Annotated in this window: 43 protein-coding genes (1 of these 43 only partly in view); 8 read left to right on the forward strand and 35 right to left on the reverse strand. The window is 46.7% G+C overall.

Annotated features, from left to right (window positions below; translation table 11 throughout):
* Window positions 1-38: 38 nt before the first annotated feature.
* The 3 genes from clpB to BK127_RS02130 form a co-directional block, all read right to left on the reverse strand.
* Window positions 39-2,708 (reverse strand): ATP-dependent chaperone ClpB, encoded by a 2,670-nt coding sequence (gene clpB / locus BK127_RS02120; RefSeq protein ID WP_083688983.1) that lies wholly within the window; start codon window positions 2,706-2,708, stop codon window positions 39-41.
* A 14-nt stretch (window positions 2,709-2,722) separates the two neighbouring features.
* Window positions 2,723-3,691 (reverse strand): DnaJ C-terminal domain-containing protein, encoded by a 969-nt coding sequence (locus BK127_RS02125; protein WP_076228073.1) that lies wholly within the window; start codon window positions 3,689-3,691, stop codon window positions 2,723-2,725.
* Window positions 3,692-4,046: 355 nt separating this feature from the next.
* Complete coding sequence (locus BK127_RS02130) at window positions 4,047-4,961, reverse strand: ArsR/SmtB family transcription factor (protein WP_076228076.1); 915 nt, start codon at window positions 4,959-4,961, stop codon at window positions 4,047-4,049.
* A gap of 179 nt (window positions 4,962-5,140) precedes the next feature.
* On the opposite strand from BK127_RS02130, the gene arfA reads away from it, so the two are divergent.
* Both arfA and BK127_RS02140 read left to right on the forward strand, forming a co-directional pair.
* Window positions 5,141-6,661, forward strand: a complete 1,521-nt coding sequence (arfA, locus tag BK127_RS02135) for an arabinosylfuranosidase ArfA (RefSeq protein ID WP_076228078.1) — start codon at window positions 5,141-5,143, stop codon at window positions 6,659-6,661.
* 275 nt (window positions 6,662-6,936) lie between these two features.
* A complete protein-coding gene (locus tag BK127_RS02140) occupies window positions 6,937-8,712 on the forward strand; it encodes a 5'-nucleotidase C-terminal domain-containing protein (RefSeq protein WP_076228080.1) in 1,776 nt (591 codons plus the stop codon).
* Window positions 8,713-8,859: 147 nt separating this feature from the next.
* Here BK127_RS02140 and BK127_RS02145 read toward each other — a convergent pair whose 3' ends face one another.
* From BK127_RS02145 to BK127_RS02165, 5 genes are all read right to left on the reverse strand, one after another.
* The gene (locus tag BK127_RS02145; protein ID WP_076228082.1) at window positions 8,860-9,957 is read right to left on the reverse strand and encodes an NAD(P)-dependent alcohol dehydrogenase; all 1,098 of its coding nucleotides are present in this window, start codon (window positions 9,955-9,957) and stop codon (window positions 8,860-8,862) included.
* 57 nt (window positions 9,958-10,014) lie between these two features.
* On the reverse strand, window positions 10,015-10,848 hold the full coding sequence (locus BK127_RS02150; RefSeq protein WP_076228085.1) for an amidohydrolase family protein: 834 nt from the start codon (window positions 10,846-10,848) through the stop codon (window positions 10,015-10,017).
* 314 nt (window positions 10,849-11,162) lie between these two features.
* A complete protein-coding gene (locus BK127_RS02155) occupies window positions 11,163-11,420 on the reverse strand; it encodes a DUF3886 domain-containing protein (protein ID WP_076228087.1) in 258 nt (85 codons plus the stop codon).
* A 39-nt stretch (window positions 11,421-11,459) separates the two neighbouring features.
* Window positions 11,460-12,233: an SDR family NAD(P)-dependent oxidoreductase gene (locus BK127_RS02160; RefSeq protein ID WP_179097354.1), complete on the reverse strand. Its 774-nt coding sequence runs from the start codon at window positions 12,231-12,233 to the stop codon at window positions 11,460-11,462.
* A gap of 75 nt (window positions 12,234-12,308) precedes the next feature.
* A complete protein-coding gene (locus BK127_RS02165) occupies window positions 12,309-14,786 on the reverse strand; it encodes a S1C family serine protease (RefSeq protein ID WP_076228092.1) in 2,478 nt (825 codons plus the stop codon).
* A gap of 267 nt (window positions 14,787-15,053) precedes the next feature.
* Here BK127_RS02165 and BK127_RS02170 point away from each other — a divergent pair, with 267 nt between their 5' ends.
* Complete coding sequence (locus BK127_RS02170; RefSeq protein ID WP_076228094.1) at window positions 15,054-17,000, forward strand: methyl-accepting chemotaxis protein; 1,947 nt, start codon at window positions 15,054-15,056, stop codon at window positions 16,998-17,000.
* A gap of 116 nt (window positions 17,001-17,116) precedes the next feature.
* Here the strand turns inward: BK127_RS02170 and BK127_RS02175 are convergent, their stop codons facing one another.
* The 15 genes from BK127_RS02175 to BK127_RS02245 all read right to left on the reverse strand — a co-directional run bounded on the left by BK127_RS02175 (window position 17,117) and on the right by BK127_RS02245 (window position 36,323).
* Window positions 17,117-18,097: an aldo/keto reductase gene (locus tag BK127_RS02175; RefSeq protein WP_076228096.1), complete on the reverse strand. Its 981-nt coding sequence runs from the start codon at window positions 18,095-18,097 to the stop codon at window positions 17,117-17,119.
* Between the two features lie 131 nt (window positions 18,098-18,228).
* The gene (locus BK127_RS02180) at window positions 18,229-19,497 is read right to left on the reverse strand and encodes a nickel pincer cofactor-dependent isomerase, group 22 (RefSeq protein WP_076228098.1); all 1,269 of its coding nucleotides are present in this window, start codon (window positions 19,495-19,497) and stop codon (window positions 18,229-18,231) included.
* 65 nt (window positions 19,498-19,562) lie between these two features.
* Window positions 19,563-20,555, reverse strand: coding sequence for a 4-hydroxythreonine-4-phosphate dehydrogenase PdxA (gene pdxA, locus BK127_RS02185; RefSeq protein WP_076228100.1), 993 nt, complete (start codon window positions 20,553-20,555; stop codon window positions 19,563-19,565).
* 58 nt (window positions 20,556-20,613) lie between these two features.
* Complete coding sequence (locus tag BK127_RS02190; RefSeq protein WP_076228102.1) at window positions 20,614-21,933, reverse strand: four-carbon acid sugar kinase family protein; 1,320 nt, start codon at window positions 21,931-21,933, stop codon at window positions 20,614-20,616.
* A gap of 160 nt (window positions 21,934-22,093) precedes the next feature.
* Window positions 22,094-24,004, reverse strand: coding sequence for a PrpR N-terminal domain-containing protein (locus BK127_RS02195; protein ID WP_076228104.1), 1,911 nt, complete (start codon window positions 24,002-24,004; stop codon window positions 22,094-22,096).
* 200 nt (window positions 24,005-24,204) lie between these two features.
* A complete protein-coding gene (locus BK127_RS02200) occupies window positions 24,205-26,337 on the reverse strand; it encodes an alpha-amylase family protein (protein ID WP_076228106.1) in 2,133 nt (710 codons plus the stop codon).
* Between the two features lie 232 nt (window positions 26,338-26,569).
* Window positions 26,570-27,439, reverse strand: a complete 870-nt coding sequence (locus tag BK127_RS02205; protein ID WP_076228108.1) for an aldo/keto reductase — start codon at window positions 27,437-27,439, stop codon at window positions 26,570-26,572.
* A gap of 38 nt (window positions 27,440-27,477) precedes the next feature.
* Window positions 27,478-28,509, reverse strand: a complete 1,032-nt coding sequence (locus BK127_RS02210; protein WP_076228111.1) for an amidohydrolase family protein — start codon at window positions 28,507-28,509, stop codon at window positions 27,478-27,480.
* Window positions 28,510-28,546: 37 nt separating this feature from the next.
* Window positions 28,547-29,419 carry a carbohydrate ABC transporter permease gene (locus tag BK127_RS02215; protein ID WP_076228113.1) on the reverse strand — a complete coding sequence of 291 codons (873 nt, stop codon included), beginning with the start codon at window positions 29,417-29,419 and terminating at the stop codon, window positions 28,547-28,549.
* A 35-nt stretch (window positions 29,420-29,454) separates the two neighbouring features.
* Window positions 29,455-30,324, reverse strand: coding sequence for a carbohydrate ABC transporter permease (locus tag BK127_RS02220; protein WP_076228117.1), 870 nt, complete (start codon window positions 30,322-30,324; stop codon window positions 29,455-29,457).
* Window positions 30,325-30,376: 52 nt separating this feature from the next.
* Entirely contained in the window at window positions 30,377-31,726 is a 1,350-nt protein-coding gene (locus BK127_RS02225) for an ABC transporter substrate-binding protein (RefSeq protein WP_076228119.1), read from the reverse strand.
* A gap of 39 nt (window positions 31,727-31,765) precedes the next feature.
* The gene (locus BK127_RS02230) at window positions 31,766-33,475 is read right to left on the reverse strand and encodes an extracellular solute-binding protein (RefSeq protein WP_076228121.1); all 1,710 of its coding nucleotides are present in this window, start codon (window positions 33,473-33,475) and stop codon (window positions 31,766-31,768) included.
* A gap of 126 nt (window positions 33,476-33,601) precedes the next feature.
* Window positions 33,602-34,468, reverse strand: a complete 867-nt coding sequence (locus BK127_RS02235) for a carbohydrate ABC transporter permease (protein ID WP_144026348.1) — start codon at window positions 34,466-34,468, stop codon at window positions 33,602-33,604.
* 112 nt (window positions 34,469-34,580) lie between these two features.
* Window positions 34,581-35,543: an ABC transporter permease gene (locus BK127_RS02240; RefSeq protein ID WP_076228125.1), complete on the reverse strand. Its 963-nt coding sequence runs from the start codon at window positions 35,541-35,543 to the stop codon at window positions 34,581-34,583.
* A 39-nt stretch (window positions 35,544-35,582) separates the two neighbouring features.
* Window positions 35,583-36,323: a helix-turn-helix transcriptional regulator gene (locus BK127_RS02245; RefSeq protein ID WP_076228127.1), complete on the reverse strand. Its 741-nt coding sequence runs from the start codon at window positions 36,321-36,323 to the stop codon at window positions 35,583-35,585.
* Window positions 36,324-36,593: 270 nt separating this feature from the next.
* On the opposite strand from BK127_RS02245, the gene BK127_RS02250 reads away from it, so the two are divergent.
* Complete coding sequence (locus tag BK127_RS02250; RefSeq protein WP_076228130.1) at window positions 36,594-38,336, forward strand: sensor histidine kinase; 1,743 nt, start codon at window positions 36,594-36,596, stop codon at window positions 38,334-38,336.
* Window positions 38,329-39,966: a response regulator gene (locus BK127_RS02255; RefSeq protein ID WP_076228132.1), complete on the forward strand. Its 1,638-nt coding sequence runs from the start codon at window positions 38,329-38,331 to the stop codon at window positions 39,964-39,966. The genes BK127_RS02250 and BK127_RS02255 overlap by 8 nt, the downstream gene beginning before the upstream one ends.
* A 204-nt stretch (window positions 39,967-40,170) precedes the next feature.
* Here BK127_RS02255 and BK127_RS02260 read toward each other — a convergent pair whose 3' ends face one another.
* The 4 genes from BK127_RS02260 to BK127_RS02275 form a co-directional block, all read right to left on the reverse strand.
* Window positions 40,171-41,172 carry a Gfo/Idh/MocA family protein gene (locus tag BK127_RS02260; protein ID WP_076228135.1) on the reverse strand — a complete coding sequence of 334 codons (1,002 nt, stop codon included), beginning with the start codon at window positions 41,170-41,172 and terminating at the stop codon, window positions 40,171-40,173.
* A 109-nt stretch (window positions 41,173-41,281) separates the two neighbouring features.
* Complete coding sequence (locus BK127_RS02265; protein ID WP_076228137.1) at window positions 41,282-42,130, reverse strand: carbohydrate ABC transporter permease; 849 nt, start codon at window positions 42,128-42,130, stop codon at window positions 41,282-41,284.
* Window positions 42,131-42,155: 25 nt separating this feature from the next.
* Window positions 42,156-43,028 (reverse strand): carbohydrate ABC transporter permease, encoded by an 873-nt coding sequence (locus tag BK127_RS02270; RefSeq protein ID WP_076228139.1) that lies wholly within the window; start codon window positions 43,026-43,028, stop codon window positions 42,156-42,158.
* Between the two features lie 105 nt (window positions 43,029-43,133).
* Window positions 43,134-44,486 carry an ABC transporter substrate-binding protein gene (locus BK127_RS02275; RefSeq protein ID WP_076228142.1) on the reverse strand — a complete coding sequence of 451 codons (1,353 nt, stop codon included), beginning with the start codon at window positions 44,484-44,486 and terminating at the stop codon, window positions 43,134-43,136.
* Between the two features lie 145 nt (window positions 44,487-44,631).
* Here BK127_RS02275 and BK127_RS02280 point away from each other — a divergent pair, with 145 nt between their 5' ends.
* On the forward strand, window positions 44,632-46,215 hold the full coding sequence (locus BK127_RS02280) for a response regulator (RefSeq protein WP_076228145.1): 1,584 nt from the start codon (window positions 44,632-44,634) through the stop codon (window positions 46,213-46,215).
* On the forward strand, window positions 46,212-47,993 hold the full coding sequence (locus BK127_RS02285) for a cache domain-containing sensor histidine kinase (RefSeq protein ID WP_076228147.1): 1,782 nt from the start codon (window positions 46,212-46,214) through the stop codon (window positions 47,991-47,993). The genes BK127_RS02280 and BK127_RS02285 overlap by 4 nt, the downstream gene beginning before the upstream one ends.
* A 2-nt stretch (window positions 47,994-47,995) precedes the next feature.
* Here BK127_RS02285 and BK127_RS02290 read toward each other — a convergent pair whose 3' ends face one another.
* From BK127_RS02290 to BK127_RS02305, 4 genes are all read right to left on the reverse strand, one after another.
* Window positions 47,996-48,997: a Gfo/Idh/MocA family protein gene (locus BK127_RS02290; RefSeq protein ID WP_076228150.1), complete on the reverse strand. Its 1,002-nt coding sequence runs from the start codon at window positions 48,995-48,997 to the stop codon at window positions 47,996-47,998.
* A gap of 66 nt (window positions 48,998-49,063) precedes the next feature.
* Window positions 49,064-49,933, reverse strand: coding sequence for an AraC family transcriptional regulator (locus BK127_RS02295; RefSeq protein WP_083688995.1), 870 nt, complete (start codon window positions 49,931-49,933; stop codon window positions 49,064-49,066).
* A gap of 88 nt (window positions 49,934-50,021) precedes the next feature.
* Window positions 50,022-50,897, reverse strand: coding sequence for a carbon-nitrogen hydrolase family protein (locus tag BK127_RS02300; protein ID WP_076228152.1), 876 nt, complete (start codon window positions 50,895-50,897; stop codon window positions 50,022-50,024).
* 33 nt (window positions 50,898-50,930) lie between these two features.
* A complete protein-coding gene (locus BK127_RS02305; RefSeq protein ID WP_076228154.1) occupies window positions 50,931-52,469 on the reverse strand; it encodes a bifunctional GNAT family N-acetyltransferase/carbon-nitrogen hydrolase family protein in 1,539 nt (512 codons plus the stop codon).
* A gap of 211 nt (window positions 52,470-52,680) precedes the next feature.
* Between BK127_RS02305 and BK127_RS02310 the strand changes: the two genes are divergently transcribed.
* Window positions 52,681-54,243: a choice-of-anchor I domain-containing protein gene (locus BK127_RS02310; RefSeq protein ID WP_076228156.1), complete on the forward strand. Its 1,563-nt coding sequence runs from the start codon at window positions 52,681-52,683 to the stop codon at window positions 54,241-54,243.
* A gap of 140 nt (window positions 54,244-54,383) precedes the next feature.
* On the opposite strand, the gene BK127_RS02315 is transcribed toward BK127_RS02310, so the two are convergent.
* The 4 genes from BK127_RS02315 to BK127_RS02330 form a co-directional block, all read right to left on the reverse strand.
* Window positions 54,384-54,587, reverse strand: coding sequence for a twin-arginine translocase TatA/TatE family subunit (locus BK127_RS02315; RefSeq protein WP_076228158.1), 204 nt, complete (start codon window positions 54,585-54,587; stop codon window positions 54,384-54,386).
* Window positions 54,588-54,674: 87 nt separating this feature from the next.
* On the reverse strand, window positions 54,675-55,403 hold the full coding sequence (tatC, locus tag BK127_RS02320) for a twin-arginine translocase subunit TatC (RefSeq protein ID WP_076228161.1): 729 nt from the start codon (window positions 55,401-55,403) through the stop codon (window positions 54,675-54,677).
* 44 nt (window positions 55,404-55,447) lie between these two features.
* Entirely contained in the window at window positions 55,448-57,169 is a 1,722-nt protein-coding gene (locus BK127_RS02325; protein WP_076228163.1) for a GMC family oxidoreductase, read from the reverse strand.
* A gap of 45 nt (window positions 57,170-57,214) precedes the next feature.
* Window positions 57,215-57,671, reverse strand: partial view of a gluconate 2-dehydrogenase subunit 3 family protein gene (locus tag BK127_RS02330; RefSeq protein ID WP_076228166.1) — the 3' portion only. Its footprint extends 317 nt past the window's final position; the window shows 457 of its 774 coding nt (coding positions 318-774); the start codon falls outside the window, past its right edge; its stop codon occupies window positions 57,215-57,217.

Genomic DNA, 57,671 nt, shown 5'->3' on the forward strand with positions numbered 1-57,671 from the left:
CAGAGCACCTACAATTAGTGAGGAGCTCCATCTATCAATTATTTTACGCTGGCTGTCGGGTCATCCTTGTTTGCAGCCGCCGCCTCGCTATCGTTAGGATAAGCGACCTTTTCTTCGTGAATAATGGCAAGCTGGCCCTCACTGACACCTATTGCAATCCGCGAGCCGTCCAAGATGCTGCCAGCCACAATTTCACGAGCCAATTTGGTTTCCAAAAATCGCTGAATATAGCGTTTCAATGGCCTTGCACCATACATAGGATCATAACCTTCAACCGCAATATGAAAACGGGCTTCGTCCGTCAAGCGCAGTTCAATCCGCCGTTCACTAAGGCGCTGCTCCAAGCCATGTACAAGCTTGCTGACGATTTGCTCCACATCATGAAGCGATAACGGCTTGAACAGGACAACATCATCAATCCGGTTCAAAAATTCGGGACGGAAATGCTGCCGCAGCTCACGGAAGACGGCTTCCTCCGCTTGCTTCGCAATATTTCCATTGTCATCCGCACCATCAAGTAAATAAGCAGACCCGATATTGGAGGTCAGAATCACAATCGTATTTTTGAAATCAACGACTCTGCCCTGAGAGTCGGTCAACCGGCCATCATCGAGCAGCTGCAGTAGCGAGTTGAATACTTCAGGATGTGCCTTCTCGATCTCATCGAACAGCAGCACAGAATAAGGCTGTCTGCGCACCGCTTCTGTGAGCTGTCCGCCCTCCTCGTAGCCGATGTAACCGGGAGGAGCTCCAATCAGTCGGGATACCGAATGCTTCTCCATATACTCCGACATATCAATCCGAATAATTCGGTCCTCATTGTCAAACAAAGCTTCAGCCAATGCTTTGGCCAATTCCGTTTTACCAACACCAGTAGGTCCCAGAAACAGAAACGAGCCGATGGGTCGATTCGGGTCCTTTAATCCAGCCCGCGCGCGCAGCACAGCATCGGAAACCAGATTAACCGCCTCATCCTGACCGACAACCCTCTTATGCAGCAGCTCCTCCAGACGGAGCAGCTTTTCCCTCTCGCCTTCAACGAGACGGCTAACCGGTATGCCGGTCCAGAGCGCAACGATTCCAGCAATTTCCTCCTCCGTAACTTCTTCGAGCAGCAATCGATGGTCCGTGTTCGCCCGCGCTTCTTCCTCCGCCTGCTTCACACGCTTTTCCAGCTCGGGTATACGCCCGTAGCTCAGCTCTGCGGATTTTTCAAGATCATAGCGATCCTCAGCTTCCTGCAGCTGCATCCGGAGCTGCTCCAATTCCTTACGAAGCCTTTGGATGCCTTGAATGGTTTCTTTTTCATTTTCCCATTTGGCTTTCAATGTGTTATGCCGATCTTTTAAATCCGCAAGCTCCTTCTGAAGCACCTTCAGTCTGTCCTGACTCGCTGCATCGGTTTCCTTGCGCAAAGCAGCCTCCTCGATCTCGAGCTGCATCATCCGCCGCGTTACCTCATCCAGCTCTGTCGGCATCGAGTCAATCTCTGTACGTATCATCGCACAGGCTTCATCAATCAGATCGATGGCTTTATCCGGCAGAAAGCGGTCAGATATATAGCGATTCGATAGAACACCTGCAGCCACGAGCGCATTATCATGGATTTTCACACCGTGATACAGCTCAAAGCGATCCTTCAATCCACGCAATATCGAAATCGTGTCCTCCACATCCGGTTCGCTGACAAGCACCTGTTGAAAACGACGCTCAAGCGCCGGGTCCTTCTCGATGTATTGACGATATTCATCCAATGTGGTTGCACCTATACAGTGAAGCTCACCACGCGCCAGCATCGGCTTCAGCATATTGCCCGCATCCATAGCGCCTTCGGTTTTGCCCGCTCCCACTATCGTATGCAGTTCGTCGATAAAGAGCAAAATGCGCCCCTGACTTTCCTTTACTTCGTGAAGTACAGCCTTCAGCCGTTCCTCGAATTCCCCACGGTATTTGGCACCGGCAACGAGTGAGCTCATATCCAGTGAAAAAATCGTTTTGTCGAGCAGGCCGTCAGGGACATCACGTTTGACAATACGCTGGGCAAGTCCCTCAACGATGGCTGTTTTCCCGACTCCGGGTTCACCGATCAGGACCGGATTATTTTTGGTTTTACGTGAGAGAATGCGAATGACACGACGTATTTCGGCGTCCCGGCCGATTACAGGGTCAACCTTGCCTGTCCGCACCTCGGCAACAAGATCACGGCCATATTTGCTCAGCGCTTCGTAGGTAGCTTCCGGTTCCTGACTCGTTACACGCTGATGCCCACGAACCTCGGACAATGCTTTCAGCAGCGTCTCGCGTGTCACACCGAAGGAACGAAACAGCCCCCCGGCTTCTTGCTTATCTTCAAGAAGTGCGAGCAATAAATGCTCGATCGACAAATAGTCATCATTCAGTAATTTGGCTTCCTTTTCTGCGTCCTGTATAATTCGGTCGAAAGCCGGAGATAAATAATTCCGTATCGTATCCGCGCCGGGTCCACTTACTCTCGGCTTACGGCCAAGCTGTTCTTCCAAACGGGAGCGGAAGGCTTCAATAGGCACATTCAGCTTTTGCAGCAGCCGCGGCGCAAGGCCCTCCTGCTGATCCAGCAGTGCCCATAACAGATGCGTCAAACCAATTTCCTGATGCTTGCGCGATATTGCCGTCTGCTGGGCTGCGATAATCGCTTCCTGAGCTTTTTGTGTAAAACGATTAAAATCCATGTTGTTTCCCCCATTCATAAAGTCATAAATTTAGGTTCGAAGGATTGCTCTTGTGCAAGCTCGCGATACAGCTGCTGTACCTTCTCCGAGCTTGCCTTAGGTACCGTCACCTGCACAGCGACATACAGATCTCCGAAGCTGCCATCCGGCTTGCGCAAGCCCTTACCGGTAACCCGCAGCTTTTGCCCTGTGCTGATTCCGGCAGGCACCTTAACGTTAAGCATGCCGCCATCCGGCAGCTTGACCTTCGCTTCAGTACCGAGCGCCACATGCCAAGGAGCAGTCTCAAGACGGGCAGTCAAATTGAAGCCGTCTACGACGAATACAGGATCAGGCTTGAATTTGAGCGTAATGTACAGGTCGCCTTTGCTGCCATTCCTATAGGTTCCACCCATGCCCTTGAGACGAATACGTTGTCCATCACTAATGGAAGCAGGCAGCGTAACGCCAATCTCCTTACCTTGAACCTGTACCCTGACTTTGCCGCCTTTTGTAATTTCCTCTAACGTAAGAAGCAGCGATGCCTCTTCATCCACTTGCTCTGTACCAAATCTGTCCTCGTTCGTAAAAAAACCACCACCCGCCGGTCCTCCACGACCAGCAGCTCCGCCAAAAAATTGGCTGAACAGATCACCGTAATCGCTCTCTCCAGTCTGGTAGGTTGCACCTCCAGAGGTGCCTCCCCAGTTCTGTCCATTGAAATTAAAGCCGCCCGCTTGTCCAAAGTCTTCATAGCCACCTTGCTGGGCACGGCCTCGATCCTGCCAGCTATCACCGTATTGATCGTAGTTGGCTCTGGATTCTTCATTGCTCAGGACCTCGTAAGCTTCCTGTATTTCCTTGAATTTCTTTTCCGCCTCAGGGCTTTTATTCACATCGGGATGGTAAGTTTTGGCCATTTTTTTATGGGCTTTTTTAATTTGTTCCTTTGTCGCCTTACGGTCAACACCGAGTATCTTATAGAAATCCTTGGTAGGGCTCATAGCCTTCACTCCCCATATCAAATTGGTCAATAAAGGTCAAACCATATCTATTAAAAAGGGCACGATTGAACGGTTACAGTAACCATTAATGTGCCCCAAATCGCTGTATTTACAATTTCTCTGTGGTTACCCGTAACCCTGCAGCCGCCACTCACGGTTCATCTAACTTTCTGGTATATGTTTATTATAAGCTTACTTGCCTAAAGAATCAAAAGCGATTATTGGCTGTATAGCTCAAAATACATCGGTTTTCCGGCAAAATGATTGCCAAATCATGGACTTTCTGTTTATCTGACCTTCTTTGACCTTAAAGATCTTCAATAGCCTTCCCTTTACTTCTTCTTTCATCGCACATCTAGCTTTCACTGTAGTAGGCACGCAGCTCAATATCCTGATCGTAATTGCCAAAGCCTTCCCCGAACAGGGTCAATCCACCTACGTGCTCGGAATCTTCCTCCACGGCAAATCGCAGCGTCCAGAACTTTTTGTGCAGGCTTAAGGAATCGACTGTGACGTCTGATATTTGCTTACCATCGATATAAGTCCCATTGTTGTCAATTCGAATGACTTTGAGTAATCCATACTGATTGACATTTCTCTGCCACCAGGATGGTGTGAACCGACCACGGGTATGCCCGTAATCTCCAGGGCTCGTCCATTCTCCCAGGCATATTCCATTTAAGTAAAAACGAATATCGGAAGGCCAATGCTCATTGATACCAGGTGCTTCCGAGGAAATTTCCATGGAGATTTCAATCTCCTCCAACTTCTGAGTTTGCAGCGAGTAATTAGGAACCGTATACTCCACAAACCCTTTACTAAACCACAAAATCCGGGCATGCATCCGATCAGGGTCGAGAAAATAACGCGGATCATCATATTGTCCTATATTTTGCTTTTGCGTAGCCAATCCACATGTGGGATATACATCAAAAGCTGTATAATGGCCTATCGGTATGTTCGTTTCATGGTAGCTTCTTTCTTCTGCTGGCGCCTCACCCGGAAGTATAATCTCAATGCCTCGTACGGCAAGCGAGCATATTTTGTGCGTACCTCCCTGCTTGCGAACCATTCGGGTCGTTATCAACCCACCTTTTTCGAGCTTCTTGACATGCATGGTGACAATAGCGCTGCTTAGATTCAAGCTTGCAGCAAGTTCCTTTACGTTCATCGGCTGTTCCCCCAACAGTTCCAGAATACGCAGCCGTACGCCACTTGCCAACGCCTCATAGAGCGCAAGCCATTTGGTATCCGTATTTATTTTTAACATAGGAGCCCCTTTCGTATAAACAATGACTATAATTAATATATATATTATTTCAATAAAATCAAGAAGATATTAAAAATAAACATTGATATTCCTTTTATATACGTGTTAAATTGATATCAGGAAGAAGATAGCTTAATTAAATTAATAATTATATTAATCCAAAGGAAGTGTTACAGATCATGTCCCAACACAAAGCTACCATGATTATTGACAAGGATTTTATTATTGGCGCAATTGACAATCGCATCTACGGTTCATTCATCGAGCATCTTGGACGTGCCGTCTATGGAGGCATTTATGAGCCAGGGCATCCCGAAGCGGATGAAAAAGGCTTTCGTCAAGACGTGCTTTCTTTGATTCAGCAGCTTCAGGTACCGATTGTTCGTTATCCCGGAGGCAATTTCGTATCCGGTTATGACTGGAAGGACGGAATCGGACCCAAGGAATTGCGCAAAAGCAGGCTGGAGCTGGCCTGGAAAACGATTGAACCGAATCAATTTGGTTTGAATGATTTTGTGGAATGGGCTCAAAAAGCTCAAACCGATGTCATGTGGGCAATTAATCTGGGCACTCATGGTGTCGATGAAGCTCGCAATATCGTGGAATATTCGAACCATGCCTCCGGTACGTATTGGAGTGATTTGAGAAGAAGCCACGGCTATGAGCAGCCCCATCAAATTAAAACCTGGTGCCTGGGCAATGAAATGGATGGTCCTTGGCAAATCGGTCACAAGACGGCAACCGAGTATGGCCGTGTCGCTGCCGAATCCGCCAAGGTCATGAAATGGGTCGATCCAACGATTGAGCTCGTAGCGTGCGGCAGCTCAAGCCGGACGATGCCTACCTTCCCGGAATGGGAAGCTACCGTGCTTGATCATACGTATGATCATGTTGAATACTTATCGATGCATACCTATTATGGCAATAAAAAGAACGATACACCAACATTCCTTGCACGTTCGTTGGAAATGGATGACTTCATTAAAACAATTATAGCTACAAGCGACTACATCAAAGCCAAAAAACGCAGCAAAAAAACGATGTATCTCTCGTTTGATGAATGGAATGTCTGGTACCACTCCAATGACGCTGACAAGAAGCGCGATCCATGGCAAATCGCTCCTCCACAGCTTGAGGATATTTATACGATGGAGGACGCATTGGTTGTTGGATGTATGCTTATCAGTTTATTGAAACATGCCGACCGTGTCAAAATGGCCTGCCTTGCGCAGCTGGTCAACGTCATTGCACCGATTATGACGGAAACAGGCGGTAAAGCGTGGATGCAAACGATTTTCTTCCCTTATATGCATGCTTCGGTATATGGCAGAGGCAATGCGTTGGTTCCGTTAATTCATTCGCCGAAATACGATACAAGCGAGATCACCGATGTCCCTTACCTCGAAGCTGTAGCTGTGCATAATGAGGAAGCGCAGGAGGTTACGGTATTTGCTGTCAACCGTGATTTGGAGCATCCACTGCCGCTTGAGCTTGATCTTCGCAGCTTTGGAGCCAACAGCCGTCTGATCGAGCATATCGTTCTGGAGAATCCTGATCTCAAGGCGCGCAACACTGCTGACGATTCTACTGCAGTTGCACCACATAACCGCGGCAATGCCGTGGCGAATGGTTCCGGCTTGACAGCTCAATTGACAAAGGCTTCATGGAATGTGATTCGTATCAGCGTGCAGGCTAAATAATAATCACAATCAGCGGCACTAAACAGCCGAGTGCTTAATCCATAAGTAAGTACCTGTTTATTTATAATGTAGGGACTGCCGCAATCGGAGCAGTCCCTATTTCAATTCTCCAGTTTGCTTTCGTTATGTCAGCTTCCAGATATCTTATTACGATGTCTATGCTTATCCAATTCAAATACTTCACAAATCCTTTATATAAATTGACGGCTCAATTAACAAATAATAGTTATATTTTAGGGGGGCGATCATTTAAACTACGACTAATGGAGGTTTGTATGAGAAAATTGAAGAAGTGGGCTTACACAGCGCTGGTGTCATTACTGGTTCTGACTTCAACTGAATCCGTTATTTCCGCAGACAATGGGATGACTACCGACACCAACAAAGTTACTGGAGGCCGTTCAAGCCAAATGATCACCATCCTCCACACCAATGACATACACAGCCGGGTTGAGGAAAGCACTGATAGCATCGGCTACGCCAAACTTTCCACTTTACTTAAGCAAACTAAGGCCGTCAACCCAAACACACTCATGATAGATGCGGGAGATACGTTTCATGGTCAGACGATCGCAAATTTGGTACGCGGGGAAAGCATAGTAAAGATCATGAATTTGATCGGATATGATGTCATGACCGCCGGTAATCACGACTTCAATTATGGGAGCGCACGTTTGGTAGAGCTTGCCAAGCAGGCAAATTTTCCGATACTTGGCGCCAACGTGAAGAAAACGGACGGTTCCAGGCTGCTGGGGACTAACCTAATCAAAGAAGTGAATGGTGTGAAAATCGGGATCTTCGGCCTGACGACACCAGAAACGGCCTATAAGACTCATCCCATCAATGTCGAAGGCATCATCTTTGCCGATCCGGTACAGGAAGCAAAAGCCCAGGTTGCTGAACTAAGGAGCAAGGTGGATATCATTGTTGCCATCTCGCATCTTGGTGTAGATGCCACCAGCATCGACACCAGCAAAAAGGTCGCTGAACAGGTGCCTGGCATCGATGTCATCATTGATGGGCATAGCCATACAGTAATGGAAAAAGGAATGATGGTCGGCAGCGTGCTGATCGCACAAACTGGTGAGTACGGTAAAAATATTGGGAAAATCCAGCTCAATATCGAAGATGGTAAGTTGAGCAGTAAAAACGCAAGTTTAATCACTCGCAAGGAAGCTGATCAATTTCAGGCAGATCCTGCTGTGTTGGATGTCATCAACAACGTTAAAAAGGAACAAGAGACAGTGCTTTCACAAGTAGTCGGAACCACCTCTGATAAATTGATCGGTGACCGGACAATCGTTCGCAAAGGTGAATCCAACCTCGGCAATCTTATAACCAATGCGATGCTCAGCGAGACTGGTGCTGATGTGGCCATTACGAATGGCGGCGGCATTCGTGCCTCTATCGAAGCTGGTCAGATAACAAAGGGTGACATTATTACAGTACTGCCATTTGGCAACTATATTCAAACCAAGAAAGTCAAAGGCTCTGATATTAAAGCAGCGTTAGAGCTTGGTGTATCCGGTTATCCGGGTGAATTAGGCGGTTTTCCGCATGTAGGCGGTATTTTCTTCGAATTCGATCCCGCACAGCCAGTCGGCAACCGTGTGCTCTCCATATTAATCAAGGGCAAGCAGCTAGACCCTAACCAAATGTATCTGCTTGCCACTAACGATTTTATGGCTGCAGGCGGTGATCAATATACGATGTTCAAGGATTATCCGATCGCCAACGACTTCTCTTCACTGGAAGAGTCCGTGATCACTTATATGCAAACTATAGGAAGTGCTGTACCGAAGATCGAGGGTCGTATCACCGTAAAAGGCGCAAATGCGTCCAATATCACTGATACTGCCGCTACTCCATCGGCTCCGTCAGTTACTGCTCCTGCGTTAACGAATACGTCCAAAGTGTACATTGTTAAGACCGACGATACACTTTGGAAAATCGCAAGGCTGTACGCAACAACCTGGCAAACCCTACAAAAGCTAAATAGTCTGACAAACCCGGATCGAATTTATCCAGGTCAGGAAATCCTACTTCCTTAATAGCAAAATAAAACGGGCTGTCCCTTTGGTAGCTAAAGCTACTTTTTCGGGACAGCCCGTTCATTTGTTATGATTCAGGTGTGACTAATCTATGAACAGCTTTGGTCGGCATTTTTCTAAATATAATCCTTATTGATCCGAATCTTGTTACGTAAGTGAATTCGGATACACCATAACCTTGAGACTGCCCGCTTTATTCGTTCTGGCCCGCTCCATCGCTTCATGCGTTTGCTCGAGTGGGTATCGGTCTGTAATTAAGCTCATCATCTCCGTATTACCAGAAGACAAGAAGGTAATTCCCTGCGGGTACGTATTCACATAACGGAAAATTCCATAGATGTCGATTTCATTATCACAGATGAAAGGAACATTAACGCCAACCTCATCTACCGGTGGCAGCCCTACTATCGACAGCTTGCCTCCACGTCGGATCGAATGCATCGCTGTTTTGAGTGCACGTGGATGCCCTGCGGTTTCAATAGCCAAATGAACACCCCCACCAGTCAGTCGTTTGATCTCGGCTGCAGCATCAGCCACATCAGGATAGATCAGGTCGGTTGCACCCAACTTTCTGGCTGCTTCCAACCGGTTGATTTCGAGATCACTAACAAAAATCCGGTTGGCTCCAAAGGCTTTGGCGGCAGCCACGGCTGTTAAGCCCACAGGACCCATTCCGATAATAGCCACATCCCATCCAGGTTTAAAGCCAGCCCGATTCAACGCATGAATCCCGACGGAAAAAGGCTCATTCAAAGCGGCTTCCTCGAAGGTCAAGGAATCAGGAATCGGGAACAAAAAGTCTTCACGGTGGGCAATATATTGGCAGAATGCTCCATCTACAGGAGGTGTAGCCAGGAATTGAACGTCTGGACACAAGTTGTAACAGCCTGACTTGCAGGCATCACAACGACCGCACGTAATTCCAGGCTCGATTGCCACACGGTCACCCGGTTTAAAGCGGGTTACATTTTCACCGCAAGCTGCGACGATTCCTGCGCACTCGTGACCAAGAATAATCGGCTTTTCTACAACATAAGTACCGATTCGACCGTGTTCATAATAATGGAGATCCGATCCGCAGATGCCCACTGCCATTACCTTGACGAGTACCTCATCGGGCTTGATTGTCGGTACGGGCAGCTCGACGATCGAGATGTGATGCGGCTCCGTCATTAGCGCTGCCTTCATCGTTTGTGGAATATCGGATAAGCTACGTGTGCTGCCTGATTGTTGAATAGTAGTCATCATTATGCCTCCTGTAATATGCTTTACTTAGTTATCGAATGAAGATTATCGAATGAATTATCCATTTAATCGGTAAAATCGACTTGCATTGCCTCCATAGACAGCAGCCAATTCCTCTTCCGTCCAGCTTGCATCCAGACTTGATTTAATCAACTCCAGCACTTGCGCGTATGTCGCCGAGAACAGGCATACCGGCCAATCGCTGCCGAACATCACACGTTGCTTGCCAAAGGCTTCAACCACTACATCCACAAAAGGCTGAATAGCCGCCTGCGTCCAATCGGCGTCTAACTGCTCGGGCACCATGCCTGAAAGCTTGCACATAACATTCGGATACGCGGCAATTTGTCGGATCTGCGAAGCCCACGGCTCCATTGTGCCTTCCAATATCGGTGGCTTTGCCAGATGGTCGACAACAGCACGTAAATCCGGTACCTGCTCGAGCAGTTCCACAATATACGGCAAATGACGAGGATTAGCCTGCAAATCAACCGGGAATTGCGCATCGGCCAATAACTTGAGATGGCGGATAACGGTTTCACCCAATATCCAGTCAGAAGGCAAATCCTGAATCATGGGTCTCAGACCGACAAACTTGGGGTTGCAACGAAAGCGGTCCCATTCCTGCTCAAATGTGTTCGATTCCAGATCCAGCCACCCGACTACGCCGGCAATCGTAGGTTCCTTCTCCGCTATGCTTAACAGAAATTCCGCCTCTTCAGAGGTTGGAGCAGCCTGAACAACGATGGTTTTTTGGATATCGTATAGCTCCAGCAAAGGCTTTAATTGCTCAGGCATATAGTCCGCATAGATACGTCCCAGGGAAGGCTTGAGCCATCCGTAGTCAGTACGTGAGGTTAGCCAATAGTGCTGATGTGCGTCAATGCGCATGTCTTTGTAGCCCTCCATAGGCATTCATTTGGTTTTTGCAAGAAAACTTATTTCACTATTATAAACCGAGTTTGTGCAGAAAACCAGTATGATTAGCATTTCTTATGTGGGATCAGCTTTTCAATTCTCATCATAGCACTAGTTATTATTTTCGGGAATACTATGTGAAAATGATCGGAATCAAGTGACAAGCTCTGGTCAATTCGTGTACAAAAAAGGAACAAAGCAACGACAGCTTACCGTCGTCATCTTTGTTCCTTTTGCCTGACCCTACTTTAATAGACTTGCAATCAGTACTTAGGTTTACCCTTCGATCAATACTTCGTTCCCTTCGTACCGCTGTTGTTCAGTAAATATTCGAAGTCATTTTCAAGCCGCTTCTGTTCGGCCTTGCGGGCATCCACGATCTGCTGTCTGGCATCTTCCTTCTGCTTTGCCTCGGCCGCTTTCATGGCATCGGCCTGTGCCTGCAGCTTGCTTAGAACATCAGGATTAATCAAATCCTTCAAAGTAGCCGGCTTATCCTGAGCAGCTGGTTTGGGTGCCGCTGCGGGTCTTTGTTTTTTGGCCATCTGGAGATTAGCCTCCCTTCTATCCTTAACTGACTGAATCTATAGCATAACAATATTTTGATGTCCTGCCAAGAAGCCGCCATCCACAGGGATACTGATGCCCGTTATATATGAGGCTTGAGGAGATGCCAGAAAGCATACCGCCTCCGCCACTTCGTGTGACAGACCAAACCGTTCCATCGGGGTTTTGCCCAATACACCGTCTCGGAACGCTTGTCGTTTAAAGTTCGTCGAATTGAGATCGGTTTCGATATAGCCCGGACTTACCGAGTTAACACGAATTCCATATTTGGCCCATTCCACCGCCAATACTTTACTGTATTGCAGCAGACCGCCCTTGGAGGCTGAATAAGCGCTCTGATTCGGGGTAGCGATATGGGACAGCATCGAGGTGATCGTCACGATCGAGCCGCTGCCTTGTTCGATCATCCGCTTCCCGACCTCCTGACAGGTTAAAAAGGCACCTCTCAAATTAATCCCGATAATCTCATCCCATGCTTCCGTTGTGTACTGCTCGGCAGGCATTCGCTTGTTCGTCCCGGCACAATAAACCAGGATATCGATTCGCCCATGAATACGGTTCGCCTGCTCAACAAACTGCTGAATACTGGCCTGATCCTGAACATCGAGTGGGAGTCCGTCCGCCTCTACGCCCAACCCGCGAATTTCCTCGGCTGTCCCCTTAAACTGCTCCTCCGTACGGCTTCCGATGATGACCTTGCTGCCATAGCTGGCCAGGGCCTTGGCAATCTCTTTGCCAATCCCTCTGCCTCCGCCTGCAATAACGGCTACCTGCTGATCCAAACCTCGCATGATCATAGTCCCCTTCCTGATACTACGGATTCAAGAAATTACATCGATAGTTCGTCACCATTACTCATCCAATCCTTACTTATCGAGCAGTTGGATCGAATGCACAGCATTTTCCATCCGCTGCCATTGCCCTTCGGTCTTGACCGCATCATTAATCCGCTCACGAACGGAATACACATACCCGTTCTTTTCAAATACAAATTCAACCAGAGTATAGGGTACATTTCTGCTTTTGTACGTAGTTGTGAATTTTCTGACAGTCATACCCAACATTTCCTCGTCAGCGGCGGAGTTTTTGTAATTTGCATCGGCTTCGGTACTTTTCTTATGATCCTGCTCAATGCGCTTTATGGTTTCCTCAAGACTCGAACGGTCATCGGCCGATATGCTCAGGCTGCCTCCATTAAAGCTGAACTGCGCGGATGGACTATCAAGCTCTCTCTGGTAAACTCCCTGCCAGGCCTCAGGAATATGGAGTGTGTACATATATTTTTTGTTGGTATACGTTAACGTTTTATTAACATCGGTCAAATCTTCTTCATCCTGAATAAATCCGAGTGAACGATTGACGCCTTCCTTGGTAAAGGAAGCAGACTTCTCGAAGCTGCTGATCAGCGTATCCATATCTTCGCCACCTGCGGCTTTTGGAAACATGAATTTTATTTCGTACTTGTATTTATCCTTAATCATATAAATAACATGGGACTGACGCCACTTATCACCCATAGTGGATGCATAACGCTTTTCAATAGCAGCAGTACCGCCAATGACCGTTTCATGCGATTCCCCGATTTCCTTATAGCCTTCTGTGTAGGAATCATTAAATTTCGCTGATTGCCTTGCTACCCAGTCCTTCAATGTATCACCGGATGCGGCCGAACTCACCTGTACAGATAAAGTTTGCTCACCGTCCTTGCTTGCATAATTCAGACCGTTTCCCCAATCCCGCTTGCTCCATTCCAGAGGTGTTTCAAAAACCAGCCCATATTCCGTCGTCACCGTATTCCCGGTTTGATAGGCGGATATATCCTTCAAGGAGGCATTACTCCCGTCAAAAGAAAGCACGAACGAATCCAGCAGATCGCTGTAGCTGTTGCGTTTGATCGCGTTGTTGTAGGATTCTTCCTTCTCGACGATCAGTGTCAGGTAATAAACTTTATCTCCTTTGGAAAAGGCTCGTGTTTGGTAATATTCCCCACGTTCGTTTTTCTTTACAAGTAATAAATAAGATTGCGGCTTTTGCTCGATAAACCTTTTTTCCAAAAGCGTACCTTTGCCATCATCGGCCATTTTTTTCATGAGTCCAACCGGAGAAATATCCTCGCTTTGCTTTTCTTCAACGATAATACTGATGGCAAACTCGCCTTTGGCATCAACAAGAAGCACACTTTTGCCCTGCCCCGAATCTTCATTGGCCTTAACAAGTCCTGCCGGATATTTCATCGACCAGCCGTAATGGCTATCGCCAATCCACGTTTTGCCTTGGTCCGCATCAATATAGGAGCCATCGGCATCCTGAATAACAGTTTCGGAGCTGGAGTGCTCTTCCCCCAGAACAACCTCGATGATTTTGGAACTTCCGCTTGACTGCAGCGTCAATCTGACCTTTTGCTCCGGTAAATAGTTCTTTAAAGCCTCGTTGAATTCTACCTGATTACGTGTTGGGTAAGAGTCGATAGCCAGCAGCACATCACCTTGGACAATGCCTGCCTTCGCTCCCGGAGAATCCGGTTCCACGTAAGTTACCTCCAGACCATTGCTTGACGGTAAGCCAACAACAGCCTCCCAGCTCTCTCCAAGCTCCAATCCCAGGGAAGAACGCTTCACCTTGCCATATTTGAAAAAGTGGTCCAATACATGCTGTACAGTCGCCACCGGAATCGCAAAGCCAAGACCATCCACGCCATACTGGACATACTTGAGTGTATTGATCCCGATAACCTGTCCTTTCATATTGACCAACGCACCCCCGCTATTGCCGGGATTAATCGCCGCATCCGTCTGTATCAGCTGATACTTGGACAATACCGAGCGGTCCATTCCACTGACGATACCGTAGGTAACCGAGTTGCGCAGCGCAAAGGATAACGGTGTCCCAATCGCCATGACCGATTCACCGACTTTAAGATCCGTTGGATCTGCCAGCACGGCCGGAGTCAAGCCCGTCGCTTCGATCTTCACCAGTGCCAGATCACTTTCTTCATCAAAATGCGTCGTTTTCCCCGGATGCGTCTGTCCATCAGAAGTTACAACCACGATATTACGCATATTTTTCACCACATGGGCATTGGTCAGGATGTACCCATCGCTTTTCACAATAACTCCAGTGCCGTGAGCGAGATCATACCGATTTTTTTCCACTGTCTTTTTATTATCGATAGGCTTACCGATGATCGCTACGACAGATCGGGTTGTTTTTTCGATAACCGCGGGAACAGCTCCCTTGTCGGCTGCGGCATCCGCATAAACTGACGAGCTTGCAACGGATACAAAGAGTATCACTGCAAGGACTGACAGTACAAAACGTTTGCCTGTTTTTTGTAAATAATTCAATTAAATGTCTCCCCATCCTTTGTTTGATTGGCTTAATTTTCCATATAAATACTCTAACAGAATCAAGCTGAAATTCCAATACATTGACAATTAGCAATTGACAGGAAGAACTTACTTTTGTAATCATGAATGTTCTATTCCATTAGTCTTATTTTATGAGATTTATCAGGAACTTGACTATTATTTAATAGATTTTTTGTCGAATTATGCAATATAATGTACGAAAGATGACTAATTTTTTACAAGTACATCTCAGGGGGGCATCATGTGAAAAAGAAACTTATCATTGTTCTTATGCTATTCGCTTCATTACCAATGTTAGTATTTTCCAGTTTCAGTATTTACTCGAATAGCCAGGAGTTGCAGCACAATGCCAGCGAATTTAGCCTTGACAATGCCCAATCGATTAAGAGCGAAATTAACGTTGTCATCGACCAAAACTTTGACTTATTAAAGGTACTTGCCCAGAATGAAATCTTTCAGAGCGGGGCACCCAAAGTTGAAACCGCTAAAACACTGCTTAACGCCTCGGTAAAGGTGCATCCGGAAGCCGTCCTTAATTACACTGATGTTACAGGGCAGCAAAAAGTCCGCAGTGATAATCTGGCTATGACCAACGTAGCAGACCGGGACTATTTCAAACAATCTCTGCAAACCGGTAAGCCTGTTGTATCTGAAGTATTAATAGCCAAAGCTACCGGAAATAAAATTATCGTCCTAGCCGTGCCGGTTCTGAATGAAAGTAAACAGGTCACCGGAATCCTGACTAACAATATTGAGCTTTCTTTTCTTAGCGATTATGTGACCAAACTTTCTCAGAACGGTAATATTCCTTTTATCATCGACCGCAGCGGTAAAATTTTGGCTCACGTGGATAAAAACTACATAGATAAGGACATCAGTGCAATCGATTTTGTCCAACAGGGCCTGAAAGGTAATGACGGAACATCAATTTTTGTTGAAAATGGTCAAAAAATGATGGTTTCTTACACCTATAATGAACTGACTGGCTGGCTTATAGGTAATGCTCAATCCTACGATTCCGTAATGTCTCAAAACACAAAAATCATCTCTCAAAGCATCGTTTTACTTGTCATTGTATTGTTAGTTTCTTGTGCCGCCGGCTTCTTTTTATCTAATAAAATTGCCAGACCGCTCATTCAGTTGACCGCCTTTACTAAACAAGCGTCGAGCGGTGATCTTACTGTACAAGTGACAGTCAAGGATAACAATGAAATCGGACAGCTTGCCGACAGTTTCAACTTGATGCTTCAAAATTTGAGGCATATGATTCAGCAGGTCGGCTCCAACTCCGAAAGCCTGGCAGCATCTGCTGAGCAGCTGACAGCCAGCGCGTCACAGACCAGTCAAGCCACAGAGCAAGTAGCTAAGATCACTGAGGAAGTAGCATTGGGAACGGAGAAGCAGGTCCAGACTTTAAAAGACAGCTCCCAGTCAGTTCAGGATATTTCAGATGGTATTCAAATGATTGCTGCTAATGCTACCAATGTCTCTTCTCTGGCTTTGGACGCCTCCCAGAAGACTGAACAAGGTAACGTGGCCATTCATTCGGCTATCACCCAAATGGAGTCCATGCAGCAAACCGTTAACGGGCTTGCCTTGGTGATCAAGGAGCTTGGCGACCGATCACAGGAAATCGGACAAATCGTCGGCGCTATTACAAGCATTGCCCAACAAACCAATCTGCTGGCTCTGAACGCCAACATTGAGGCAGCTCGCGCCGGCGAGCAGGGCCGCGGCTTTGCTGTTGTTGCTGGCGAAGTCAGGAAGCTTGCCGAGCAGTCCTCCCGTTCAGCGCAAACCATTGCCGAGCTTATTACCGTCATACAGGACAAAACCGCAAACGCAGTTGAATCTATGGATATCGGAATTACCGAGGTCAACCAAGGCCTGCACGCCGTCCATACCGCAGGTGACGCTTTTACACAAATTCAGCAATCAATCCGGCAAGTATCTACACAAATTCAAGAGGTGTCCGACTCATCCCAGCAAATGTGTGCGAATGCTTTGCAGGTCGTTCAGTCGTTTGAGACTATTATGGAGGTATCCGATATGACGGCATCAGGTACGCAAAATGTATCGGCAGCGGCCGAAGAGCAGCTCGCTACCATGGAGGAGATCACGGCATCTGCAACAGTTCTCTCCGGCATGGCGGACGAACTTCAGGACGTTATCGGTAAGTTTAAAGTGTAGCGCCTTGCTTCATATCCAGCCTGTATGAGATTAAAATAACCCTCCAATCGCGTTTTTACAGCGAAATTGGAGGGTTGTCTGTTTAGTATAGATGTAAGTATGGATGTGTCAAGCTGCTACCAGGCGTACGCTTCCGGAGCAGGCTTGCCTGGACCCGGGAATATCTCGTCCAGCTTGGTCAGCGTTTCCGAGTCGAGCTTGATTTCTACGGCTCTTAACGTATCCTCAAATTGCTTCAGAGTCCGTGGTCCGATGATCGGTGCGGTGAGTGCCGGATGAGATAATACCCATGCCAATGCAACATTCGCTTCACTTTCCCCCAGCTCTTTGCACAGCGCGGAGAATTGCTCCAGCTGCGAGCGATGCTTCTCGATAGCCTTGGCCTGATTCGCTGTTCTTGAGCCTGCATCCGGATTCAATGCATTGCCACCCAGAAGGCCTCCTGCCAATGGACTCCATGCGATCACACCGATTCCATGATGCTCCGAAGCCGGAAGTACTTCCAATTCAGGCTCACGGCAAAACAGGCTGTATTTGTGCTGCTCAGATACAAGCCCGAGGAAATGACGCTCCTTCGCCTTGGCTTGTGCCAAAGTGATATGCCAGCCAGCAAAATTACTGGAGCCGACATAGTCAACGGTTCCCTGCTGTACCAGTGCCTGAAATGCCTCCCATAATTCATCCCAAGTCGCGCTTCGGGCAATATGGTGCATTTGATATAATTCAATATGATCGGTTTGCAACCGCTTTAATGAAGCTGCCAAGTGACGGCGGATTTTGTACGTGGATAATCCTCTTTCCATATTAGGACCATCATTTTCATCCTCCATAGGACCATACACTTTGGTAGCCAGCACGACTCTCTCCCGACGATTCCCACCCTGAGCGAACCAACGCCCAATGATTTCCTCGGTCCAGCCACGGCGATTTTCCCCTCCATAAACGTTGGCGGTATCAAAGAAATTCACTCCGGCATCCAGTGCGGCATCCATAATACTGAAAGCTTCCTTCTCATCAGTCGACGGACCAAAGTTCATTGTACCTAAACAAAGACGACTCACTTTAAGTCCGGTTCTTCCTAAGAACGTGTATTCCATTAATACTCAGCTCCTTTGGTATATGTAATCTACCTCTTAAATCATAACCAATAATTGAGAGAATAGAAAGAACTGACATTTTTCTCATTTAATATACTTGGATTCCTATAGTTACCTGAAATAAAGTGAGTCTAGTCGTGCTCAGCCATTTTCGGAAGATAGCCATTCTCGTCAAATTGCAACGGCTCCGGCTGACCCAAAATTTCGATATGAGACAGCTTTTGAATTTCGGGTACAAGCGCTTCTGATACATAGACATACTTCAAATGAAGTGTATTGGGAACACGAACAATTCTCGCTTGTGACGATTCAATACCCCAGTTACAGCGTAAAGCCACATGAAGCGCCTCTCTGTCATTATCAATGACCATCGGAATCATTCCCCGCATAATGAATGAGCTTGTAATGACGTTCTCATTTGTTATTTTCATATCGATTTTATCGAAAAAACGTTTGGTTGTCAGATCAGCAAGCCCCATTCCGAGTGCATTTCCATGGGAAGGCTCACTTAAATCACTGGCCACTATATATTTGATCCTCGGGCTGTCCAGCTCTTCCTCGCCCAAAATCCGCATTCTACCTATTATATTGGTATCCATCCCGGTTCCACTGTAGTTTTTGCCGATCTCGTCAACGAACAGCACGTCTATATCGTCCACGGGAAGCTTGGGCATCATGCTTTTCGATATTTTCAAAAGCGCCTGCTCCCGCTCAACAATTTGCTTTGCTTCGATAGCTTCGATAATAGCCGTTTGGTCGAAAGCATTTTCCACAATGCCCAATCCGAATAACACATTCAATTTATCGAGAGTGACTTGACCCACAGCAGGCATCAAATCACGGATGCCATGAATCCCATACGAGTGAAGCAGCAGCGCCTGCTTGTGCTTGCCTATACCAATAGCGGCCATTTTCACAATTCCACTTTCAATCCATTGCGACGATTTGAAATCGGTATGAACTTTGATTCTGGCAATTACGATAACCGCATCACTGGCTAGTATGTGATTGTCCGCGTAAACCGCTAGTCCTGCCGGCGTTTCTCCAATTTGTGTAACTTCCATGGACGAAAGAATCGGGGCCCCACAGTAGTCCTCAGTCACTCCCAGACCTTCCAGCACCTCGATCTGTCCTTCAGCGGTCGCTCCACCATGGCTGCCCATTGTCGGAATGATTCGCGGCTCGACCCCAAGCTTCTTGAGCTCATTGACCACATTTTTGATGATCAAGGCAATATTAGCGATGCCTCGACTGCCTGCTGTTATTGCTACCTTCATCCCCGGCTTGACCTTGTCGGACAAACGGATAGCTTCCATTTGCTTGCTGATTTCCGCCTCAATATCGTCGATCTTGGGCCCATTAAAATGCTGTTTGACCTTCACAAACTTTGGCAGCAACATTGGATTTATTCCTCCTTGTTAGGATATGGTTTCGATTGTCTTGCATGTGTGCAATGGCATCACTTCTACCGCTTGGGCGCTAATTCGATACCTTGACGGATCGCTTCCAAAAGACTTTTTTCATCAGCAATGCCCTTGCCTGCAATATCAAATGCGGTTCCATGATCCACACTGGTACGTATAATCGGCAAGCCTACCGTAATATTGACGCCTGCATCCAGACCCAGCACCTTGATAGGACCATGCCCCTGATCGTGATACATCGCAACTACAATATCGTAATCGCCGCGAACTGCCAGAAAAAATAACGTATCAGCAGGCAACGGCCCAACCACGTTAATTCCTTGCTGCTTGGCACGCTCTACAGCAGGCACAATAACCGCATCCTCTTCACCATAGCCAAACAGCCCGTTTTCTCCAGCATGAGGGTTAATCCCGCATACACAAATCCGCGGCTGCTCATAGCCTGCTTTCTTCAGGGTGTCATGTGCCATTTTAATAACCGAATATACACGTTCAGCCGTTATCGACTTGACCGCATCGATCAGACCCATATGGGTTGTCACATGAATGACCTTGAGCTTGGGGGAGCTCAGCATCATTGCGTAATCACTCGTTGCAGTTAAATCCGCCAAAATTTCCGTGTGTCCCGGATAATGATGTCCACCCTTCTGCAGCGCCTCCTTGTTCAAGGGTGCCGTACAGATGGCGTCGATCTTCTCTTTCTTTGCAAGCTCAATGGATTTCTCCAAAAAGCGGAACGCGGCATCGCCGGACTGTGGTGAAACTTTACCGTAGGGTAGACTCTCTGGCAATAGATCCATATCAAGACAATTGACGATTCCAGCTTGATCCAATGCCTGTTCAGGGGACTTGATCGAATGAACGCGCAAACCGGTTTGCAAAAATAATTCGGCTCTTGATAAAAATTTGGCATCACCGATTACAATCGCCTTGCAAGTTTCAAATACTTGTGGGTCCTTCAATGCTTTCATAATAATTTCCGGGCCGACACCTGCCGCGTCACCCATCGTAATTCCTATTATCGGTCTATGCATCCTATATATCTCCTTATGCTTGGCTGATTATTTTCCATGACTGTTGCTTGGGCAATGACTACTTTCTATCCCTGATAACTTGTGCTGCCTGCAGTAAAGAATTAGGATTTCCGAAAGCCCCCGCCTTTGTGACCAGAGGAATCGAGACCCTGCCTTCAGCTTTGCAGAGCGGCAAGCCTTCCTCCACCTCACCGATAATAACCAAGCTGGCAATGTTCAAATGTGTGCAGGCACGGTAGGCAATATCGCCACCCGTTAGTACTGCACCGGCAAGCTTTTCCTGGGTAATGACCGCTGCTGCCAGTCTTCCGATACCGTCTGCGATGAGATCCCCGCCAGCCAGTGCACTTAAACCAGCCTGCTGCAAATAATCAACCACTTGAACTTTGGCCTCATTGGAAATGTCCGTAGTTACAACCAGATCCTCGCCTGAGGCAATGAGATGCCGCGCTTCCTGTACGAGTTCAGCCATTTCCTGATCGCTAATACCGAGAAGCAGGAGCGGATCAATCACCAATGACCGGAAGCCATTAAGCTTGAGTGTCTCTACCTGCTGTCTCGTAACCTGACTGACACTTCCTGCCACAACGAGTACAGGAGCTGTAGGATCGGCAAGCTGCTCCTGGTCTTGGGTTCTCTCGACATTAAACCTCTCAACGTAAGACTCCAACCTATGAAATCCAAGCTTGGGATAACGATTAGCCAGTGCTTCCGCCAGCCCTGCAGAGCCTACCCATAGCACACGCTCGCCCGCGAATTGCTCAGCAATGATTTGCAAATCATTAGGCGTGGCGCTGTCCGCTACAATGACACGTGTTCCCTGCTGCTGAAGCGTGCGTACTTCCATAGCCAATCTGCCGCTGCGGATTGAACGAATTTCAACTTCACCCACCGAAATCGAAGATTGAGCACCGATGATATCAGAAATCTTGGAATTCGTAATCGGAAACTTCGGGTCCCGTGAAATTTCGCTATCTTCAAGCAATTGCTGGTTAAGCAGCTGATAACCGCCTATGGTCAGCCTCCCCTTCTGCGGATAGGCAGGGGCTACGATGGCCAGGTCAAACTGCCCTGTGCTCATCAGAGCTTCAATTTCTTTGCCAATATTTCCACGCAATGTAGAATCTATTTTTTTCATAATGACCTGAAACTGACTCAAATCCTGAGTTTCAAGCAGCTCGCTCCACTTACGGAATGCGGCTTCCGGTGTAAGTGACCGGCTTTCCACATTCATAACACACGTTGTACCGGAATTAGCCGGCGTAAGAACTTGCCTGTCATCGATGCAAACAACTGTAGGCATTCCGTGCTTGGCGAACTGAACGCCGGAGTCGTTTGCCCCTGTTAAATCATCAGAAAGAATAATGACGTTATCCATGATCGTACCCGCCTACTTTCCTTTTCCACTTGCTGTCTGATCTCATCTTATCAAATCAGCGTTTCATAATACAACGGCAAGAAATACGAATTGTGTTTCATTTTTAAACATTTTTTTAATTTGTGACATTTGTAATAGCTATAATCGTACAGGGCACGACTCATGGGCTTAGCTTACGCCAGAGCGTGGTACGGTTCATCCCCAATCTTTTGGCAGTAGCAGATTGATTAAAGCCCTCCTGCTCAAGAACTAAACGTATAATGTCAGCCTCAATTTCCTCCAGGGTCCGCGTTGCTCCGATCAACTGCTCCAGACTGCTATTCGTTGTCTTGTCCTGTTTACTCATTAAGCTGTCCAATATCGGCTGTAAGTGCTGCAGCGTAATAAAAGAACCTTCACACGTCTCGATAATCAGCTTGAGTACCTGCTGCAGCTCGGCAAAATTCCCTGGCCATTCATATGTTGTCATCCGATTCAATGCATCTGGTTTAATTCCCAGCACCTGACTGCCCAAGGTTCGGTTCATCTCTGCCAAATACCAAAATACAATATGATCCAGCTCTGTTGTTACGCTGCGGAGTGGTGGGAGATGAAGCGAATAAATCTGCAGCTGTACATGCAGCTGCTGGTCGAATTCACCCAGATTCACTTGATGCGCCAAATCTGCAGCTGTGGAAGCAATAAACCGAAACGGCGGCCGATCATCATGAATCAGAGCTGCATGGGAAGCTTGTAATGCCGCTGCAAGCTTACGCTGAACAGGAAGACTAAGCTGCTCAATTCGCTGGATATGCAGCGTTCCTGATTCTGCACGACGCAGCAAGGAGCTATCCTGGTCCAAACGGCCGAACAACTGTTCGTCCTGCTGCTCGGTTGTACAGCTACCCGCATCGAGCAGAACAAAGGGTCCTGACTGATAAGGGCTGTCATTATGCAACGCTTCGGCTAATGTCTTCTTTCCTGTCCCTGGCTCTCCAGTAATCAATATCGGATACAGTTGTTTACTCCAACGTTTGGCCTTATCCATATAGGCGTCATTGATATGATCCGTCTGCACGAATTGCTGGAACCTGCTCTTGGGCGGTGAAAGCCTGTCTTCCCTTACCTTGCGGGCCCGCCGCTCCAGACCTTCAATCGCCTGGCTTTCATGCAGCTCAAAGATCGTTCCTTGCTCCGCCAAAGAATGCTCTATCACAAGAATAAGGTCCTCTGTCGGGTTAGCCCGCTGGATTTTAAACGAATCTGTTCTGCTGCGTACAGCTGTTCTATCTGTTCTGTCTGCTCCTTTGGTTCTGTCTGCAGAACGACCTACATCTGTATAAATCAGGGAAGTGGAGGTGTTGGCAATGAGCTCAGCCCATTTCATATTTACCGCTGTCGTCGCTATTACCCCTAATTGACGCCCAGCCTGTTCATTGCAAAATTTCACGTTCTGTTTGGCATCGACATAAACAACTCCATGCTGCAAAGCATCCAGTATCGATTTCATTAACACTCTATGATGAGCTTCTGCTTGCCTCTTTCTAGCCATTTGCTCGGCTTGCAGCAGCGATTCCTGCAGCGCTTCTCGCCCAGACGTTATCAGAATCGCCCGAACACCCGAGTGCTCGGCGACGGCCACCGTAACTACATCGCCAATCACGAGATCGACGCCCAGCTCCTTGGCTTTATTAACCGCTGCCTCCGCCTCATGCTCATGATGGATAATGAAGGTCATGACCTGAATGTCCAGCAGCTCGGCAATCGTGTCCACTCCCTCCACAATGTTGGGAAATCCAATGATGCCAATCGTCCCCCGATATCCTTTAACCAAAGTAAGCGAACGTAATATATCATAGCCGTTGACCGTTATTTCGATCACCGGAATTTGCACATGGCTGCGGATTAGTTGTGCGGTTCCGCCTCTGCTTATAATAACGTCATAACCCTGCAGCTCGGCTGTCCTGGCAATGTTCAGCCCCTGCTTCAGATCACCAACCTCTGCATGAACCTCGTAGTCGGGCGCTGCCGGTATATCTTCCAAAAGATCCTTCATCCCGCGATAAGGAGCAATTAGTAAAAACTTCAACATGATAAGCCCTCCATGATTCAAATAACGACAGTCCATAAACATTACGCCTACAAACCGTCAGATCATTGATGCATATTTCATCATATTGATTATACAACAGACAGAAAGAAAAAGCCGAGCTATCTCGCAGCGAGACAGTATCGGCATTTCCAACTCTTTTTTCCGACTCCTATATGTTCCTACTTGTGCGTGTCCTTCACCTACCGGGCATCTATATAAATGCCTGTATATTCTTCAATACGCGGAATGCGGACAAACAACCGGATTTGCCCATCGCCAGCAGGTTCAGTACGAACCAGTTCAATTCCGGCATCTCCTTGGAGGATTCTGAATTCAGCTACCTGCTGAACAGGCAGCACAACCTCAACCTCGATATCTGTAACTGGAATCGTCTGTAGAACCGGACGGCGTGGAGCTGCTGTCGTATTGACGATATGAAGCACATATTCTCCCTCTGTGGTACCGCTATGATTAAGACTAAAATGAACACTGAGCGGCGCATTCGAGCGGATCAAATGTTGCTCACCCAGCATATAATCCACAGCGTTTTTTAGAAGCTCGCTAAAATCATTATGTCCATGGAGCCACACATTACGATCCACACCGTAAGGGAAGAATATCGATTCTCCTTCACCAAATGGGTTTAATATCAGGGTCGGATAATCCGTCTCATAGCTTCTGAGCCACGAGCGCTCCGGTGGCTGCGGGAAAATCTGCGGCACATACGTTAGCAAAGCTTGTGCTGTATCCGTATTCGTTCTAACCAGATACTGATCACTCCAGCTCGCAAGCAGTTGAGTATCCTCAAAGCCTTTAGTCAAAGCGTGAGCTTCTTTTACATACTGATAGCCATATTGGGAGTTGTCCTTGACACTGCCTGTAAACGAGCAGCCAAATACATCACTTAATGCAAAATCAGGACGGTTTTTACCCTCTGGCGTACTGAACGAGGTCAGGTTGGTCGCAATCAGCTTGCCGCCACCGCGTACATAGCTGCGGATGATTTCGACTTCCTCATCAGACAGGCATGCAGCATTTGCCAAGATAAGCACTTTGGCCGCTTGGAGTGTCTCCAGACTGAGCTTATCATCCGTCAGCAGCCGATATTGAATATGCTGATCATTTAATACTTGCTCCAGACCCATTAAATGTGTCAAATAGGCATCCTTGCTCCGATTCGGGTTACCGAATGCTGCATTCGTTGCGCGTGAATATAAGACATTGACTTCAGCAACAGTTGTTTGCTCGTTCAGCAAGTCCTCATTACGTTCCATATAATCGTAAATATCGGCGCTCAGTAACGCATTTCTGCGGTCATAGGTTGCGCCCGGATGCTGTCCGTTAAATACGCAGTTCCAGAATGAACCCCCTGCACTGATAGCCTCCCACATCCATAACCTTGTTTCCTGCTTGGCGGAGGAAATATAACGCAAATCATTATTCGTGCCCAGATGGCCAAACAGCATAACCGGAACCTTATCTGGCGACAAGCTTTTCAAAAATTTAATCAGCGTCGAAGGACCGTTCATAGGCTCATGGTTGGCTGTAAACAAAGGGGTGACCAGGAAATCAAAGTGGTCCTTGATCGTATACAGATCATGTCCATCCGACTTAAAGCGATCATGATATAAACCGAATATTTCAGCCGCATAGGCTTTTTCTTCGCCATATTTCTTAACAACTGCACGGCAATCACGAAGATGCTCCATCACGCAGGCTGCTTTCCAATCGCGGTACTCATCGTAATGGTTATCCGTGAATTGACCGCCACGAGGCAATTCATGACCGGTTTCCTTACGGAATCGGTCCGAGCAGCTCTTGCAATAACAGATCCCACCTTGACTGTAGGAATTTTCCCAAATCCCATCAATATCATATTTTTCAAACAGCACATCGATGAACCGATACGCATGCTCATTTCGGTAGGTGCTCTGGTAGCAAGGCTGAAAAATTGCGGAGTGAAGCGGATTATCGCGTGTCTTCGGCTCACCGATTTCATTGACAGCGAACCAATCGGGACGCAGCTCATAGATTTTCTTGTCCACACCACGGAAATCGACACGAACCACGACTTTAATTCCTTTGGCATGAGCCGCTTCTACCAGATCCTTGAGCAAATCCTCCTTGGTCATAAAGGGATTCGGATTCGCCGTAACGAGATTATGTCTGAAAAAGTCGACGATTCCGCCGCCATTAATAATGATGCAGTTCGCACGTATTTGTTCCATATAATTAACGACGGAGCCAGCGTCATAATCAACTACATCCGGCTCACGCAGTACTGTTTGCAATATCCGCAGCTGCTTTTGATACCATTGTTTATTTTCAGTCATGCTGTTGTTCCTCCAATATTTCATTTATTTTAGAAGTGCCGTGAATAAGTTCCGCTGCGCGACCGAAGTATTCTTCCAATTGCTGTTGTTTCCGGATTTTATGATTGTATAAGACATTTAGCAGTAAAAATCCGAAAACAAAGGCACCGCTCCGCTATCTCCAGAACACCACGGTCGCTCCGCTCTATATTCACCGAACTTCTATAGCGACATACTTTTTACACACGCACTCTTAGACATACCGTTCATGGAGTGCTTCCAGACTGATACGGCCAGCTTTATCTTCACAAATAGCGATATTTTTCTGGACAATAGATTTGTCACGCATCCCCATCAGAGCTACATCGACATATGGATTTGATAATACGAATTGAATCAATGCGGGTGTGTAATCGAACGTGTTTTTCGGATTCACGGTTTGAATCCAGCGTTGAAATGTGCCAGAGGTCGGTGTTCTCATCGTCACGATGCCCATCTCTGCCTTATCCGCTTCCAATAGACTGCCAAAAGGACGGCTCGGCTCGTAGCCATGCTGAAAAATAAAGTTATAGCAAATCTGCATCATATCGAACATGCCGCTGCGAATGAAACGGTACACGGAATCATTGTTATCCTCACTGCTGAAGCCGATATGCTCAACCAGACCCTCTTGCTTCAGTTGCAGCATCTCCTCGGCCATCCCCCCATCCATCAGGATGTTGTCAGCCTGCTCAGCAGTATAGGAATCTCCATGGATTTGCAGCAGCTGAATTCGATCCCTGCGAAGTCTTTTCAAGCTGAGTTCGACGGATTCGCGCAGTTTGCCACGGGTTTTATAATTGGCCTTGGTGGCAATAAACAGCGGATGCGAACCGCTTTCGGTGACGCCTTGGAGCGCTGATCCCAGAATCTCTTCGCTTTCACCATTGCCGTATCCCGGCGCTGTGTCAAAATAATTGATCCCGCCCTGCAGGGCAGCTTCTATGGATTCGAACACATGTTTACGGTCATCTCCGTCAGTCGGGTCAAAGGTGTGCAAATAATTTTTAAGTCCGGCAGCCGCACCTCCATAACCAATTCTGCTCACGGTCGCCCCTGTTTTACCTAAAGTTGTATATTCCATTGCTTCCAACTCCTCCTACTCTCTGTTTAGAACCACTGCTAGGATGATGCTTGTCGGGTCCATTGTTTAAATATATATTCAGACATGCTACTACCTGATGCAAACTCAGGTGAATGCAAGTATCCTTCCAATATGGCAACGCAAACCTCAACCGGAAGATCGATCCCTTTGGGAAAATACGGGATTGTACGGTTACGCTCAAACTGCTGTTCTACCCATTCCGGTATAACCAGCTTCTGTACTGATGAATCCTGATTTTCCAACGATTCCATTATAAAGCCCTTGGTGCTAATGGGAGCCGCACCTGTAAAGAACTGCTCGATAGCATTCGTGCTGACAATCCGTTTCCACTCTTCCTCATTGCAATTAAGAAACCCTCTGAACATATCCATCGCTGCGTTCGCATTTTCATTGCGCCAATAGAGTACCGGATATTCGCTTCCCCACATCAAATGGTTGGGACCACACTGTTCATACACATATTCCATCCAAGCTTTATAAGCCGTATGGGGATGAACCGAAGCCGCCATACCGGCATTACGAACAAAAATGCCATAAAATCGTTCGTGCTGCATCAGCTTCTGGATACTGCCACCCGATTTATCGGGATCTTCAGGTGAGAAATCGGGGTACATAAAATGCGGAGCAGCCAGCTTGGCCTTAGGATATTGGCTCAACCAAGTCAAATACAGCTCGGCCATCCTTTGATTCAGGCAGGCTCCGATTCCATACGCCCAGCGACCGCTCTTCCCAATCAGCTCCAGTATTTCCGGGTATTCCACAGCCTCACGTGTTTCAAGACGAATGCCCATCGCTCCAATGTCCAGCTGCAGCTTCACCGCCTCAATCCGCTCGTCTTTCGTTTCTCCAAAAGGAATGCCGACCGCTCGAATACGATCCGGGTACCGGATTGCCGCTTCACTGATGATAGAGAAATCAGGGACTCGTGGTCCCAACACCGCTACTGCTTGCTCAATCTGATGATTATCCATATAACTGATAAGCTGGTCCAGAGAACCAAAGCGTGGCTGCCCAAAGTGAGCATAGGCATCTGTAATCTTCGACTGCATTGTGAAACCACACCCCCATTTTAAGAAAAAGTCACAGTCAACCTTTAACTGCGCCTAAGGTCATCCCGCTAATTAAACGGTCCTTGATGACCAGATAAAATACGATCATCGGAACGATCGCAAATATAATAGCCGCCGACATCATCCCGTAGTTAATTCCATTTTCATCCTTCGTAAAGGCCAGCGTGACAGACAAGGTACGGTACGCTTTGTTCGTCAGCATAATCAAGGCTAACAAATAATCATTCCAGATCGCCACGAAGGTCAAAATTAACACGGTAACAATCCCATTTTGGCTTAAGGGCACCGCAATTCTGGAGAACAGCGTCCAGGTGGTAGCTCCATCGATAATCGCGGATTCGTCCAGCTCGTGGGGAATCGCCCGCATAAACATGACCATCAGAAACATCGCAATCGGCAACTCGCCCACCACATACATTAGAACAATCGAATATTTGTACCCAAGAAGATGCAAATCATTAAACAACGTATACACCATGGGCAGAATCGTAATACCAGGTACAAAGATCGCCGCCGAGAAAAACATATAGATATATCCACTGGCCTTAAAGCGAAACCTCGAAATTGCAAACGAAGCCGGAAGCACAACTGCCAAGAGCAGTAATAAGCTGACCAATGTGATGCTGACCGAATTATAGAACGCTTTGGGAATGTTGGATGCCGTAATCACACTCATATAATTGCTGAAATCGAACCTTTCCGGAATAAAACGAATACTGGTCAAGATCTGATCCGTATCACGAAACGAATTGCTTAATATCCAGATCAGAGGTACTAAAGTAAACAGGGAGTGTACAATCAGCACTGCGTACTTGATCCACGTGGCTAACCTGCTAGTTATAGAGCGGCTTGCCTGCATACTTTTCACCTTGGCAGCTGTTATTTCCATTTCCACACCACCTCCTCACATGTGAACCTAATGACTTAATCCTTAAAGGTCGTTAATTTGCGGAACACCAAGGTGACAATTAATGAAAACAGGAAGATTGTAAAAGCGATCGCGGTTCCATAACCATATTTCAATCCGACGAAAATCGTATCGTACATGTAGGTGGCCGGTACCTGTGTAGAGGTGCCTGGCCCTCCCTTGGTCATGATAAAAACATAGTCGAAGTTTTTGATCGCTCCGGTTATCGCAAGAATCATACAAATCTGCAAAATCGGCCATACCAACGGAACCGTGATCCTTGAAAAAAGTACCCATGCGTTCGCGCCGTCAATGGTGGCTGATTCGTAGATTTCTTCGGATATATTTTGCATGCCCGCTAACAAAATAATGAAGAAATAACCAATCGTATGCCAAATCGGTGCGGCAATGACCGCATAAAAGGCAGTATGCTTATCCCCCAGCCATATTCGTGCCCAGCTTTCCAGTCCGATCGCACGCAGCATGGTGTTCAATAATCCCGCATCCAGGTCATAAATCAGCGTGAACATCAGCGCAATCGCAGCAGTAGAAATGACCACTGGCATGAAGAAAGCCGCCGAGAAAAATTTCGAGCCCCTGATCGGGCGGCGCAGCATACTGGCAAGTACAAGTCCCGAGCCAACCTTCAAGAGTATAGCCAAACCTGCCCACAGCAGCACCCTGCCGATCCCGGTCAGGAACAGCTCATCCTTCGTCAGCTTGACATAATTTTGTAGACCGACGAAGGTGGTTTTGCCAAACCCGTTCCATTCAAAAAAGCTGTAATAAAACGTTCTGGAGAATGGGATGATGAAGAAAATAAAGTACAAAATGAGCGCTGGCAGCATGTAATAAATAATCGTGTTACGAAACCTGAGCTGTCCCATTGAGCGGTGTCCCTCCTGACTTGCGGCTTCCATTCAAGCTAACAGGCCGTACTTATTTCTTGAAAATTTTATCCATCTCCTGAACAAATTGCTCCGGTGTCCCTTCGCCTCCCAGATAAGCGCTGATCAACGGTTCGAATTTGGCTCTTTGATCCGGACTCATGTAGGAAGGAAGCCATTTGTTACCTGGTGCTGATTGTGCGTTTTTAAGTCCGTCTGTCGCCAAACGCCCATATTTGGCAGGGTCGATATTCATACTCAGCTGAGGAACGGTTTGTTGACCGACTTCCGCATAAATTTTGGCTTGTTCACGAGAAGCAAAGCGCTTCAGCAGCTCTTCCAGGTATGGACGTTTGTCTTTATCGTTCCAGGCTTTGGAGCCCATATAGAACAGCTGGGTTAAATCCTTTTCAAAATTTTGCGTTTTTTGCGCGCCGCCCGGAATCAATGGGAATTTCAAAGCAACGAGCTTTTCCTGAATTTCCGGTTTTATGCTATTAATTGCTGAAGAATTGTCGATAAACAACGCAGCTTTACCTGTGTTCAAATATTTGGATACAGCTACATCATTCGCAATCGCAATTGCGTCCTCCGGGAGATTGCCGATCAGCAGCTCTTTGACCATTTGTGCGGCCTTCAATGTTTCCGGTGTGTTAAACGGCTCTTTACCCAGAATCATATCGCGGACCTTGTCATTGCCCAAGTAATTACTGAATACATAGTCAAACGCTCGCACGCCCTGACTGTCGCCCTTAACACTGATGCCAAAAGGCAATACACCCTTGGCTTTCAGTGATTTCACAGCAGATAACCACTCATCCCACGTTGCAGGAATCGGGACACCGGCTTTATCAAACACTTCCTTGTTGGCATAAACAGCCGTGTAGAACATCGTACCTGGAATACCATAGGTTTTACCGTCTAGCGAAGCGGTTTTCCAGGCACTTTCGTCGAACAGATCTTTGAAGAACGGATCGGATTTCACCCATTCGCTCAGGTCGGCAACCTTGCCCGCTCTGGCCACCTCATCGAGTCCAAAGCCCGGGTCCAGGCGCCAATAGTTGAAAAAATCGGGGACACGGTCACTGACAGCATCCAGTTTGATTTTCGTAATATGATCATTACCGGGAGATTCTTCTACCTCTATCGTGACATTCGGATAATCCTTCTTGAATTGGTCAAGAGTATCTTTGACGATTTTCGTCATCGGGCTTGTGCCCACCCAGTTCGTTGCAAAGCGCAGGGTCACTTTTTTGTTCTTATCGGGACCTGTCGAAGAGGGAGCTCCTTCCTTGGGCTTCATTTCGTTGCCAGCCCCGGCTGCAGGCTCAGAAGTTGAGCAGCCGGCAGCCATAACAAGAACCATCAGGAGTGAAGTCAGTAAAGCCAACGTTCTTTTCAAAATAAAAACCTCCCGTATAGTTATGATCATTAAATTACCTTATTTCTTCTTCACGCTTTGGTACCATTCGTTCACTTCTCCCGTAATGGTATTTCCGCCGGAGGATTCCCAGGTTTTTACGAAGTTATCGAATTCATCCAATGGAACCTCACCGTAAATAATTTTGGCGAACGTATCCTTTTCTTGCTGCTTCAAATTATCCCATCTCGATTTCATCGTTTTGGTTGGAGGCGCCGTATATTTCTCACGATAAGATATATCCTTCAATGCAAGGTTGATGGTCGCTGCCTGAAGTCTTGGTGCATCAGCAATCAAGCTGGATCTGACCTCGAATTGATTGGTTGGTCCATTGCCTTTGGCCAGATTGGCATAAGCCTCCATTTGTGTAGAAGGGATCCGCGCGCCTTCAAACGCAATGGTATATTTCTGCGGAATCACACGACCACCTGGAATCTTGGTTGTATCTGCGGTTGGCTTGCCGTCTACAATTGCGTAATCATAGCCTTCGGCAAACTGGTATTTGAATTCACTATCCTTGCCGGGGAAAGCAAAGTTCTCGAATAGGTAGTTTTGGTAAACGAAAAAGGCCTCCGGATTTTTCGCATTTTTGTTAATGAGCACAGATCCGCTAAAGTTCAAGTTACCTTTACGGCCCTGCTTGCCATCAGGTCCTTTGGGAAGTGTATAGGCTTTGAATTTGGCTCCTGGCACGTTCTTCATAAGATCAGCTAATGGAAATAAGGTCATCCAGTGAGGTCCGGCAATAATTCCGGCGCGACCGGATGTGAACAGTGCTGCTGCCTTGGTTTCGTCCATTAGAGCCGCTTCTTTATGGATGTAGCCTTTATCCACCCAATCTCTCAGCTTCCCGAGCGCAGGCTTGACACCTGGTTGTACCGAGCCGTAAGCCAAGGTGCCATCCGGCTTTTCATTCCAAATCTCAGCCATCGTTCCATAGGCTCCAAACAGCCAGCCAGCAGTTGCTTGTGTACTTACGAGTGAATCACGGAAAGCAGCTGCCATACCATAGGTGTCTTTTTTGCCATTGCCATCCGGGTCCTGGTTCACGAACGCATCCATCACTTTTTCCATCTCATCAATAGTGGTTGGTGCTTTAATATTGAGTTTTTCCAGCCAATCCTCGCGAATGTAAAAGACCGTGTCATCATTCATGGAGTATTCAGGAATGGGAATCCCGTAGGCTCCATCCTTACGCATAAACGGATACCACATCGAAGGATCTTCGTTAACTGCTTTCTTGTACAGCGGTGAAGCGTACTGCTCCCACATCTTGCCGACTTCCATAAATTTACCCGAATCAATCAGGTCATTGGCAAGCGCCGTGTTGCCAGCAATGGCTACCACATCCGGCATATCTTCATTCGCGGAAAGCGCTAAGCGCAACCTCGTTTCAAACGCCTTATTAGCCGCAGGTGCTGTCCAGTTATATTTAAGATTAATGCCAAGACGCTCTTTCGCCCATTTGGTATGAACATTGTTCTCCATCGTTTCGCCATTTTTAAAAGTTGTGCTCGCACTAATTTGATTAATTGTGGTCAACGTGATCGGTGGGTCATATCTGCCATCCTTGAACGGTGCCGTATATTTGATGCCTGTCGTAGGTGCTGTTGTATCAGTAGATGGAACCTTGGGCGCTGCGACTGGCTCTTTGGTGCAAGCGGTTACGGTTAACAGTGCAGACGTTAGCAGCAACGGTACAAAAGCTTTCTTGATGAACATTTGTGTCATGTGAATCCCCCATTCATTTGTTTTCAAACCGAGTATATCCGAAGATATATGATATAGATATATCAAATTATCTATATCATTGTCAGGCAATAATTTATACTTCTATTGAAAATATCTTACTTCTACCTATTCCTTAACGGACCCCATCACAATGCCTTTAACAAAATATTTTTGCAAAAAAGGATAGACGAGCAGAATCGGTACCACGCCAATAAACATTTGGGAAGCTCTGACAGTCTGCTCGCTCATCTGCTCCAGATCATCCGCACTCACGTTCATACTCGTTAAATCACGCTGTACAATAATCGTCTGCAAAAAGGTGGCCAGCGGGTAATTCTGGGCCTTGGTGATATAAATAAGACCGTCAAACCATGAATTCCATTGACCGACCATCGTAAATAACGATACCGTAGCGATCGCAGGCAAGGCAAGAGGTAAATAGATGTTAAACACGGTTCGGAAATGACCGGCTCCATCCATATATGCAGCCTCCTCCAAAGCCTTGGGGACGCTGGAGCGAAAGAAATTAAGCAGCAAAATCATATTAAATACATTCACAGCATGGGGTAGAATCAACGCCCACAGTGTGTTAATCATTCCGAGCTTTTGAATCAAAATGTAAGTCGGCACCAGGCCGGCATGCATCAGCATCGTAAAAACAAAAACCCACATGTAAAAGGTTCTGCCTTTAAAATCGCGATTATCCTTGGATAATGCATACGCCGTCAATGTAATGAGCAGCATGGACAGCACGGTTCCCGCTACAGTACGGGTGACGCCGTTGATTAATGCTCTCAAAAAATTTTCATTGGCCAAGGTTTTCGTATACGCGTCAACAGTAAATCCCATCGGCCATATACCGACCAGGTTGGCACTGGCCGCAGCTGGTGCACTAAAGGACACCGCCAAAATGTGGATAAGCGGCAGCAGACAAATCACTGCAAGCAGCCCCATAAATACATAGTTGAAGACTGAAAATATTTTGTAAGGCATGGATAGGTGATTCAATGGGGGTCCCTCCTAAAAGTTTTCGAAGAAAACTGACTTCGTGAGCATCTGCTGAGCTTCCGTAGGAAGCTTGCATCGTAATCATAATCTGAGCTTTCTAGAAAATCCGGTAATTGGCGAATACGTACGCCATTCTGTAAGCAATCATGATCAGAATGAAGCTGACTACCGACTTGAACATACCTACAGCCGTAGCGAAGCTGTAATCACCACTCAAAAGTCCGACCCTGTATACATAGGTATCGATGATGTCGCCTTTTCCATAAACGAGCGGATTGTACAGATTGAAGATCTGGTCAAATCCCGCATTCAGAATGCTGCCCAATGAGAGCGTACCGACCACAATCGCAATCGGAATCAGCCCGGGAATGGTGATATAAAGCACCTGCTTGAATCGATTACAGCCATCAATGACTGCTGCCTCATACAAGCTGGGGTCAATACCAGCAAGTGCAGCCAGGAATATGATCGTAGCAAATCCAAAATCCTTCCACACATCACTGACCACAATCGTAAACCGGAACCAATCTCCATTACCCAGGAAAAAAATCGGTTCAATACCGAATACGGCACCCAGAATCCGATTGACCATACCACCGTCCGTCGAGAGCATATCGATCAGAATGCCTCCGAGAATGACCCATGACAAAAAATGGGGCAAATATACCATGGTCTGAATCGTCCGTTTGTAGCCGATAGCACGAATTTCATTCAGCAGCAGTGCGAAGACGAACGGCACTATTAATTGAAACAACACCTTCAAGCTGGCAATAATTAACGTATTCAGAATAACCTGACGAGATTGAGGAAATTCCCACATCTTGGCGAACTGATCCAAACCCACGAAGGGTGAATCCGTGAAGCCAAGCCATGGCTTATATTGCTGGAAGGCCATAATTAACCCTGGTAGCGGGCCATATTGGAAAAGCAGCACGACCAGAAATGCTGGCAGCACCATCAGATGCAAAGGCCAATTTCGTGCAAAATTCCATTTAATCCTTGCTTTCTTGTCCGTTTTTTTAATTGCCGCTTCTCGCGTGATTTGCTGCGCGTTTTCCATATCCAGCGCTCTCCTCTGTCTCTGGTGTGATAACATCCATTATTGATCTCTGAACTGCTGCGGCGTCATGTGAAACCGCTCCTTGAATACCCGTATGAAATAAGACGTATGATGGTAGCCAAGATGCTCGGCGATTTCATATACCTTTTTGCTGCTATTGCGCAAGAAGTGGACAGCTCGCTCCATTTTTAACCGATGTACGTAATCATTGAAGCCTTCTCCTGTTTCATTCTTATACAGCCACGATACATATTTGGGATGCAAATTCACTTTGTCCGAGAGAAGCTGCAGCGATACATCCTCATGCAGGTTTTGCTGCACAATTTGTTGAATATGGTGGATGGTCTCATTACGATGGGGAACATTGGACGGCCCCACCTCTCCATACTCTGCTTTTAGTTTGAATAATATCCCGATTGCCCATGCCTCCAGTTCCTTTATTGATATGGACTCGGGACTCGCATTCATCTGGACCGTTTTACTGCCCATTATCAGCTCCGGCTGTTTGCCTTGACGATGTGCCACATGGCTGTAGGTCATACAAAGCATATAATACATCTCCAGACTATGCTCACCCGTAACCTCTGCTGCCGCATTCCACTTGGCAAATAACTCTCGCAGCTTGCGCTCTGCTTCAGTCCAGTCGTTGGTTTCCAGCAGTTGAATCATCAGGAGTGAATCCGCGAGACTGGATTCAAACCAATCGGATTCTATTTCCCGCCTGCCAGAACCTGCATCAGCACTTATCGTGGAGACAATTGCTCTCGCTCCAGATATCAAAGTATTCTCCTCCTTAGAGTTTTGCGTAGCAAAACTGGCTTCGTAAGCATTAGCTTGCTTCCTTTAGGAAGCTGACTTCGTAAGCATTTCGTAAACTGTTTGTTCCCCTACGTCAATCATAGATGGTTTTAGGAAACACGCATATATTCTCCTCTTAGGAAACGTGTACTAATTTTAAGCATTTGAAGATCTGCTTCGCCTACGTCTATATTCCCGAAAGGGATCGTGATAAACTGAAAGCAATCCACTCAAAGGGAGTGAAAGCGCTCCATGCCTTTCAAAATGAGCTTTTTCAAAAAAATTATGGTATTGATGTTTGTCCTGTTACTACCGGTTATTTTCCTGTACAGCTATTCTTATCAAACCAGCGTACAGGTCATTCAGAACGAGATCGAGGATTCCAGCATTCGTCAGCTCAACTTTTTTCTGAGCCAGGTGGAAAATACAGCTGCGCAGCTGGCTCTGCACTCGATCACATTAAGCAATGAAAGCGGTGAATACGGAGTTCGTGAAATTAGTCAGCTGGATCAGATCAGCAGTTATGTCGCACGTATCAAAACGAGAAAAACAATTGAAGAAAAACTTCTCCTGTTCAGCAGCTCCAGCAGCTGGCGCAACAATATCTCGGTCTATTCGCCGATTTCCAATATTGCGTTATCGACCTATCCGGTCATCGAATATAAGCTGCCTGAGCTTCAGGAACAGCTGATTACCAAATGGATATTCGAACCCAAGGATAACCGGAGTACAGAGGATCGCTTTTCCTGGTACACGACCGATCCGCCAAGTGCCCGAAACGACCTGTCTACTGCCAATTTGGTCGTGGAGACCAGCTTTTCCACTGATAACTTACGCAATATGCTTGACGATTTTATGACCAATCGTAAGGGAAACCCTTTCTTCTATAGAAATGGATTCGAACCTATTATGAACCGTAAAGGAAATCCCGAGCATATCACCGAACTAATCCGTTATTTCCAGGATCATCAGCCCGGCAGCTCAGGAAGCCACGATCAGGTTATGATATCCGGCAAGCCTTATATGGTCAGCTCGGTTCCGTCAAATGCTTTAGGGTGGACCCTGATCGATTTTGTTCCTTTGGATGAAGTATTATCACCGATGTATAAAAGCCGCAATTTGTTCTTTTCCGTTATCATCGTGCTGATCATTCTGGGCACTGCGATATCTTTTGTGCTCTACCGAAATGTGCAGATGCCGATTCGTGAGTTAATCAATAACGTCCAAAAGCTGAAGCGAGGCGATTATTCAGCCCGACTGTCCAATCAGCCGAGAAACGAGTTTCATTTTTTATTCAGTCGGTTTAACGAGATGGCTGCCGAAATTCAGGAGCTCATCGAAAAGGTTTATGCCGAGAAGCTGCGCTCACGAGAGGCGACACTCAAGCAGCTGCAATCGCAAATAAATCCGCATTTTTTTTATAACTGTCTGTTCTTCATTGTCAGTATGTCGAGATTAGGGGAGAACCAGGCCGTCGAAGCTATGGCTACCAATCTTGGCGATTATTATCGCTATACAACACGTGTGGAAAGGCAAAACTCTACTTTAAAAGAAGAGCTCGGACTCGTGAACAACTACCTGACCATCCAGCAGCTTCGACAGCAAATTAATTATGATATTCAGATTCCACCAGAAATGCTCGACCTGCCGATCCCCCGACTCCTGCTGCAGCCCTTGGTCGAAAATGCGATTATCCATGGACTGGAGCCGCTCGTGGGGGAGGGGCGAATTACGATCTATATGGAAATGAGCGTGAGCAGCATTAATATCGTCGTTGAGGATAACGGAGTCGGTATGACTGATATCCAGCTTAAGGAGCTGCGCCGTACCTGCTCACAGCCGCTAACAGAAGAAATGGGTTGTGGCGTATGGAATGTGCACCAAAGACTAATCTATATGTACGGTGATGAATCCGGTCTATTGCTCGATCATTCAGAGCTTGGCGGTGTGAAGGCTGTACTTTCAATGAGAAGGGATGTAGCTGTCCATGTTTGAACTGTTAATTGTTGATGATGAAAAGTTTGTTGTTGATAATCTGGCTTCAACTTATCCATGGGAGGATCTGGGTATTACAGCCATACATACGGCCCACTCGGCCCATGAGGCCTTGCAGATCATACAATTTGAAAATATTCATATTGTGATTACCGATATCCGCATGCCGGGTATTTCCGGACTGGAACTGATTGACCAGATCCATAAGCTCTCCAGTAAAACCAAGTGTATATTGCTTTCCGGGCATTCCGATTTCAGCTATGCCCAGCATGCCGTCTCTTCTCGTGCTGTCGCTTATCTCTTAAAGCCCGTTAAGGAGGAAGAATTAATCCAGACCGTACAGACTGCCATCGATCAGATTGAGACCGAATGGAAGGAGGTCACCTCTCATCAGCGTACGTTGTATACCTTAAGCGAGCATCTGCCGCAGCTGCGGAGTGCGCTACTGAACGATCTGCTGCAGGGCAAATACATACCGCCTCTGATGTTGAACAAAAAGCTCACCATGTTCAATCTGCCTGATCAACGCGACCAGCTTTTTGCCATGATGTTCGTGCGAATGGAGCAAGGGTTCAGTAATTATGATGATTACAGCCGCTCCTTGCTGGAGTTTGGCATCGTCAATATTAGCGAAGAAATTTTTGCTGAGAAATTTCAGCTATGGCAGTGCAAAGACATCTACGATTATTTGGTGTTTGTTATTACACCCAAGGACTCTGGCTTCCTGTCAGGCAGCGAAATGAATGAACAAAAAGCTCGTAAAATTCTCGAAAAGCTGTCATTGCAGCTGCAGGACAGTGTGACTCAGTTTCTAAAGGGCAGTGTATCGGTACTCATCAGTGATTGGGGCAGCTATCCCGATCAAATTTATCCATTTTACCAAAACTCCATATCCATTATTCGTCGACATCCGGAAAATTTGCATGGTTTTTTTATTAGCTCCAAGCATGTAGTGCCACCTGCTGAATTTCAACCTCTGCGTAATTTGTATGAACCACCGATGCTGATTCATCTGCTAGAGGCAGGCCGCTTCAGTGCAGTCGAAGACAAGTTCATGTCCATTATTGATGAGCTCCGCACGAAAAAGGGCTACACCTACGAATATATGCAGGAAACCGCACTAATGCTCGGCTCCGCTGTACTGCAAACCTTGCACAAGCAAGGCCTTTTGCTGGAACAATTCGCTGACATCGGTATTCTGAAAGCGACCGACCATGAAACGCTCGCCTCCATAGACAGTTTGGAAAAATGGGGAACCACGATGATCGATTCCCTGCGGGAGCATGCCGTCAAAGAGACCAAAGGCAGCCACCATACGATTATTCAAAAGGTGCAGGAATTCGTTCATGCCCATCTTGATCAAGATGTGTCCCTGCAATCGTTGGCCGATCATGTGTACCTTCACCCTGCCTATTTATCGAAAATCTTCAAGCTGGAAACTGGCGAAGGCATGAGTGACTACATCTATAGATTAAGAATGGAAAAAGCCTCTCATTTACTAAGCGAAACCAATGAGAAAATTCATGAAATTTCCCGAAAATCCGGCTATGTAAACCCCTCTCACTTTTCACGTGTATTCAAAAAATATTTCAACATGACTCCCGACGAATACCGCAGCAGGGAAACCTGATGCGGTGCATCGTCTCTGGGTACGAAGTACACGCACACAGCGATACATTGGTGTTGTTGAAAAGGCCGGAAAATAACACACCTCCACAGGTATCTTATTTTCCAGCCTATCTGCTGTTATCCAGCTTCCTCGATAGCAGAGTCACTCAGGATGACCTTGCACGGCCATAATCCTTGTTCACTCAGCTTTCGTGGGTAGCCGCCGTTATTTCACCTGCTCAGCCAGCAGTACTTCCATATCCTCCAGCAGACGCATCGTTTGTACGGCATCTTCGTAGTTCGGCTCTGGCTTGCGGCCGTTCATCAGACAATCGATAAAATAAACCAACTCATCCTCATAGCCATGATAGGAATGCTTCGGATACAAACCATGGCTCGTATTCCAGCTTAGCGTATCGCCACCTTCAAGCAGCGCGTAAGGCTTGAATTGATCCTTCTTTTGGCTGGGAGGACGGTTATAAACGAGGTTCTTCACATTATCGACCACGACATTTTGACGGTCGCCAATCAGCTCCAGTCGCTCCATCGGATACAGCTCATCCAACAGCGAACCGGACTGAATCGTACCGATTCCACCCGACTCCGACCGGAACGAAATCGTATAGCCAACTCTTTTGTCATCAATAAACACACGCTGCACCTGAGTCAGCTTAATCTCACCCATCATGAAGCGAGCCAAATCCAAATGATGAATCACGTGGTTCAGCTTAAAGTATGCCTCCGATTTATACGGGGTCGTGTTGAATTGCGATTGATACATATGAATACCACCAAATTCCGGGCGTGACGCAATTTCCTTGGCCATCACATACGAAGTCATAAATCTACGGTTAAAACCAACCATCGCAGTCTTACCCGATTGTTTCTGCAGCTCGATCAGTTCCTCAGCCTGCTGGCTGGTGGAGCTTGGCGTTTTCTCTACAAAAATATCGATTCCAGCGAGCAAAGCCGCCTTTGCCACCTCGTAATGCATCTGCTCATTAATGACGCATACGATCGCATCCAACGATTCCTTGGCAATCATCTCGTTATAATCCATATACGTCTGCGGAATGTTGTAGTAGTTCGAGAACCGATTGAGCTTGGCTTCGTCAATATCACAAACAGCAACTACCTGAACCTGCTGTGTCCATCTGAGACATGTGTAAATAAATTCAAACATATGTTTTCCACAGCCTACAATACCCACGCGCAATTTCTTTTCCATGTCATTTCCTCCCGATTCGTTTGTTTCTTCTATATTATAGTAGGAACACATCAGTGAAGCTTCAACATAAAGCACGAATAATTCATAAAATCCGTTGTAGACTCTTAAGTCAACCTTTCACTGCCCCCAAAGACATCCCCTTGACGAGCTGGTTTTTTACGATCGAATAAAAAATAATCATCGGAATGACCGCTATCATCACGGAGGCCGCCATTAACCCGTATTTCACACTGTTCTCATCCTTGGTGAACGATAATGCAACGGACAGCGTACGGTTAGCCCGATCCGGGAGCATAATCAAAGCCGTTAAATATTCATTCCAGTACGCAACAAATGCTAAAATCGTGATCGTGACGATTCCATTGCGGCTGAGTGGCAGAATCACTCTCGTAAATAACTGCCAAATATTGCAGCCGTCGATTACAGACGCTTCATCAAGCTCCTGCGGGATGGCCCGCATAAACATCACCATCAAAAAAATAGAAACCGGCAGTTCATAAATTACATAGGCAAACACAATCGAATACTTGAATCCAAATATGTGTAGATCGTTAAAAAGCTTGAATGTCATCGGCAGAATGGTCACCGTAGGAACCATCACAGCAGCGGAAAAAATTAAATAGACTGCTGAGGCGCCTTTAAATCGAAACCTGGAAATCGCAAACGACAGCGTAAGCACACAAAACAGCAGCAGCACAATGGAAAGTGTCGTAATGCTGACAGAATTCCAAAAGGCGCGGGGAATGTTGCCACCCAGAAGCACCTGCTCATAGTTGGTCCATTTAAAGGACTCCGGAATCAATCGGATACTCGTAAATATTTGGTCGTTATCGCGAAACGAAATACTTAATATCCACAGCAGCGGAAATAATGTCATTAAAGAGTAAGCGATCAATCCGCCATACTTGACGGCTGTCGACAGCTTGCCGACCATGCGACCACCTTGCATCCTGTTCATTCTCTGGTCCCCCCATCGGTTGTCATTACTGTTCCTTTGAAGTCGTCAGCTTGCGAAATAGCAAAGTCACGACCAGACTGAATACAAAAATCAGGATGGCTATCGCTGTTCCATATCCATATTTCATTCCAACAAATACAGTTTCATACATATAGGTTGCCGGGACCTGTGTGGATTCGCCCGGACCGCCCTTGGTCATAATAAAGACGTAATCGAAGCTTTTGAAGGCTCCCGTTATCGATAAAATCATGCATATTTGCAAAATAGGCCAAATTAACGGAATCGTAATCCGTGTAAACTGCGTCCATGCTCCTGCCCCATCCAGTGTGGCTGCCTCGTATACCTCTTCAGGTATATTTTGCATACCCGCCAACAGAATAATGAAAAAATAACCGATCGTATGCCAGAGAGGAGCAGCAATCACCGCATAGAAAGCCGTATTTTCATCAGCCAGCCAGCTTCTCGACCAATCTCCAAGACCAATCGTTTGCAGAAACAAGTTCAGCAGCCCGATATCCTTGTCATACATTAATGAAAACATCAGTCCGATCGCTGCCGTAGAGATCACCACAGGTAAAAAGAATACAGTCGTAAACCAGTTTGAGCCGCGAATCGGCTTTCTCAGTACGCTCGCCAGAACCAACGCCAGTCCGTCCTTAATCACAATTGCCAGCAATGCCCAGATTAGCACTCTCCAGAAGCCATTCAAAAAAAGCGGATCATGCATAAGATCGATATAATTTTTAAAACCAAGAAATGTCTTCTTCCCGATGCCGCTCCATTCAAAAAAACTGAAATAAAAGGTTTGTGCAAATGGAACTACAAAGAACAAGCCATATATCAACAGACTGGGTAGCATAAACAAAATAACCGTCTTACGAAATGCAAGCAACCCCATATTGGATTTGCCTCCTACCTTTACAGGATTAATGAGGCCAACCTGCTCTCGGCGCGAGAGCGGATTGGCCCCGTAGTCTGAATAGCATGAACACATCAAGCTTGATTATTTGCTATAAAATATCGCGTTCAAATCCTCAGCCAGCTTCTCCGGTGTAATCTGTCCGCCGTAGAATGCCCCCATCTTCGATTCGAATTTGGTACGCTGATCCGGTTTCATCACGGCATTCAGCCATTTGTTCGCAGGCAGCTTGGCTGCCAGCTTCTGCGCATCGAATGCCAATCGGCCAATTTTCACCGGATCAACTTCGACACCCTTCATCGGAATGTTTTGTCCAGCTTTCTCTGCGTATGATTTCCCGGCTTCTCGGGACGTTAATCTGCGTAACAGCTCCTGGATGTAGGGACGCTTATCGGTATCTGCCCACGATTTGGCACTGACATAATACAGATTGGTCAGATCCTTTTCAATGGTTTTTGTTTTTTGGGCTCCATCCGGTATAAGCGGAAAATCGATGGCTACCATTTTCGCCTGAATTTCAGGCTTGATTAACGGGGTTGAGAACGAACCACTCTCAAACAAAGCCGATTTTTCGGTATTGATGTATTTGGAAATGACCGCATCCGTATTCAGCGCTACCGCATCTTCCGGTATGTTGCCGACAACCAGTTCCTTCAGCAGCGTTAATGCTTTAACCACCTCGGGTACGTTCATCGATTCCTGCCCTGAGTGCATCTTCAACGCTCTCTCGTTCGTCAACATCCCATTCATCACATAATTGTACAAACGATTGGCCAGGCTATCAGCCTGTGTATTAATACCCCAAGGCACATAGCCCTTGGCCTTCAGCGCCTTGGTGGCCGCCAACAGCTCCTCAAAGGTTTGTGGAACAGCGATTCCCGCTTTATCCAGTATTTCTTTATTGACGAACATTTGCATGAAATACATGACGATAGGTACACCATACGTTTTTCCTTCGAGTGTGGCTGTTTTCCAGAAATCATCATCAAACAGATCCTTAAAAGCGGGGTCCGACTTGACCCAATCGCTTAAGTCCGCCAGCTGTCCAGCCTTCGCAATACCATCCAATCCAAAAACCGGATCCATCCGCCAGTAGTTGAACACATCAGGAATCCTGTCGCTGACCGCATCCATTTTGATCTTGGTTTGAAGGTCGTTACCTGCCGATTCTTCCATAGCAATCGTCACGTTCGGGAAATCTCTCTTGAATTGATCCAAAATCTGCTGCTGCATGGGTCCCATCGGCTGATTGGCCACATAGTTGGTTGCAAAGCGCAATGTTACTTTGGGACCGTCCTTTTGGGGCTCGGATGCTGCCTGGGTGTTTTTTGTCGGTACGGATGCTTTGGACGGCTCGACTCCCTCGTTACCGGAACAAGCGGCCAAAAGCGCGAATACCATGGTGAGCATAAGTACGACTGATACTATCTTTTTCAAGAAAACCCCTCCTGTATATGGATAATTGCTCATATTTCTTAAGCACATTTATATTGTATAATCAAAGCCAGTCGAACTACATGCAATAATCTTCACTCTACTTGTAGATTTATTAGTGCTTTTTGAGATGGAAGGAGTACCCGTAATGCTAAAGGTTCTAATTGCAGACGACGAATATCTCGTCAGGGAAATGCTTAAAAACGCCATAGACTGGCAGGATCAAGGCTTTGAAATCGTCGGTGAAGCGGACAATGGGAAACAAGTGTTATCCCAGCTTCCACATACGGTACCTGATTTGGTTATTATCGATATCAATATGCCCATTGTGAACGGGATTGAGGTTGCCAAAGAAATTTATACCCATTACCCGCTCATGCACATGATTATAGTATCCGGCTATAGTGACTTCGAATATGCCAGACAGGCGATTACTTATAAAGTAACGGATTATTTACTCAAGCCGATTGACGATCATGCCCTGCTAACTGCTGTGCAGCGTGTGAAGCATGAGCTAGACAGCCGTGCATTAACAATTCAGAAGCTGCAGCATTGGGACGCATCGGAAAGTGCGCTGCAGAGCGTGCGATTTGCCCATTTTATCAAATTATGGGTAGAAAATTCCTTGTCTAACGAGCAGGTCGCCGCCAATCTCCAGGATTTCCAAGTGACGTTGCCATCTGATTATATCCAATGTGCAATAGTGGAGCTAGGACCATCCGTAACCGAGCTTTCTCCACCGGATTCCGGTTACAGCGATGCCGCTGATAATGTTGTCAGCCAGGTGCTCGAATTAGGCACCAGCTGCTTGAGAAATGCGGGCCTTCCCTGGCATGTGTTACATAGAGTGGATTTCAGAACTGTGACTCTGGTCATAGGCTCCACGTATGGGTTCGAGCATTTCCTGCCGGCTGCTCTTGCTGAATGGATGGAAATGATACATGCCAAATACTCCTTATCCTTAACAATAGGAATAAGCGAAACCAACAGTGGATACGATAGTCTGCGACAGCTTTACATGTCCTCCCGACAGCAGCTGGCCCGTAAGTTCTATCTTGGGCATGGCAGCATGATTCGACCCACAAGTATTCGGTCGCAGGAAGCCAGACAATCGTATCTTGCTTTTCCAAGAGAAAAACTATCATTTCTTATCCGCTCAGGCCAAACTGCTAATTTGCGTGCGATCCTGAAGGATTATTATGTGGCATTGGCCAACGAACAAACCTACACCCGGGAAGCCGCATTTTTGTTTTCCAGTGAGCTGCTCAATCTCGAAGCCCATCGATTAGTGCAAAAGCAAGTAACATCCGACGTGATCCATCAAGTGGAAACACTTGCAGAGCTTGCTGAAACCACGATTCGTATTCTTACAGAGCTGTCGGTTTCCTATTACCAGGAACAGCTTACGAAGAAGGATGAGCTTGTACAGCAGTCCAAGTATTTGATTATGGAAGCACTGGATGACCCGGATTTGAGTGTCGAGCTGCTATCACAAAAGCTGTTCGTCTCGGCCTCTTATTTGAGCCACCGCTTCAAGAAGCTTCAAGGTGTTGGACTAAGTGAATATATCAACACACTACGTATGCACAAGGCTGTCGAGCTTCTCAGTGAGCAGGATTACAAGCTCCATGTATTAGCAGAAAAAGTCGGATATCGTGATCCCGTTTATTTCAGTAAATGCTTCAAAAAAATGTTTCAAATCTCTTTCTCCGAGTACAAGAGGGCCAGATGAAGCTTTCCTTGGGTTCAATACGCGCACGTATGAATGCCATACTGGTACTGATTATTTTGCTTTCCTTTGTCACACTTGGCATTGGGATGTATAACAGGGTGTCAGGCCTGCTGCTCAAGGAAACCAAGCAATCCATCAACTATACGACCGAGGTCCTCGACAGAGATATCCACCAAATGCAGGAGGATATCGATCGGCTGGCCAAAGGCATGTACACCAACAATGAGCTGGGTATGCTGGTCCATACCTTTCCCGACTTCTCGCATCCGCAATACGTCAATAATCAAATCAGCAGCTATTTATATATGAAAAACATGCTTTCTACACGTCCCTATGTAGATTCCGTTTATGTATATCGTGGCAACCAAGCCGTGCTTCAGTTCGGTGCTCAAGTGAAAAAGCCGGAGGAGCGGATATCCAGCCTCGCAGCCTACCCGACGATTGATCAGCTTCCTTCGTTAACCCAATACTGGCTGCCGGTGCGTGCACCGGACGACCCTCCGGAGAAACCGCATTTTATATCCGTATTTATGAATTATTATGACAATTCGTCCTTGCTTAAATCGGGTCTGCTGCAAATCAATATGGAGCTGACCCCTGTATTTCGTATCTTGACGAACAATGTAACGGGCGACCGCAAGTTCTATGTCATCACCCGGGATGGCCAATTGTTATTTGGTACCGATTCGAACAACATGGACAGGATTATGGGACAACTCCGGACCGTTCCGAACCATAGTAGGGAAGATCTGGAGATGGAGCTGGACAGTAAGTCTTATCTGGTTACCCAATATCCGTCCCAATATGGAGATTGGGTGATCATCAATGCTGTACCGACAGCGGAAATTAACTACAGCAGCCGCAGTGTGCTGGAGTTTATGGTGATCTTCATGATTATAGCCGGGACGCTCATCCTTTCTTTGTCCATATTTATTTCTTCACGAATGCTAAAGCCGGTAACGACATTGACACGACTCCTGCAATCGATTAATTTTGATAAAAAAATTGAATGGACCTTCCGTAATGATATGACTCCCTTAATGGGAGCTTCACATGAGATCGGACTCTTTAGCCGTACGTTCGGTAAAATGATGGACCGGCTCGAAGCGTATACCGTGGAAATCGAGCAAGCCTCGGCCAGACAGCGCAATCTGGAGCTGGAGCTGCTTCTGTCCCAGATCAAGCCACATTTTTTGTATAATACACTGGAATCATTTTGCGGGCTGGCGAAGCTGAAACGTACGGATGACATTTACAAGCTGGCCAAATCACTGGGACTTTTTTATCGGATTTCATTAAGCAAAGGGGCCGCCATCATCACCGTCCGTGAGGAGTTAGAGCATGTTAACAGCTATTTACTCATTGAAAAAATGAAATATAACGATAGATTCGATTATCATATTGAGATGGAGCCATCGCTCCACTCGGTCCATATGCTCAAGCTGCTGCTGCAGCCCATTGTGGAAAATGCGATCGCCCATGGCATCCGTCACGTGGAGCATAAAGGCTTCATCCTTATTTACGTACACAAAAACGAGGAATTCATGGAATTCCTCGTCAAGGATAACGGATACGGTATTTCTCCAAGCATGATGCAGCAATTAAACAATCAGACTTTCGTCTCTACTGGCAGCGGAGGCTTTGGCATTAGCAATACCAAGGAACGGCTGCAATTATTTTACGGTGACAGCTGCAGTCTACTATACACCTCGCCCGCACAAGGCGGGACAGAGGTTACGCTGCGCATTCCTCTTGTTCGTGAAACCTATTCTTCCTGAAGCTAGCCGAGCAGTCTGTCAAGATCATCAAGCAGCCGCATCGTACGAACTGTATCAGCAAAGTTAGGCTCCGGCTTCTTACCGTTCATGAGGCAGTCGATGAAATACACCATTTGATCCTCATAACCATAATACGAAAACCGCGGATACAGGCCCAGACTGGAATTCCAAACAAGTGCGTCTCCACCGTCCACCAGGTCATAGGGCTTATAATGATCCCGGCGATATCCCTGGGGACGGTTATAAACCAAATTACGAATATTATCCACGACAATATTTTGTTTGTTGCCCAGAAGCTCCAGCCGCTCCATCGGATACATTTCATCGAGAATGGAAGCAGATTGGATCGAACCGATTGCGCCCCCTTCTGTACGGAACGAAATCGTATACCCCACCTGGGTATGCCCAATCGTTTCATCCAAGCTGATTCGTTGCGCATGCGTCAATACAATCTCTCCCAATATAAAACGGGCCAGATCAAAATGATGGATAATGTGACTCAGCTTGAATTCCGCATCGGATTTATAGGGTGATGCATTAAATTGTGACTGGAACATATGAATCCCGCCAAACTCCGGACGGTGAGCAATTTGCTTCGCCATCACATACGAGGAGGTAAATCTGCGGTTGAAGCCTACCATCGTGGTACGTCCCGTCTGCTCCTGTATGTGCAGGAGCTCTTCGGCCTGAGCTGTATTCAGGCAAGGTGTTTTCTCGACCAGTACATCAATGCCCGACAGCATAGCAGCCTTCGCCACCTCATAATGCATCTGTGGATTAATGACGCAAATGATGGCATCCAACGGCTCCTTTTCGAACATTTTACGAAAATCCGTATAGCGCTTGGGGATATTATAATGACCTGTGAACTTGTCCAATCGTCCCTCATCGATGTCACATGCCGCTACAACCGATACCGGCTTTGCCCATCTTAACGTATTGTACATAAATTCGAACATGTGCCGGCCACAGCCGACAATTCCTATTTTGAGCTTAGTATCCATATCTGAATCGACTCCTTTTCCTAATAACAGTGTATAATCAAAAAGGGGTCGAAGCATCAATATAACCTATGGAAAATTCATAAAATCCGCTGTGGCACCTACACTTGACCTGTACTGCCTTGGTGTCATCTTCACAAGCTGCTGGAACGAACGATAAAAAGAAGCGTGATTCGGGAATCCGCTTTGCAGAAATACATCGGTAACCGGAATATCGCTGCCAATCAGCAGCCGCTGTGCTTCCTTCACGCGCATTTTAATTAAATACTCCTTGAAACCGTCTCCAATAATCTCTTTGAATAAATGATAGGTGCGGGACGGGCTTAGCGAAATATGTGCGGCTACATCCTCCAGATGAATCGTTTCGGTATAATGCTCCTTAATAAATTGCAGCGCCGGGAATATCCTGTTAAATGAAGTTAAGGTCACATTCCATTCCTGCTCGCTCAGCAGTGACCGATAATAGCGGGCAAGCAGAGCACATGTCTGCTGCAGCGCCCCAACCACATAGCTTTTATAGCCGATTTGCTTCTGCTCCAATTCCTCCCCCATACCCAGCATCAACCGACCGATCTCCTGCGCTATCGGCAGATGGCCTATAATCTGGTTGCGAATGACAAAAGACTTGGAGTTAAAGGGCAGCAGCAGCTCAGGTTCACTTGTTTCCAATATGGAGGGTCGGAAATATATAAAAAGAAACCGGCACATTTTGTCCGGATCGCAGTTGGCGATATGAGGCTGCGTCTGATTTACTACAAATACATCACCAGGACGCACGGGGTAAGTTTCATCGTTAATATGGAACCAGCCTTCCCCCTCGATGCAATATCCAAGCTCCACAAACGGATGCCAGTGCTTGGTGACCGTGTTGGCTCGGATCGTTCTTCTGGCCATATCGATGGGAAACGCGTGGTCCAAATCCATTTTTTCCTTACGCATGCGGGTCCTCCTGTAAGCCTATAAAGGTTCAAAGCGTTATTGATTCCATCATAGTTGGGGAGGACCTTATTATCAAGTTTTTTCTAAATTATACTCTCGCCTTCTCTTCCCGCTCATATAAATCCGGCCTGCGGTCATAGAAGGGAGCGACGACGCCATGCTTGCGGTTTTTGTGGAGCTCGGAGAAATCGACTGTCGTATATACGGCCATATTTTCGTTCAACCGCCCAGACATCAAGATTCCATCATTGGGAAAAGGAACATCGCATGGTGCAAATACTCCCGCCTGACAATGGCCCTCATCGATTTGGGGACGACCCACGGGCAAGGAGCCGACGATCCCGCTTAATGCCACGAACAATTGATTTTCAACGGCACGTGCCTGGCAGCAATGCCGGACGCGATGATATCCCGCCGCAGAATCCGTATAAGAGGGACACAAGATCAGCTCTACGCCTCTGGCTGCAGCAATTCGTGCAATCTCGGGAAATTCGATATCGTAACAGGTTAAGATGGCTGCTTTGCCCCAACGGGTATGAATGATATTAAGTGAATCGCCGCCTTTCAGCAGCCAGCGGTGCTTTTCCTCAGGGGTAAGATGGAATTTATTTTGCGTCTCCATCCGGCCATCAGGAAAGAACATAAATGCCGTGTTCACGTACCCGTCTGCTTCCTGACAAATATGGCTGCCAGCCGCAATCACCATACCGGTTTCTTTACTATGATGCTGAAAGAAATCCCGGTAAACGGTCGTAAAGCTGTCCAAATACCGGCACGCTTCCTCATTATCCATAGCTGGAACGAGCGACAGCAAGTGCGCTGTTACATATTCTGGAAAAACAACCAACTCCGCCTCCTGCATGGCTGCCTCCTGCAGCTTCTCGGCCAACAGCTCCCAGTAATGCTCGGCAGAATGAATGTCGGTCAATCCGTATTGAATCGTAGCAATCTTCAGTGTTGTCATAATGGCGTGACTCCTTCACAATAGAAAAACGAATTAGGAACGAATTTGCAGCGAATAAATATCGGTTCGTCGATCCCCTATCGTCAAAACTTCCTTCGTTTTTCTGTAACGCTGCAGTACCTCCAGATCGATCTCGGCCATAATAACCGTTTCTGTATTTTCACTGCATTCTGCGGCCACACCGTCACGGGGGAATGAGAAGTCGGATGGTGTATAAATACCGGATTGGGCGTATTGGATATCGATATTTTCAACATGCGTCAGATTGCCTACTGTGCCTGCGGTCACGACGAACATTTGATTTTCAATCGCTCTCGCCTGGGCACAATATTTGACACGTAAAAAGGTTTGGCGGTCCTCCGTACAATACGGTACAAAAATAATTTGCGCCCCTTCTTCAGCAACAATGCGTGAAATCTCAGGGTACTCAATATCACTGCTGAGCTGGATCGAAATTTTACCGCAATCCGTATCGAATACTTCCAACCGATTGCCACCGTTGATTCCCCACCACTTGCGTTCGTTAGGGGAAATATGCAGCTTATACTGCTGGGCTATCGTCCCGTCGCGGCGAAATAAATGAGCTACATTATAAATACGATTATTTTTCTCTAAAAAATGTGAGCCCCCGATGACATTGACGTTATATTTCACAGCCAGATCGGAAAAGAGCTCCACATAATTCGGTGTGAATTCGGTCAATTTGCGGACAGCCAAGCTGGGCGAGCGCTCCTCCAGGAAGGATAATAGCTGCATGGTCACATTTTCCGGAAATACGGCAAAGTCCGATTTATAATCTGAGGCCACATCCACATAATGCTCGCATTGGGTAGCAAACTCCTCAAACGATTCAATTTTCTTCATCATATATTGAACGACACATACCCGCACGGGAAATGACATTTTGTAATGGATCTTGGAGATTTTCGGTTTATACTCAATGTTGTTCCATTCCAGCAGCGTCGCATAGGTCATCGATTCCTGATCATCGGGTAGATAGTTCGTTATGATCCGTTTCAGCGTGAAGCCGTTCATCATCTGGAAGGTCAGCACGGGATCATAAATGTTTTGCTGTAATACCTCTTCGGCATATGCTCTCGGCGACATTTTATCGCTATATTTATGATAGAGCGGAATACGTCCACCTACAATAATGCTTTTCAGATTCAGCTCCTCGGCCAACCGCTTCCGCGCTTCATACAAACGTCTGCCAATCTTCATACGGCGGTAATCCGGATGGACCATAACCTCCATGCCGTACAAATTTCCGCCCAATGGATTGTGCGTACGTATGTATCCTTTATCCGTAATTTCCGCATAGGTATGCTGCTCCAAGTATTCATCGAAGTTGACGATCAGACTGGAGCACGAACCGATAATAATCCCATCATATTCGACACAGATTTGCCCCTCCGGGAATATACGGATATGGCTTTCCAACTGCTCGATTTTCCAAGGGAGCATATTCGGAAAACAGACATTTTGCAGCTCGATAATATTTTCAAAGTCGGCACGCACAATATTACGGATAATGATCTTTTTTTCAAATTGCGAAATATCACCTTTGGTCATATAGACTCTCCACTCTTTCAATATGGTCTTTATTCATTATATATAGGAAGTACTATCTGAATATTTAGTGTGTGTAAACGTAATGTAAACAATCAGCTTTTTAGAACAGAGATGTCCTTTTTTACAATTTATTTATATTTTCATAACGTTCTCTTTACAATGGCCTCTTATACTATGCATATTGTCATTATTCCAATGAAGAGGTGTATCCATGAAACGCAGCAGTAAACTATTGACCAGCATGACCGCAGGCGCCTTATTGATTACGAGCCTGACTGCCGCTACAGCTTATGGCGCGGAAACAAAGGATGTACCTGTAAGAAAAACGTTTGAAAATATGCAAGGCAAGCTGACCTGGAACGAAAAGGATCGCAGTGTGCAAATCGTGGTCGGCAGCGTACAAGCTGTGCTCAAGCTCGATTCCGATGAAGCAACACTCCAGGGCAAGCTGTTCAAATTAAATAAAAAGCCTTATCTGGCGGATTCCTTGATGCAAATCTCACCTGAAACCTTCCAGTCTATTCAACAGGTTGCAATTGCAGAACAAAACAAAACCGGCTACGAGGTGGCTAGCACCTTCAAAATGCCGGGTGGCAAAGCCGAGATCGCGTCATCCACACCGGATGGTAAACGTTTGGTCGTTACCGAGGATGATCTGGGCAGTATCAGCATTTTGAATATTGAAGATGTGACTAAGGTTAGTATCTTGAAGCAAGTCAGCTTCAAAAGCCTTTCTGATAAAGCGACCGTTACAAGTGTGGCCGTAACTCCTGATGGCAAATATGCATTGGCTGCTATCCGCACAGGTGATGATGTAACGAATGCCAACAAAGGTATAGTTGCCGCAGTCGATTTAAATACGTATAGTATCGTCAAGTCCTATGAGGTTGGTATCGGACCTGACAGTATAGTAATATCCAAAGACGGCAAATATGCGGTCATTGCGATTGAAGATGAAGAAATTGATGTAGCGAAGGACGAAATCGATTATAAAAATGCCAAACGTCCAGGCTCGATCGCAATCATCAGCTTTGCAGGTGGAGACGTTGCAAAAGGCGAGCTTACCGATCTTAAAATAGATTTATCCAATGTTAAGGGAGCTATCTACCCTCACGATCCTCAGCCTGAATATGTAGCAATCAGTCCTGACAGCTCTACAGCCGCAATCACTTTGCAGGAAAACAATGCAATTGCCATCGTGGATCTGAACAAAAAAGCGATTACCAAAATTTTCTCACTTAGTGTTACCAAGCATAAGGCCGATTTAAAAACAGATGACAAAGTGTCGATCACTGAAGAGCTGACCGCTCGTCCTGAGCCGGATGGTATCGCCTTTACAGCTGACGGCAAATACCTGTTTACCGCCAATGAAGGCGATCTGGGCAAAGACGAATTCAAGGATGGTGTTCGTTCGGGCGGACGCAATGTGATGGGCTGGGATTTAGATGGAAATGTGATCTATGACAGCATGGAACTCATCGATCAATCTGCCGCTCTAGTAGATCTTTACCCAGAAAGCCGCAGCGGTAATCGTGGCAGCGAGGTTGAGAACCTGACAATCGCCGAAGTGAACGGTAAGCAAATCATGGCGGTAGCTGCTGAACGTGCAAGCGTGATTCTGTTCTTCGAGGTAACCGACCCCAAGAAACCAAATTACCTGGGCTTGCTTCCTTCAGGCACTTCACCCGAGGGTATTCACAAGGTTGGCGGACGCAACCTGTTCGTCAGCGCTGATGAAGTAGCTGGAACGATTACTTTCTACCAAGGTAAATAATTTCGTAAGGATATTTGACCGCGCAGCGAGACTTATTCATCGCACTTCCCAATAACAACGAATACACCTCCAAACCACAATTCAAGTGGGATTTGAGAGGTGTATTTATTTATTCCACGCTACTCAATCACGAGCCAGCTTTACAACAGTTTGGTCGTTTCGTTCTTGATGGAAGCTTTGTCAGCAGGCTCCTCATCCTCTACGATGCTGCGCGTAGAATTCCTGAATTCGCGGAGTGTGTCCCCGAAGGCTCTGCCGAGCTGCGGCAGCTTGGAGGGTCCAAACACGATCAGAGCGATAGCCAGAATTAACACTAAACCTGAAACACCAATATTGTTGAACATATGGATTCTCCTTTCTTACCTTGATGATCAGGAGCCAGTCAAATCAAATGAAGACGGCTCCTATGTATGCCTGTGGTACAGACTTCATTAGCTGTTCGTCGGGGTATGCTGCATGGCCCGCCACTGCCTGCCTGAAACGAATACACTGATTTCAAACAGCAGGAACAAAGGAACGGTTACCGATAGATGAGAAATCATATCCGGTGGCGAAATGCACGAGCCTACAATGGCCAGGATGATATAGGCATACTTTCGTGTCATTTTTAACCGCTCTGGTGTCAGCAGCCCCAATTTGGTTAGAAACATCAGAACCACTGGCATTTCAAAGGCTACCGCCATCGGAAACACAATTTCGTATAAAAACGAAAAGTAGCGGTCGATTCCATACGTTTCCACAGCGCCAATCGTCAGGTTCATGGTCTTCATGAAATGCAGCATCATCGGGAACACAACCATGTAACCAAAGGCAGCCCCAGCTAAAAACAGCACAAACGCCGCAGGAATGTAGGGTAAGGTGCTTCTGGCCTCAGCCTCTGTAAGCCCTGGTCTCACGAACCCCCACAACTGATGGAGAATGACAGGCACCGCGAACAGCAGAGCAAACAGCAAAGCACACTTCATATAGATGAGCAGCCCATCCGTAAATGAAAATACGTTCCATTCAATCCCGCTCGCTGTTGGCTGCGATTTGATGTAACGTAAAATACTCGGTGACAAGTATAGTCCTACACAGAGTGCGGCAATAAACCATGAACCCACGATAATTAACCGCTTCCTGATCTCCGCCAAATGCAGTACCCAGTCCTCCAGTTCCATCCGATCCCCACCCCATTAGAAGCTAGATTGCAGAATCCGTGTATTCACACCAGAGATCCGCCTTTTTTTATATACTGAGAGACCCCTTCTGCCGCCCGATATGCGAGTGCGCCAACGGTTCCTGTAGGATTATAGCCGCTGTTATGCGGAAATGCGCATGCCCCGACAACAAATATATTTTCGTGATCCCACATTTGCAAGTAAGAGTTAACAGCAGAAGTGGATGGGTCAGCTCCCATAATCGCTCCTCCAGTATTGTGAGTCGATTGATAAGGAACAATGTTGTAAGGCCCCAGCTGATCGGCCGATCCCATCGTCGTCGGTTTCATTTCTTTCATAATTTCGGCCGCTTTACCTGCGACGAATTTGATCATTTCACGATCCTGATCCTCAAAGTCAAAGGTAACTCGAATCAAGGGCAGTCCGTACGCATCTTTATACGTAGGGTCCAGATCGAGATAATGATGCTTCCAAGGCATGCTGCTGCCCTGCGGAGATACCGCCAGCACACTATTGGCATATTTGATCGATTGTTTCTTGAATTCTTTTCCCCACGATGGAGTTCCCTTGGGCACGGAATTGGTTGCTATCGGTCGAAGCCCTGTCTGGGAAATCCGGATTCCTGCTCCATGAATAAAATTGAGATTCGTATGATCAAAGTTGTCTCCATTGAAATCAGGAACTTCGATTCCGAGTGATCCGGCCCCTGCATACAAATTGAATTCTCGATCATCAAAGAATCCCGTAGCTGCTCCCCCGTTTGTTTGATAAGCGTAGTTCTTGCCGATCACCCCTGTACCCGAGACAGGATCATAAGGCTTGCCCAGTTTGGAAGTCAGCAGCAGACGAACATTGTTAAACACGTAGCTTGCCATGATCACCACGTCTGCCGGCTGTTCAAATTGCTCCCCGGTAACAGTATTCACATAGACAACTCCAGTTGCCTTCTTGCCGTCATTCAAAATTTGAATTACATTCGAGTAGGAACGAAGATCCAGATTGCCCGTTTTCTGAGCAACAGGTAGGACTGTCACCACCGGATCCGCTTTGGCTCCATATTCACAGCCGTATCGTTCACAGTAGCCGCAGTATTGACAGGCAGCCCGAGTGATACCGTCAGGATTCGTGTACTGCTCGGAAAGATTCGCGGATGGCATCATGTACGGGTGGTAACCGAGCTTCTTTGATGCCTCTTCGAATAATTTGAGCACTGGAGTCCGAATCATCGGCTTGGTTGGAAAAGGATTGGTTCTTTTCCCTACAAGCGGATTTTGTTCGGGGTCACCGGATATGCCCGCCATCTTCTCAAATTTATCAAAGTATGGTTCCATTTGATCATAGGTAACACCCCAATCCTGGATCGTCATCCCTGCTGGAATTTTGTTTTTTCCATATTTTTCGACGGTTTTACTGTAGATTTCAAAATCATAGGGTAGGAACCGATACGTTTGTCCATTCCAGTGAACCCCTGCGCCGCCAAGCCCTTCACTGAGCAGGAAGGAGCCATATTCCCTCATCGGTACGGCTGCAATCTTTTCGGTGTTGCGAAACGTAATCGTTTCCTTGGATAAATCCTGCATCAGCTCATACCGCTGTGAATAACGCAGCTCATCATGCACCATATAATAATCTTTGGTGCTCCGAGGCTTCCCGCGCTCCAATCCGACAACCTTTATGCCCTCCTTGGTCAACTCGGCAGCAATGATTCCGCCCAGAAATCCCATGCCCACGATCACTACCGGAACCTTTGGCAATACTGTAGCCATTTATTTTCCTCGCTTTCTTGTATGGTTGTCTGCTCTGCTATTGATTTAATGGGTAACAAAATGATTACGTAGACTTCTCGGCTCCATCAAGACAAATTGTTCCTTGTCCATAATTTGGGTGTAGCTCATTTGATTGCCTGGATATTTGCGCATTTTCCAACCAAGCATATTTTTGTTGCCGCCGTATAGCGGATCCGAATAAGCTCCTTCTATCGTTAAAGTGCGCAGCATGTTGAAAAAGGTTTTGCCCGTGACCCCATTTACAACCATGATTTCGCCCTTTTCCATCATCGTGAGAATGGCGATCTTCTCCTCCTCGGCCAGATCAACAAAACCTTTTGAATATTTTTTCTGGCTGGCATCCTCCAAGGATTGCAGCCCCATCGTAAACAGCTCATTACGTCGAATGCTTTGATAATCGCCCTGAGTCACTTCCCCCTTAACAAAAGGGCCCGTCCGATATTCGCGGGCGTTCACGCCCCAGCGGCTGGACATCTGATGA

The organism is Paenibacillus sp. FSL H7-0331 (assembly GCF_001956045.1).

Bases quoted from the DNA above. Each gene is read 5' to 3' on its own strand.
- clpB (WP_083688983.1), bottom strand. From the start codon at position 2,708: ATGGATTTTAATCGTTTTACACAAAAAGCTCAGGAAGCGATTATCGCA.
- BK127_RS02125 (WP_076228073.1), bottom strand. From the start codon at position 3,691: ATGAGCCCTACCAAGGATTTCTATAAGATACTCGGTGTTGACCGTAAG.
- BK127_RS02130 (WP_076228076.1), bottom strand. From the start codon at position 4,961: ATGTTAAAAATAAATACGGATACCAAATGGCTTGCGCTCTATGAGGCG.
- arfA (WP_076228078.1), top strand. From the start codon at position 5,141: ATGTCCCAACACAAAGCTACCATGATTATTGACAAGGATTTTATTATT.
- BK127_RS02140 (WP_076228080.1), top strand. From the start codon at position 6,937: ATGAGAAAATTGAAGAAGTGGGCTTACACAGCGCTGGTGTCATTACTG.
- BK127_RS02145 (WP_076228082.1), bottom strand. From the start codon at position 9,957: ATGACTACTATTCAACAATCAGGCAGCACACGTAGCTTATCCGATATT.
- BK127_RS02150 (WP_076228085.1), bottom strand. From the start codon at position 10,848: ATGCGCATTGACGCACATCAGCACTATTGGCTAACCTCACGTACTGAC.
- BK127_RS02155 (WP_076228087.1), bottom strand. From the start codon at position 11,420: ATGGCCAAAAAACAAAGACCCGCAGCGGCACCCAAACCAGCTGCTCAG.
- BK127_RS02160 (WP_179097354.1), bottom strand. From the start codon at position 12,233: ATGCGAGGTTTGGATCAGCAGGTAGCCGTTATTGCAGGCGGAGGCAGA.
- BK127_RS02175 (WP_076228096.1), bottom strand. From the start codon at position 18,097: ATGGAATACACGTTCTTAGGAAGAACCGGACTTAAAGTGAGTCGTCTT.
- BK127_RS02180 (WP_076228098.1), bottom strand. From the start codon at position 19,497: ATGTTGCTGCCAAAGTTTGTGAAGGTCAAACAGCATTTTAATGGGCCC.
- pdxA (WP_076228100.1), bottom strand. From the start codon at position 20,555: ATGCATAGACCGATAATAGGAATTACGATGGGTGACGCGGCAGGTGTC.
- BK127_RS02190 (WP_076228102.1), bottom strand. From the start codon at position 21,933: ATGGATAACGTCATTATTCTTTCTGATGATTTAACAGGGGCAAACGAC.
- BK127_RS02195 (WP_076228104.1), bottom strand. From the start codon at position 24,004: ATGTTGAAGTTTTTACTAATTGCTCCTTATCGCGGGATGAAGGATCTT.
- BK127_RS02200 (WP_076228106.1), bottom strand. From the start codon at position 26,337: ATGACTGAAAATAAACAATGGTATCAAAAGCAGCTGCGGATATTGCAA.
- BK127_RS02205 (WP_076228108.1), bottom strand. From the start codon at position 27,439: ATGGAATATACAACTTTAGGTAAAACAGGGGCGACCGTGAGCAGAATT.
- BK127_RS02210 (WP_076228111.1), bottom strand. From the start codon at position 28,509: ATGCAGTCGAAGATTACAGATGCCTATGCTCACTTTGGGCAGCCACGC.
- BK127_RS02215 (WP_076228113.1), bottom strand. From the start codon at position 29,419: ATGGAAATAACAGCTGCCAAGGTGAAAAGTATGCAGGCAAGCCGCTCT.
- BK127_RS02220 (WP_076228117.1), bottom strand. From the start codon at position 30,324: ATGGGACAGCTCAGGTTTCGTAACACGATTATTTATTACATGCTGCCA.
- BK127_RS02230 (WP_076228121.1), bottom strand. From the start codon at position 33,475: ATGACACAAATGTTCATCAAGAAAGCTTTTGTACCGTTGCTGCTAACG.
- BK127_RS02235 (WP_144026348.1), bottom strand. From the start codon at position 34,468: ATGCCTTACAAAATATTTTCAGTCTTCAACTATGTATTTATGGGGCTG.
- BK127_RS02240 (WP_076228125.1), bottom strand. From the start codon at position 35,543: ATGGAAAACGCGCAGCAAATCACGCGAGAAGCGGCAATTAAAAAAACG.
- BK127_RS02250 (WP_076228130.1), top strand. From the start codon at position 36,594: ATGCCTTTCAAAATGAGCTTTTTCAAAAAAATTATGGTATTGATGTTT.
- BK127_RS02255 (WP_076228132.1), top strand. From the start codon at position 38,329: ATGTTTGAACTGTTAATTGTTGATGATGAAAAGTTTGTTGTTGATAAT.
- BK127_RS02260 (WP_076228135.1), bottom strand. From the start codon at position 41,172: ATGGAAAAGAAATTGCGCGTGGGTATTGTAGGCTGTGGAAAACATATG.
- BK127_RS02265 (WP_076228137.1), bottom strand. From the start codon at position 42,130: ATGAACAGGATGCAAGGTGGTCGCATGGTCGGCAAGCTGTCGACAGCC.
- BK127_RS02270 (WP_076228139.1), bottom strand. From the start codon at position 43,028: ATGGGGTTGCTTGCATTTCGTAAGACGGTTATTTTGTTTATGCTACCC.
- BK127_RS02280 (WP_076228145.1), top strand. From the start codon at position 44,632: ATGCTAAAGGTTCTAATTGCAGACGACGAATATCTCGTCAGGGAAATG.
- BK127_RS02285 (WP_076228147.1), top strand. From the start codon at position 46,212: ATGAAGCTTTCCTTGGGTTCAATACGCGCACGTATGAATGCCATACTG.
- BK127_RS02290 (WP_076228150.1), bottom strand. From the start codon at position 48,997: ATGGATACTAAGCTCAAAATAGGAATTGTCGGCTGTGGCCGGCACATG.
- BK127_RS02295 (WP_083688995.1), bottom strand. From the start codon at position 49,933: ATGCGTAAGGAAAAAATGGATTTGGACCACGCGTTTCCCATCGATATG.
- BK127_RS02300 (WP_076228152.1), bottom strand. From the start codon at position 50,897: ATGACAACACTGAAGATTGCTACGATTCAATACGGATTGACCGACATT.
- BK127_RS02305 (WP_076228154.1), bottom strand. From the start codon at position 52,469: ATGACCAAAGGTGATATTTCGCAATTTGAAAAAAAGATCATTATCCGT.
- BK127_RS02310 (WP_076228156.1), top strand. From the start codon at position 52,681: ATGAAACGCAGCAGTAAACTATTGACCAGCATGACCGCAGGCGCCTTA.
- BK127_RS02315 (WP_076228158.1), bottom strand. From the start codon at position 54,587: ATGTTCAACAATATTGGTGTTTCAGGTTTAGTGTTAATTCTGGCTATC.
- tatC (WP_076228161.1), bottom strand. From the start codon at position 55,403: ATGGAACTGGAGGACTGGGTACTGCATTTGGCGGAGATCAGGAAGCGG.
- BK127_RS02325 (WP_076228163.1), bottom strand. From the start codon at position 57,169: ATGGCTACAGTATTGCCAAAGGTTCCGGTAGTGATCGTGGGCATGGGA.